This window comes from Rathayibacter sp. AY1F9 (genome assembly GCF_002932155.1).
In the GTDB taxonomy this organism is placed as follows: Bacteria; Actinomycetota; Actinomycetes; order Actinomycetales; family Microbacteriaceae; genus Rathayibacter.
The window spans coordinates 1-56019 of the sequence record NZ_PSVA01000006.1 but is presented as its reverse complement, the minus strand read 5'-3'; the positions used below and the strand labels follow the sequence as shown (position 1 = coordinate 56019).

The following is a 56019-nucleotide window of genomic DNA, read 5'->3' as shown; positions in this document are numbered from 1 at the left end:
CAGCGGATTGTTGAGCCAGACGTCGGTGCCCGGGTAGAGCAGCTGCGCCATCGCGATGTCGTAGTCCGGCAGGAAGACGATCCTGCGGCGCACGTCCGGCTCCTGCGCGAAGCGGACGAGCCGCTGGATCAGGCGCTTCCCCTCCTCGTCGGCCGGGTGCGACTTGCCCGCGATGACGATCTGGATCGGGTGCTGCGGGTGGGTGAGCAGCGCGCGCAGACGCTCGGGGTCGTGGAGCATCAGGGTCAGCCGCTTGTAGGTCGGCACCCGCCGCGCGAAGCCGATGGTGAGCACGTCCGGGTCCAGCAGCTCGTCCAGCCAGGCCGGCGGGAGGCCGCCCGGGTTCTGCTCGCGCCAGGAGCGGGCGGCCCGGCGGCGGGCGTCCCGCACCAGCTGCTCCCGCATCGCCCGGCGCGCGGCCCACAGCTCGGTGTCGCCGAGCGCGCCCGAGGCCCAGTCGGCCCGCGTCGTGTCGTCGGTGCCGAGCCGCTCCTCCGCGAGCCGCCGGAGGATCGGATCGGTCCACGTGGCCGCGTGGACGCCGTTCGTCACCGAGCCGATCGGCACCTCCGCCGTCTCGAAGCCGGGCCAGAGGCTCGAGAACATCGAGCGGCTGACCTCGCCGTGCAACGTCGAGACGCCGTTGGAGCGCTGCGCGAGCCGCAGGCCCATGTACGCCATGTTGAACGCCGTCCCGGAGTCCCCCGGCTCGGCGCCCAGCGCGAGCACGTCCTCGACCTGCACGCCCGGGAGCAGCTCCGTGGAGAAGTACTCCTCGATCATCCCGCGGTCGAAGCGGTCGATGCCCGCCGGCACCGGAGTGTGCGTGGTGAAGACCGTGCTCGCCCGCACCACCTGGAGAGCCTGGTCGAAGTCCAGGCCCGCGCCGATCAGGCCGGAGATGCGCTCGAGCCCCTGGAAGCCGGCGTGCCCCTCGTTGGTGTGGAACACCTCCGGGAGGACGCCGCCCGAGACCTCGGCCCAGAGCTCGAGCGCGCGGACCCCGCCGATGCCCAGCAGCAGCTCCTGCAGCAGGCGGTGCTCGCCCCCGCCGCCGTAGAGGCGGTCGGTGACGGAACGGAGCGAGTCCTCGTTCTCGGGGATGTCGGTGTCGAGCAGGAGGAGGGTCACCCGGCCGACCTCCGCGCGCCAGACCCGGGCGTAGAGCGCGCGTCCCTCGGGGAGCGCCAGCACGATGCGGGCGGGCGAGCCGTCGGCGAGACGGACGACGCGCAGCGGCAGCCCGTCGGGATCGAGCGAGGGGTAGGACTCGAGCTGCCAGCCGTCGGCGGAGAGCTTCTGCGAGAAGTAGCCCGACCGGTAGAAGAGGCCCACGCCGGTGAGCGGCACGCCCAGGTCCGAGGAGGCCTTCAGGTGGTCGCCGGCGAGGATGCCGAGTCCGCCGGAGTACTGGGGCAGCGCCGCCGCGATCCCGAACTCCGGCGAGAAGTAGGCGATCGAGCGCGGGGCGGACTCCGGCAGCGACTGGTACCACCGCGGCTCGGTGCGGTAGCGCTCCAGCTCGTCGCGGAGGCGCCACGCCTCGTCGACGAAGCCCTGGTCCCCCGCCAGCTCGGCGAGGCGCTCGGGGCTCACCGCTCCGAGCAGGGCGGTGGGGTCCGCTCCCCCGCTCCGCCACAGCTCCGCATCGACCCGCTCGAACAAGCGCCGGGCGGGCTCGTGCCAGGCCCAGCGCAGATTGCCCGCCAGATCGCCCAGAGCCGAGAGCTCGGGCGGGAGGACGGAGCGGACGATGAAGCGGCGGATCGCCTTCACGGCACCCCTCGACTCTCTGCGGACCCCGGAGCGCCCGGTCGCGGAGCACCGGGGCGGTCGCGCTCGGTCACCCTAGCGGACCCCGACCACCGCGGATCGGCGGGACGCGGACCCGCCGCGACCCTCCGGCACGCGCTCCCCGGGTCCGTTTGCACAGGCCCGAGCGCGGGCGCAACCGTCGTGTGCGAGCCGCCGCCGGTCGCTACTGTCGTGACGTGGCTCAGATACCTTTCGGCAAGGCTCAGAACGGCAAGGACGCACGGCGAGCGGGTCGCGGACGCGCACCCCAGGAGGCGTCGGCGCCTCCCGAGACGGCCGCTCCGGCGCCCGCCGCCGCTCCCGAGGCGACTCCTGCTCCCCCCGCGGCCGACAGTGCTCCGGCCGCCCCGGTGACCGCGGACGCACCCGACGCGTCGACGGCGACCGCGACGACCGGGAGCGGCTACCGCGTCCGGGCCGAGCGACTGCCGATCATCGACCCGCAGCCGCGGCTCGAGGACGACCGCTGGCCCGCGAAGGCGTTCGTCGGCGAGGTCGTCCCCTTCGCCGCCACGGCCTTCCGCGAGGGGCACGACCTCATCGGCGTCGACCTCCTGCTGCGCTCGCCGTCCGGGGCCGAGTCGGAGCACCGCATGTCGCTCCTCGCGACCGGCACCGACCGCTACGGGCGCCTCGTGGCCCTCGACGAGGAGGGCGATTGGAGCTACCGCATCCGCGCCTACGCCGACGACTGGGCGACCTGGCTCCACACGGCCGAGGTCAAGATCCCGGCCGGCCTGGACATCGACGTCACCTTCGCCATCGGCGAGGGCCTGCTGCGCAGCGGCGCCGACGACTCCTTGCGGCCCGAGGGCGAGCGCGGCCTGCTCTCCGACACCGCCGCCCGCGTCGGTGACACCACGCTGAGCGCCGAGGAGCGCCTCGCCGCGGCGACCGATCCCGCCGTCCACGGCGCGCTCGACGCCCGCCCGGTGATGAGCCTCACCAGCGTCTCGGAGCCGCGCACCGTCCACGTCGAGCGCACCCGCGCCGGCGTCGGCGCCTGGTACGAGTTCTTCCCCCGATCCGAGGGCGCCGTGCGCCACGAGGACGGGACCGTGACCAGCGGATCCTTCCGCACCGCGATCGACCGCCTCCCCGCTGTGGCCGCGATGGGCTTCGACGTGCTCTACCTGCCGCCGATCCACCCCATCGGCCGCTCCTTCCGCAAGGGCCCGAACAACACGCTCGACGCCGGCGAGAACGACCCCGGCTCGCCGTGGGCGATCGGCTCGGCCGAGGGCGGCCACGACGCGATCCACCCGGACCTCGGCACCGAGGACGACTTCCGCGCCTTCCACGCCGCGGTCGAGGCCGCGGGCCTCGAGCTCGCCCTCGACTTCGCCCTGCAGGCCTCGCCCGACCATCCCTGGGTCACCAGCCACCCCGAGTGGTTCACGACGCTCCCCGACGGCTCGATCGCCTACGCCGAGAACCCGCCGAAGAAGTACCAGGACATCTACCCGATCAACTTCGACAACGACCCCGAGGGCATCCGTCAGGAGTCGCTGCGGGTCCTGCGGCACTGGATCGACCTGGGCGTGCGGATCTTCCGCGTCGACAACCCCCACACGAAGCCGCTCGACTTCTGGGAGTGGATCATCCACGAGGTCAACGCCGAGCACCCCGAGGTCGTCTTCCTCGCGGAGGCGTTCACCCGCCCCGCGATCATGCGCGCGCTCGGCAAGGTCGGCTTCCAGCAGTCGTACTCGTACTTCACCTGGCGCAACACCAAGGAGGAGCTCGGCGAGTTCTTCACGAGCATCTCCCACGAGACGGCCGACTACATGCGGCCGAACCTCTTCGTGAACACTCCGGACATCCTCACCGAGTACCTCCAGTACGGCGGCCGCTCGGCGTACAAGGTGCGGGCGGCCCTGGCCGCGACCGCGTCGCCGCTGTGGGGGGTCTACGCCGGCTACGAACTGGTCGAGAACGTCGCTCGCCCCGGCGCCGAGGAGAACATCGACAACGAGAAGTACGAGTACAAGACGCGCGACTGGGCCGGCGCCGAGGAGTCGGGCCGCTCGCTGGCGCCGTACATCACGCGTCTCAACGAGATCCGGCGCTCGCACCCCGCACTCGGGCAGCTGCGGAACCTGCACGTGCACGGCAGCGACGACGACGCGATCCTCGTCTACTCCAAGCACCTGCAGGCCGCGTTCACGGGCACCGGGACCGACGACACGATCATCGTCGTCGTCAACACCGACCCGCACTCGGCCCGCGAGACCACGGTCCACCTCGACCTGCCCGCGATCGGGCTCGACTGGAGCGCGACCTTCGAGGTCGAGGACCTGATCACCGGCGCCGTCTGGACCTGGGGCAGCGACGACTACGTGCGGCTCGACTCGTTCGTCGAGCCCGTGCACATCCTGAGCGTGAAGGCGGACGAGCGATGAGCGGAACCACCCCCGAGGGCACGAGCCCGGCCGAGGAGGCGGGCCTCGGCGCGCACGCCGAGACGGTCCCCACGACGGGCACCAGCTCGGCGACCACCTCCGGCCACGGCGCGCACGTCGCCGACGCGGCGTCCGACGCACGACAGCACCCCGGAGCGGACGGCGAGAACGCGCGCAGCTACGCGGTCGAGACGGTCCCGGAGGCGCCTCAGCCGGTCGCGGGCGACGACGCCGTGACCGTCGAGCGCGACGCCGACGCCGCGGAGTCCGCTCCGGTCGGCAGCGGGGCCGAGGGCGACCTGCCCGACGACACGGACGCCGCCGATTCCGTCGCAGCGGACAGCGCCGCTCCCGTCGAGACGACCGCGGACCCCGCATCCGCTTCGGGCCCCGTCGACGGCACCGCTGCGATCGCGCTGCCCGACATCCCCGAGTGGGTGCTGCAGCAGCTCGCCACCGGCAGCAACGCGCTCCCCCACGACGTCCTGGGCCAGCACCTCGTCGCGGCCCCCGGCGTCTCCGACCCGGTGACGGTCGTCCGCGTGCGCCGCCCGCTCGCCGAGAAGGTCGCCGTGGTGCTCGCCACCGGCGCCCGCGTCGAGCTCAGCCACCTCAGCGACGGGATCTGGCAGGGCTTCCACGTCCTCGGTCCGCAGGCGTACACCGTCGAGGCCCGCTACGGCGGCGGCGGCGAGTGGACCGCGGAGGACCCCTACCGCTTCTCGAAGACGGTCGGTGACTTCGACCTCTACCTCATCGGCGAGGGCCGCCACGAGCGCCTCTGGGAGGCGCTCGGTGCCCGCCACCGCGAGCACGAGGGGGTCTGGGGCACGAGCTTCGCCGTCTGGGCCCCGCACGCCCAGGCCGCTCGGGTCGTCGGCGACTTCAACGACTGGAACGGCGAGGGCCACTCCCTCCGCAACCTCGGGACGACCGGGGTCTGGGAGATCTTCGTCCCGGGCGTCGAGCCCGGAGCCTCCTACAAGTTCGACCTGCTCTCGCGCGACGGCCACTGGGTCCGCAAGGCCGACCCGATGGCCCGCGCCACGGAGGTGCCGCCTGCGACCGCCTCGAAGGTCCCCGTCTCGCACCACCAGTGGGGCGACTCCGGCTGGATGGAGAAGCGAGCCTCGGTCGATCCGCACACGCAGCCGCTCAGCGTCTACGAGATGCACCTCGGCTCCTGGCGTCCGGGACTGGGCTACCGCGACCTCGCGGACCCGCTGATCGAGTACGTCACCGAGCTCGGCTTCACGCACGTGGAGTTCATGCCGCTCGCCGAGCACCCGTTCGGCGGCTCCTGGGGCTACCAGGTCACCGGCTACTACGCCGCCTCGAGCCGCTTCGGCACGGCCGACGACCTCAAGTACCTGATCGACCGTCTGCACCAGGCCGGCATCGGCGTCATCGTCGACTGGGTGCCCGGGCACTTCCCCAAGGACGACTTCGCCCTCGCCCGCTTCGACGGCGAGCCGCTCTACGAGCACCCGGACTGGCGCCGCGGCGAGCAGATGGACTGGGGCACCTACGTCTTCGACTTCGGGCACACCCAGGTGCGCAACTTCCTCGTCGCGAACGCCCTGTTCTGGCTCGAGGAGTTCCACGTCGACGCCCTGCGGGTGGACGCCGTCGCCTCGATGCTCTACCTCGACTACTCCCGCAAGGAGGGCGAGTGGCTGCCGAACCAGTACGGCGGACGCGAGCACCTCGAGGCGATCAGCTTCCTCCAGGAGGTCAACGCCACGGCCTACAAGCTGCACCCCGGCATCATGATGATCGCCGAGGAGTCGACGAGCTGGCCCGGCGTCACCCAGCCCACCAGCTCCGGCGGCCTCGGCTTCGGGCTCAAGTGGAACATGGGCTGGATGCACGACTCGCTCGACTACATGGCGAACGATCCGCTGTGGCGCCAGTACCACCTGGGCGAGATCACCTTCTCGTTCGTCTACGCCTTCAGCGAGAAGTTCGTCCTGCCGATCAGCCACGACGAGGTCGTGCACGGCAAGGGCTCGCTGATCCAGAAGATGCCGGGCGACCACTGGCAGCAGCTCGCGAACGTGCGCGCCTACCTCGCCTTCATGTGGGCGCACCCCGGCAAGCAGCTCCTCTTCATGGGCCAGGAGTTCGGCCAGTACTCCGAGTGGAGCGAGGAGCGCGGTCTGGACTGGTGGATCCTCGATCAGCCGAGCCACCGCGGTCTCTGGAGCCTCGTCGGTCAGCTGAACCGCGTGTACCGCGACTCGCCGTCGCTCTGGGAGCTCGACCACGAGCAGTCGGGCTTCGAGTGGATCGACGGCGGCGCGGCGGCGGCCAACGTCGTCTCGTTCCTGCGCAAGGACAGCGAGGGTCGCCCGATCGCCGTCATCGCCAACTTCTCGGGCTCGCCCGTGCACGGCTACCGCGTGAGCCTGCCCACGGCCGGCCGCTGGGAGGAGCTCGTCAACACGGACGCCGAGATCTACGGCGGCAGCGGAGTCGGGAACTTCGGAGCGGTCGAGGCTCGCGAGGAGCCGTGGGCCGGCCGCCCGGCTTCCGCCGAGCTGGTCCTGCCCCCGCTGGCCGTGCTCTACCTGCGACCTGCCGACTGATCGGTCCCCGCACGGAAGAGGCCGCCCGCCGCGACGATCGTCGCGAGCGGGCGGCCTCTCGGCGTTCCGGTCGGCGTCAGTAGAGCAGGCCGGTGAGCCGGGCCCGAGCCTTGTTGACGCGCGGGTCGGTCTGACCGACGATCTCGAAGAGCTCCAGGAGACGAGCCCGGACGGCGGCCTTCCCCTCGGCGTCGAGGCGCGGGAACATCGAGAGCAGCCGGTCGAAGGCGTCCTCGACGTGGCCGCCAGAGACGTCCAGGTCGGCGACGGCGAGCTGCGCGTCGAGGTTCGACGGCTCGGCTGCGGCGGTCGAGCGGATGTCGTCGAGCGTGCGGCCCTGGAGGCGGGCCAGCAGCCGCACCTGCGCGAGACCGGCGACCGCGAGGTCGTCGCGCGGGTTCTGCGCGATGGCGGTCTCGTACTCGGTGATCGCCGCGGCGTAGTCGCCCCGGTCGATCGCGTCGTAGGCCTCCTGGTGGTGCGGCGGCAGCGGCTCCGTCTCGGGCTCCGCGCCCTCGGCGGGAGCGGCTCCCTCCACCGGCACCGTGCCCGTCACACCGTTCTGAGCGGCGAGCTGGAGGACCTGCTCGAGCAGGTCGCGCAGCTGCTCCTCGGCGACGAGGCCGCTGAACAGGGGCACCGGGCGGCCGCCGATGATCGCGGCGACCGTCGGCACGGACTGCACCTGGAACGCCTGCGCCAGCTGCGGGCTCGACTCCACGTCGACCCCGACGAGCACGAACGCGCCGGCGTACGAGACGACGACCTTCTCGAGCAGCGCGGTCATGCTCTGGCTCTGGTCCGACCAGGAGCCGCGCAGGTCGACGATCACCGGCACGCGCGACGAGAGCTGGACCACCTGGTCGAACTCGGCGTCGCCGGCGGTCAGCAGCAGCGGATTCGCGCCGGGCGCGCCTCCGGGAGCGGCGGGCGCGGCCGGGGCGCCGGCGGAGGCGGCGGGCGGGGTGCGGCGGTTCACCAGCGACGAGAGGTCGACGGCGCCGCGGAGGTTTCCGGGCAGGGGCGGGACGGTGCTCACGGCAGCTGCACCACCGAGACGAGTCCCTGGCTCCATCCGAGCATCACGATCTTCTCCTCCGATCCGACGGGCGGTACGTAGAACAGCAGTTGGTATCCGTAGGTGGTCTCGATGCCGGTCGTCGACTTGTCCGTGCCCAGCAGGGTCTGCGAGGCGCCGGAGGTCGAGACGGTCGAGCCCTCGGCAGTGGGGCGGACGGTCGACGTCTCGGCGATGCTCGCCGCGACGAGGGCCCCCGAGTCGTTCGTCGCGAGCGCGATCGTCGGCGACGTGCCGGCGGCGTTCGAGAACTCGATCGAGGCGGTGTCCGGCAGCGCCTCGCGGTCGGCGTTCTTCTTGTCGACGCCGACCTGCCCCCGGAGGGTGTCGCCGTCGGCCGCGAAGAGCTCGGCGTACTGGCTCGAGTCGCCGTTGGCGAGCACGTCCGCGTACGCGGAGCCGACGGTCTGCGGGGCGAGCTTCATCAGGCGCGAGTCGGGCGCCACGATCGACGTGCCGACGGTGACGGGCGCGACGTCGGGGATGCGCGCGTTGGCCTCGAGCGAGATGGCGTAGTCGACCTTGTAGTCGACGCGCGGGCTCGCCTGGCTCATCATCAGCGCGATCGGGGCCTGGGTGGAGTCCGTCGAGTTCTGCACGACGGCGGTCACCAGGCGCGGCCACGACTCCGTGTCCTGCGGGAGCACCAGGCTCACCGGGGAGGCCGGGATCGTCTGCGGCGGGTCGATCGTCCCGCCCTTGGCGACGACGTCGTAGTTGGTGGTGCGCTCGGTGAGCGCCTCGCCCTGGAAGCGCTCGGCGAGGATCCCGGCGTCCCGGGCGGCGTCGGCGCGCGACGCGACATCGGCGACCTCGGCGACGACGGCCTCCGCCTGCTGCGTGGTGACCACGGGGGTCGGCTCGGCCGAGACCGGCTCTGCCCCCGCGGTCGCCGTGGCGGACGCGGTCGGCGCCTCGCTCGCGCCCGCGGCGAGATCCGGCCAGTAGTCGGAGCTGCAGCCGGAGAGGAGGACCGTCGTCCCGAGGACGACGGGCAGCACCAGGGCGGCCCGGCGGCGCGAGGGCGCCGGCGACGCCGTGGAGGCCTGGATCCCGGCACGCGGCCGGGGGCGGCGGGCACCGCGGGGGATCCGACCCTGCGGTCCCTTCCGGCGCGGGCCGTGCTGGCGGCGCAGGTGGACGAAGGCCCAGATGTAGAGGACGAGGCCGAGGAGGAGGAACACGGCTCCTCCGAGCAGCAGCGGACCGGCGAGGGGCGTCGCGGTGTCCACGGGCCAGCTGACGCGCACGGAGTCGGCTGCCGGCGCGGTGCCGTCGCTCGCGATGAGGATGGAGACGTCCTCCGGCACGTCGAGCGCCAGGGTCACGCTGCCGCTCCCCTCGAACTCCTCGAGCCAGAGGTCGGAGCCGCGCGGATCGACGACCGCCGCGTCGGCGGTCTCGACGTCGGAGGAGAGCTGGACGCGCTCGCCCGTCTCCTCCGCGGAGGTGAGGGTGTCGTCGGCGCGCTCGTAGCCGATGGCGTCGTAGCTCGAGCCGCCCACCCAGCCCAGCACGTCGGAGGTCCGGGCGTAGGCGACGACGAGGTCGCCGCTGCCCTCGACCGTGATCGTCTGGCGTCCCGGGTTGGCGCCCAGGGTGCTGCCGTCGATCACCGCGTAGGGAGCGGAGGAGTCGAGCGCGGTCTCGGCGGTGAGGGACTCCGGAGGAGCCCAGACCGTCCGCTGACCGATGCCGAGCACGATCATCGCGGCAGCGATGACGGTGGCGATGATGGCGAAGACGAACCGCACGAAAGAACTCCTCCTGCGTTGCCGGATCGGGGTGACGGCCGGGGCCGGCTCGGGGTACGCAGCCGGACCGGGGCGCGACGGCAACAGACAAAGACAGTCCACGATAGCCGATGCCCTCCCTTTGATGCCCGGGAGAAGCCGAGAGTGCGGCCCGAGCGGCGCGCGGTGCGGGTGTCGCCCCGGCCGCGGCCTCCCTGCTGAATACACTTTCCCAGTGCCGCGAGCCCCACCGCGGTCCTGCTCTGAAGGAGACGACGTGGCGAACGACGAGGCCGAATTCACCCAGGTGTTCCGTGGCTACGACCGGGACGAGGTCGACAAGGCCGTCCAGGGCCTGCGCCGCGAGCTCATCCACTCGAACACCCAGGCGGCCGAGAGCGGCCGCGAGGTGAAGCGCCTGTCCTCCCGGATCGAGGGCCTCGAGAAGGAGCTGCAGCAGGTCGGCACTCCCACCTACGCCGGCCTGGGCGCCAAGCTCGAGCACACCCTGCGCGTGGCCGAGGAGCAGTCCGAGCGGATCATCGCCCAGGCCGAGAACGACGCCTCCGCCCTCCGCCGATCCACCCGCGACGACGGCGACCGCATCCTCCAGGAGGCGCGCGACGAGGCCGAGCGCCTGGTGACCGAGGCGCGCCGCCGTGCTGACCGGACCCGCGACGAGTCCGAGGCGCAGGCCGCGGCGACGCTCGGCAAGGCCGCCGACGACCGCGACGTGATGACGCAGGACGCCGTCCGCGAGGCCGCCGCGATCCGCGGCACCGTGGCGACCGAGGCCGCCGAGACCCGCGCCACCGCGAAGCGCGAGGCCGCCGCGATCCGCTCCGAGGCCGAGCGCGAGGCCGCGGAGATGCGCGCCGTCGCCGCCCGCGAGATCGAGGTCGCCCGCGCCGAGGCCGCCCGCCTCGCCCAGGCCAACGAGCTCCTGCGGGCCGAGGTCGCCTCCGAGGTGGACCGGCTCCGGGCGGCCGTCGAGGCCGAGGTCGCCCAGGCTCGCGCGGCGGTCGAGGCCGAGGTGCTCTCGACCCGCGCCGCGCTCGACGCCGAGGTCGCCGCAGTCCGCGCCGAGGGCGCGCGCGAGATCGCCGACCAGCGCACCCGGCTCACCCAGGAGCGCGCCGAGGCCGTCGCCGTGCTCGACGCCGAGCTGGCGGGCCTGCGCGCCGCGTCCGCCGACGAGGCCGCTGCGCTCTCGCGCGAGGTCGAGCAGGCCCGGATCGACCTGGTGGTCGAGCTCGCCGCGCGCCGCGAGGAGGCCGACCGCGACGACCTGCTCCGCCACCAGGAGGCCGTCGCGCAGACCCAGCGCTACCTCGACGAGTCGAACCTGCAGCTCGCCGACGCCATCCGACGCGCGAACGACAAGCGCCTCGAGGCGGACGCCCTCCGCAGCGACGCCCTCGACGACACGACACGACTGCGCCGGAAGGCCCAGGACGACTCCGACGCCCTCCTCGACGACGCGCGCGACCAGGCGCAGAAGCTCGTCGCGGACGCGGAGCGCCGCAGCCGCGAGCTGATGGACACCGCCGAGCGGCGCCTCGACGAGATCCGCACCGAGCGCGACGCGATCGCCGGCTACGTGTCCGGACTGCGCGGGCTCATCGGCCACATCGACGGACTCGCGGACGACAGCGACGGCGACGGCTCCGACGGCAGCGGCTCTGACGGCGACGGCTCCGACGGCGGCTCGTCCGGCCGCTAGGCGGTCGCTAGGCGGTCGCTAGGCGGTCGCTGGGCGGGCGGGCTCAGCCGAGCTCGCCCGCCCACTCCGTCGGCAGCGGGGACGAGGCGGGCGCGACCACGCGCACGATCTCGTCGAGGACGCGCCGGGTCTGCGCCTCGCCGACCCAGAGGTGCTTCCCGCCCTCCACAGCGACGAGGTCCAGCTGCGGCACGCTCGCGAAGCGCTCGGCGGCCGCCTCCGGCCGCAGGTAGTCGTCGAACTCCGGGACGAGCGCCACGAGCGGGCGGCCGTCCTCGCCCCAGGCGGCGACCTCATCCGCGCTCGTGCGGTGCAGCGGCGGCGAGAGCAGGATCGCTCCCTCGACGGGGTGCTCCCTCCCCCACTTCAGCGCGAGCTCGGTGCCGAAGGACCAGCCGACCAGCCAGGGGTGCGGCAGTCCGCGGTCCGCGACGAGGGCCAGGGCTGCGGCGACGTCGGCGCGCTCCTCGATGCCGTGTCCGAACGCGCCCTCGCTCGTGCCGCGCGGCGACGCGGTGCCGCGGGTGTTGAAGCGGAGGACCGCCAGGTCGGCGAGCGCGGGCAGCCGGGCGGCGGCCTTCCGCAGGATGTGCGAGTCCATGAAGCCGCCGTGGGTGGGCAGCGGATGCAGGGTGACCAGGGTCGCGACCGGCTCGTGCTCCAGGGGCAGCGCGAGCTCCCCCACCAGGGTCAGGCCGTCGGAGGTGTGCAGCTCGACGTCCTCGCGGCGGGCGGGGAGGACGACGCCTCCGCGGATCTCGTGTGTCATCGTGCTCCTCGGATTCTCCAGCAGTGCGTGTGCCAGTGGCGGCGGCCGGCCAGGTCGGCCGCGTCGCCGAGCGCGCCGTCGGCCCGCCAGGTGACCAGGTGCGGCTGGCCGATGTCGATGGTGAGCCCGCAGCCCGGGCAGAGGTAGTTCTTCACGGCCCGCGCTGCGGAGACGGGCTGGACGTTCCACTCCCGGCCGGCGTGCGACTCGGTGCGCCGGAAGCCGGCGAGCATCTGCGAGAGGTCGCGCTGCTCGTCGTCGTCGTCACGGCGGCCGCCCCGGGGTCTGTTGCTGCGCGGCATCTCCCCAGTCTAGGAGGCCGCCGCCGTGCCCCTTCCGTCAGTGGGAGCTGTCGTCCATCTCGAGCCGGGTCTCCTCGGCGTCGAGCATCAGCTGCGCCCGCCGCAGCGTCCGCGAGGAGTAGACCCCGCGCCCCCGGGCGTCCAGCAGTGCCTCCCGCTCGGCGAGCAGGACCGCTCGGCGCAGCCGCAGGTACTGCGCGTGCGGGCCGAGCGGCGCGTCCTCCGCGCGGCCGACCTGTTCCCACGCCACCTGCGAGCGGGTCAGAGTGTCGCGGCGCACGCGCTCGAGGACGCGCTCGCCCGCCTCGCCGTCGGGCAGCTCCGCCACCGCCTCGGGGAGGGCCTGGATGCCCGTGGCCGCGACCTCGTCGAGCAGCGTCGCGAGCTCGCGGCGGTCGGCCTCTCCGTCGGTGCCCTGGATGCCGGTGAGCCGGATCAGCGCCGGGAGCGTCGCACCCTGCAGGAGCAGCGTCACGACGGCGACGGTGAAGGCGATCAGGATCAGCTGGGAGCGGTAGGGAGTCTCGTCCGGCAGCGACTGGGCCGCGGCGAGCGTGACCACGCCGCGCATCCCGGACCAGGACAGGACGACTCCTCCGCGCCAGCCGAACGCCTCGCTCGTGGTCGCGGCCAGATCGGTCTCGCGCCGGAGGTAGAGCCGCTCCGCTCTCACCTGCCGCCGCCGGAAGCGCTCGTCGCTGGTGGCGCTGTTGCGCAGTCGCATGAGGCCCACCGCCAGCCGCCGGTTGATCCGCTCCGCCCGCCGACCGGAGCTGCGCAGCCACAGGAGCAGCGGCCACACGAAGAGGGCCCGCAGCACGATCAGGATGACCACGGTGGCCAGACCCAGCAGCACCGCGGTGCCCACTCCGAACTCGCCCGGGTCCACGACCCCGGAGACGATCGCCTTGATCTCGGCGCCCATGAGCAGGAAGACGCCGTTCTCGAGCAGGAACTGCGCCGTCCGCCAGTTCACCCGCTCGCTGATCCGCGACTGCGGCGAGAGGAAGCGCGCGCTGTTGTGCCCCGTGTAGATCCCGGTGACCACGACGGCGAGCACCCCGGACGCGCCCAGCTCCTCGGCCGGGATGTAGGCCAGGAACGGCACGGCGAAGGACACGGCGGTGTCGAGCACCGGGTCCCGCAGCTTCGAGCGCACGAAGACGGTGAGCACGCCCATCACCAGTCCGAGGACGATCGCCATCAGGACGGAGTAGACGAAGAGGACCCCCACCTCGCCCACGTCGATCGCGTCGGACGTGACGGAGGCGCCGACCACGGCCGCCGCAGCCGTCGCGGCGCGCAGCAGCACCAGCGCCGACGCGTCGTTCACGAGGCTCTCGCCCTCGAGCACCGTCACCAGGCGGGGCGGGAGTCCGAGCTTCTTGCCGATCGAGGTCGCTGCCACCGCGTCGGTCGGGCTCACGACGGCGCCCAGAGCGATCGCTGCGGGCAGGCTCAGATCGGGGAACACGAGGTAGAGGAAGCCGCCCACCACGAGGGCGGTCACGACGACCAGCAGCACCGAGAGCCCGAAGATCGAGCGCAGGTTCCGCCGGAAGTCGGTGAGGGGCACCTGGATCGCGGCCGAGTACAGCAGCGGCGGCAGCACGCCCGCGAGGATCAGCTCAGGCTCGACCTCGATGTCCGGGACCCCGGGGAGGTAGGACGCGCCGATACCGATGACGACCAGGAGCAGCGGTGCGGCGATCCCGAGGCGGCTCGAGAACCGCGCGACGGTGACGACCGTGATGATCCCGACGACCCCGAGCAGCGCGTAATCCACGGCACCAGGGTAGCGAGAGCCTCAGCCCGCCGGACGCGGTGCCGAGCGGAGGGGAACGATCAGTACCAGCCGACCGACTCGGAGTGGGCCCAGGCACCGCAGGGCGAGCCGTAGCGGCCGGAGATGTAGCCGAGGCCCCAGGTGATCTGGGTGCTCGCGTTGGTCGCCCAGTCGGAGCCGGCCGTCGCCATCTTGCTGCCGGGGAGTGCCTGCGGGATGCCGTAGGCACCGCTGGACTTGTTCTCGGCGTAGACGTTCCAGCCGGACTCGCGGTTCCAGAGGAGGACGAGGCAGTCGTACTCGCTGTCGGCCCAGCCGCGCTGCACGATCATGTCGTACGCGATGGCCTTCGCGGATCCGGGATCCGGAGCGGCGGCGCGCTGGACGGGAGCGGCGGTCTCGGCCTCGGCGGAGCCCGACTCCTCCTCGTCGGCGCTCGCGGAAGCGGTCTGAGTCTCGGTCGGAGTGGGCGTCGGGGTCGGAGTGGGCGTCGGCTTCGCCTCGGCGCCGAACGAGTCGCGCTGGACGGTCCGCTCGACGGCGTCCGCGACGACGAGTCGCTGCGCGGAGTCGCCGTTGAAGCGCGCCGGGGCCTGGTAGTAGGGGGACGCGACCGCGCCGCTGGACGGATCGACGACGTTCACCATGGCGAACGCGATCGACGCCGTGAAGGCCAGCACCGTCACCGGGATCCGAGCCCAGGAGCGCCGCACCGGGGTCTGGTGCGGGACCGCCGGGCGACCGCTGGTGCGGTTCGCGGGCGTGTGGGCGACGGAGGTCTGAGGATGCTGAGCCACGATTACGAAAGCATAACGGACGATGACCTGATCGGCCAGCAGATCCGGCTCCGGTCAGCGGACCGCCAGCATCACGTCGACGACCGTGTCGAGCAGCAGGTCGACCTGCGCCTCGGCGTACCCGCCGCGCTGCGGGGCGAAGGAGACGGTCCGCACGTCGTCCACGGTCAGCACCGATCCGTCGCGGAAGTAGCCGGAGATCCGGTCGGAGAAGGCGTCGACCTGGCGGATGTTGTAGCCCGTCGTGAGAGCGCCGGCCCGGGTGAACCGCTCGCGGGGAGCGCGGGCCAGCCGGTTCACGATCTCCTGGGCCGTCGACCGCGCGTCCGCGAGCCACGCCTCCTCGCCCCGGGCCGCGATCGCGTACTGGCGCTCCCGCAGGGCGAAGGCGTCCTCGAGGCGCTCGAGCGCCGCATCGACGTGGGGCGCGGAGTAGCCGCCCTTGCGCAGGGTGAACGCGGTGTGGCGCAGGTCGGCGGCGCGGAGGTCCGCCGGTCCCCCGGAGAGCTGCGAGTAGGCCTCGCGCGCCGACGCGAGGAAGGAGTCGACCTCGGCCGTGTCGTAGCCGGGACGGGACTCGCGGGCTCGGGGGAAGGGAGCGGTCATCCCGACATCATGCCAAGCCGCGCGCCGGGAGCGGAATCGGCACGCCCCGGTGAGGCGTGCGCTCAGTGGGCGAAGAGGAAGTACAGCACGTAGGCCGCTGCGGCCGACGGCAGGATCGAGTCCAGTCGGTCGAGGACTCCCCCGTGGCCGGGCAGCCAGGAGCTCATGTCCTTGATGCCGATGTCGCGCTTGATCAGCGACTCGGCGAGGTCGCCGAGCGTCGCGGTGAGGAGCACCACGGCCCCGAACACCGCGCCGACCCACCAGGGCTGGCCGAGCATCAGCAGGGCGAGCAGGACGCCGACGACGATCCCCGCGACGGCCGCACCGGCGAACCCCTCCCAGGTCTTCTTCGGGCTGATCCGCGGTGCCATCGGGTGCTTGCCCCAGGTGAGTCCGCTCACGTAGGCGCCGGTGTCGACGACGATCACGAGCACCAGGAACGCGAACGCCCAGAGCTGGCCGCCGGGCTCGGCGACGAGACGGATCGCGAAGGCGCCGAGGAAGATCGTGTAGCCCTGGACGAACGCGCCGAGGCCGATGTCGAGGGCGAGGTCCCTCCGGCTGGAGGCGGTGCGCCGGAAGAGCTGCTCCCCCAGCCGCCAGAGGCCGACGAGGACGGATCCGCCGAGGACCGTGGCCCACGCGGCGCCGAGGCCGCCGTAGTAGGCGGCCGGCACGGCGACGACCGCCACGATCCCGGTCGGGATGCGCGGGATGTCGCGACCGGCGTGGCGCAGGGCGTTCGAGAGCTCCAGCGCCGCGAGCAGCACCACCACCCCCGCGAGCACCATGAAGAGCTCCTTGACCAGGAGGAGGCTGACGACCATCGCGCCGCCGCCGAGGAGTCCGATCGCGGTCGCCGACACGAGGTTCCGGCCCGAGCGCGCGGTGAGACGGTCGTTCGTCGCCTCGAGCTGGGCGCGGGTCGCCTCGAGCTGGCGCTCGACGTCGGCCCGGCCCTGCTGGGCGCGCGCACGCAGTGCGTCGCGGGTGACCATCCGGGATCCCCGGGCACCCGGGACGTGCGGAGACGGTCTCTTCTCGCCGCCCTCGGGTCCTTCGGGGATCTCGGGCACCGCTACACCTCGAGCAGTTCGGATTCCTTGCGCTTGAGCGCCTCGTCGATCGCGTCAACGTGCTGCTTCGTGAGCGCCTCGAGCTCCTTCTCGCCGCGGGCGAGCTCGTCGTCGCCGATGTCGCCCTTCAGCGCGTCGAGGTCGTCCTTGCCCTTGCGGCGGATGTTGCGCACCGCGATCTTGGCGTCCTCGGCCTTGGTGCGGACGATCTTGACGAACTCCTTGCGGCGCTCAGCGGTGAGCTCCGGCAGGGTCACGCGGATGATCGTGCCGTCGTTGGTCGGGTTCGCGCCGAGGTTCGGCATGTCCCGGATGGCCTGCTCGATGTCGCGCAGCGAGCCCTTGTCGTAGGGCGTCAGGACGAGTGTGCGGGCCTCCTGGTTCTGCATCGAGGCGAGCTGCGACAGCGGCGTCGGGGTGCCGTAGTAGCTCACCAGCACCTTCTGGAACATGCCGGGGTTCGCGCGTCCGGTGCGGACCGTGGAGAAGTCCTCCTTGGCGACCTCGACGGCCTTGCCCATCTTGGTCTTCGCGTCGGCCAGTACATCCGAGATCACAGGGAGCTCCTTAAGAGAGGGAAGTGGTCAGTCTAGTTCGAGACGAGCGTGCCGAGCTCGGCACCGCGGATGGCCTTCGCGACGTTGCCCGAGGGCTCCATGCCGAAGACCTGCATCGGCATGCCGTTGTCCATGCAGAGGCTGAACGCGGTGGAGTCGACCACCTTGAGGCCCCGCTGGAGCGCCTCCTGGTAGGTCAGCGCATCGAGCTTCTTCGCGTCGGGGTTCGTCCGCGGGTCGGCGTCGTACACGCCGTCCACACCGTTCTTGGCGACGAGGACCACTTCGGCGTGCGTCTCGAGCGCGCGCTGCGCGGCGACCGTGTCGGTCGAGAAGTACGGGAGTCCGGCGCCGGCGCCGAAGATGACGACGCGGCCCTTCTCCATGTGCCGGATCGCCCGGCGGGGGATGTAGGGCTCCGCGACCTGCGTCATCGCGATCGCTGACTGCACGCGCGTCTCGGCGCCCGCCTGCTCGAGGAAGTCCTGGAGGGCGAGGGCGTTCATCACCGTGCCCAGCATGCCCATGTAGTCGGCCCGGCCGCGGTCCATGCCGCGCTGCGAGAGCTCGGCTCCGCGGAAGAAGTTGCCGCCGCCGACGACCACCGAGATCTCCACCTCGGTCGCGGCATCGGCGATCTCGCGCGCCAGGGCGCTGATCACGTCAGGGTTCACGCCGAGCGTGCCGGCTCCGAACGCCTCCCCCGACAGCTTCAGAAGCACCCTGCGGCGCTTGCCCGTCGTCATCGCATCCGTCTCCGTCATGGACGTTTCCTCCCGTAGACCCGTACAAACCTATCCCGCGCGGAGCGGGCCCCGCGACCACGCCCGGGACCGCCCCGGGCAGAGCGAAGGGAGCCCGGGTCGACTGAACGACCCGGACTCCCTCCTGCAGTGCTGTTAGGCGCCGACCTTGAAACGGGCGAAGCCCGACACGGTCAGGCCCGCGTCGCTCAGGACCTTGCTGACGGACAGCTTGTTGTCCTTCGCGTAGTCCTGGTCGAGCAGGGCGACCTGCTTGAAGTACGCGTTCACGCGTCCCTCGATGATCTTCGGCAGGGCGGCCTCGGGCTTGCCCTCGCCGCGCGAGATCTCCTCGACGATGCGGCGCTCGTTGTCGACCTCGGACTGCGGCACGTCCTCGCGCGAGAGGTAGGACGGGTTCGCGAACGAGATGTGCTGGGCGACGGAGCGCGCGGTCTCGGCGTCCTCACCCGCGTAGCCGACGACCACGCCGACCTGCGGGGGCAGGTCCTTGTTCGTCTTGTGGAGGTAGATCGCGAAGTGCTCGCCCGAGACGGAGGCCACGCGGCGCAGCTCCACCTTCTCGCCGAGGATCGCGGCCTCGTCGTTGATGAGGTCGGCGACGGTCTTGCCGTCGGCGGGGGCCGCGAGGGCCTCCTCGACCGTGGTGGAGCCGGCGGCGACCACCGCGGCGAGCACGGCGTCGGCGAGGGCGATGAACTTCGTGCCCTTGGCGACGAAGTCGGTCTCGCAGGCGAGCTCGATCATCGTGGCGACGCCGTCCTTCTCGGCGGCGGCGACGAGGCCCTCGCTCGTCGAGCGGTCGGCGCGCTTCGCGTTGCCCTTGGCGCCCTTGAGGCGGAGGATCTCGACCGCCTTGTCCAGGTCGCCGTCGGCCTCGACCAGCGCGTTCTTCGTGTCGACCATGCCGGTACCGAGCTGCTCGCGCAGCGTCTTGACGTCAGCGAGGCTGAAATTTGCCATGTTCTCGGAACTCCTCTTGGTTCGGAAACCCTGTGGCGCCGTCACTCGCGGCGGGCTCACGGGAGGAGCCCAGCACGCCGAGGTGACGGCGGTTCTTACTCGTAGTGAACGTGCACCGACCGAGCGGGGGCCGGACGACCGCGGGTGCGGCGTCCGACCCCCGTCACGGAACGGGGTGTCAGGCGGTGGCGGTCTCGTCGGTCGAGGTCGCGGCGGCGTCGGCCTCGGGGGCCTCCTCCGCGGCGGGGGTCTCGGCCTCGACGACGGCCTCGTCGGCGGTCTCGGCCTCGGCGTCGGCGACCTTCTCGGTCTCCGCGCCGGCCTGCTCGTTCGGCTCCTGCACGTCGGCGGCGGGCGCACCGGTGGAGAGCAGCTCCTGCTCCCACTCGGCCAGCGGCTCGACGGCGGAGACGTTGCCCTCGGCCTCGGGCTTCTGGTGGCGCTGGATGAGGCCCTCGGCCGCGGCGTCGGCGACGATGCGGGTGAGCAGGCTCACCGAGCGGATCGCGTCGTCGTTGCCCGGGATCGGGTACTGGACCTCGTCCGGGTCGCAGTTCGTGTCGAGGATGCCGATGACCGGGATGCCCAGCTTCTTGGCCTCGTCGATCGCGAGGTGCTCCTTCTTGGTGTCGACGACCCAGAGGGCCGACGGCGTCTTCGAGAGGTTGCGGATGCCGCCGAGCGACTTGTGCAGCTTGTCGAGCTCGCGCTTCTTGATGAGGAGCTCCTTCTTGGTGAAGCCGCTCTTCGACGTGTCGTCGAAGTCGAGCTCCTCCAGCTCCTTCATGCGGGCGAGGCGCTTCGAGACCGTCTGGAAGTTGGTCAGGAGGCCGCCGAGCCAGCGCTGGTTCACGTAGGGCTGGCCGACGCGGGTCGCCTGCTCCGAGATCGCGTTCTGCGCCTGCTTCTTGGTGCCGACGAAGAGGATGGTGCCGCCGTGGGCGACCGTCTCCTTGACGAAGTCGTAGGTCTTGTCGATGTAGGCCAGCGACTGCTGGAGGTCGATGATGTAGCTGCCCGAGCGCTCGGTCAGGATGAAGCGCTTCATCTTCGGGTTCCAGCGACGGGTCTGGTGCCCGAAGTGGACGCCGCTGTCGAGCAGCTGGCGCATGGTGACGACTGCCATGAGTCGTTCTCCTTGTCTCGGGGCCCGGGCGCACGACGGCGCCGAACTCCCGTTCGGTTGTCTGCGACGGCCGGTCGGCACGTCGCCCTGGCGCCCGGCGCACTCCCGCCCCGGCCGCGTGAGCGGAGAGGGACCGTGGGGAGCGGAGGCCGAATGGGCGCGCGTAGTCACCCCGACGAGCGAGGTGCTCCGTGGAGTCTAGCACCAGGACGGCCGCCTCCCCCGCTGCTGCGGGAGGGCGGCCGTCGGGGGCGCGGGAGGCCGGTGCTACTTGCGCGCCGACTTCATCACGGTGCGGATGTGCAGGGTGTCCATCTCCTCCAGCGAGCGGCCCTTGGTCTCGGGCACGAACATGAAGACGAAGACGAACGAGATCGCCGCGAAGGCGGCGTAGAGGCCGTAGGCCAGGGTGAGCGACACGTCCTGCGAGAGGATCGGGAAGGTCACCGTGATGGCGAAGTTCGCGATCCACTGGGCCGAGGCCGCCAGGCCGAGGGCGGCCGCCCGGATCCGGTTCGGGAAGATCTCGCCGAGGAGGACCCACACCAGCGGGCCCCAGGTCGCACCGAAGAAGACGACGAACGCGTTCGCCGAGACGAGGGCGATCGGCCCCCACGCGCCGGGCAGCGAGACGTCCTCTCCGCTGATCGTCGACTGGCTGAAGGCGATGGCCATCAGCGCGAGCGAGACGGCCATGCCGGCCGAGCCGACCAGCAGCAGCGGCTTCCGGCCGACCTTGTCGACCAGGAAGATCGCCACGAAGGTGACGACGACGTTCACGACCGAGGTGAAGACCGAGATCGCGAAGGAGTTGGACTCGTCGAATCCGACCGCGCTCCAGAGCGAGGTGGAGTAGTAGAAGATCACGTTGATGCCCACGAACTGCTGGAACACCGACAGCAGGATGCCGACCCAGACCACGGGGAGCAGGCCGAGGGCGGGACCGCGGAGGCTGGAGCGCTTCGCGTTCTCGGAGTCCTCGTCGATCTTCTTCTGGATGTCCGCGAGCGCCTCGTCGACCTCGTCGCGCGGCGTGACCGTCGCGAGCACCGCGCGGGCGTCCTCGGAGCGGCCGCGGGTCGCGAGGTAGCGGGGCGACTCCGGCAGGGTCAGGGCCAGGAGGCCGTAGATCACGGCAGGCACGGCACAGGCGATGAACATCCAGCGCCACGCGGCGACGCCGAACCAGAAGGGCTCGGAGGCGCCGTCCGCGCCGTTCGCGATGAGGGTGTCCGAGAGCAGGGCGGCGAAGATGCCGAGCGTGATCGCCAGCTGCTGCAGCGACGCGAGGGCGCCGCGGATGGCCTTGGGCGCGATCTCCGAGATGTAGGTCGGAGCGATCACGGAGGCGATGCCGATGCCGAGGCCGCCGACCACGCGCCAGAGCACGAGGTCCCAGACCGCGAACGCTGCGCCGGCGCCGATGGAGGAGATGAAGAAGAGCCCGGCGCCGAGCAGCATGACCTTGATGCGGCCCCAGCGGTCGGCGAGGCGGCCCGCGAGGTACGCGCCGAGTGCGCAGCCGAGCAGCGCGGAGGCGACGGCGAAGCCGATCAGCGCGGCCGAGAGCTGGAACTCGCCCTGCACCGCCTCCACGGCACCGTTCACCACCGACGAGTCGAAGCCGAAGAGGAAGCCGCCGACCGCCGCCGCGATCGCGAGGCCGATCACCTTCCTCTTCAGCTTCGCCGCCGAGGGGTTCGGGATGTCCGCTCTCCCGCTGGTCGTGTCAGATCGTCCGCTGGTCATGGTCGTCTCCGATTCTCGCCGCCGGTGGGGGCGGGGTGCCGCTCCCGAGCCGGATCACCGGCACGTTACTCCTAGCCGCGGCACCGCCGGGACGGGTTGCGCTCTCCCCCGGCCGATGTCCTCCCTCCACAGCCGGGCCCGTCGCGCTCTCCTCCCCTGATCCGCTCGGCCGACCACCGGTCCCGGACCGGCTCCAGGAGGGTGGCCGCATGCTCCGATCCCGACTCCTGCGCCCGGGCGTGTTCGTCCTCGCCGCTCTGCTCGTCGGGGCGCCTCTCGGCGCCTCGCCCTCCGGTACCTCGTCCCCCGGCCGGTCCGACCCGCGGTGGATCTCACCCGTCCCGGAGTTCTCCGTCGTGGAGCCGTGGGGCGCGCCGGCCCACCGCTACGCCCCCGGGCACCGCGGGATCGACCTCGCGGCAGCGGCCGGGCAGCCCGTGGTCGCCGTCGCGGCGGGCACCGTGTCGTTCTCGGGCAGGGTGGTCGACCGGTCCGTGGTGAGCATCGTGCACGCGGACGGTCTGGTCTCGACGGTCGAGCCGGTCGACGGATCGGTGACGGCGGGGCAGGTCCTCACCGCGGGCCAGCCCGTCGGAGCAGTGGGTGCGGGCGGCCACTGCGACGGGAGGTGCGTGCACCTCGGCGTCCGCGAGGGTGGCGACTACGTTTCGCCGATGCGGTTCTTCGGCGGGATCCCCCGGGCGGTGATCCTGCCGATGGACGACATGGCGCAGGGTGTTCAGCGAGTGGCGCGGAAGGGTGCGTCCAGCGACTCGCGCGTCCGGTCAGGCGCGGGGGTGGGCGAGGCGGTAGGCGTCGCGGATCCGCTCGGTCGAGACGTGGGTGTAGATCTGCGTGGTGCCCAGGCTCGCGTGGCCGAGCAGCTCCTGGACGGCGCGGAGGTCGGCTCCGCCGTCGAGCAGATGGGTCGCCGCGGTGTGGCGGAGGGTGTGCGGACCGGACGGTCCGGAGCCCTGCCCGCCGTCGAGGAGCCTCGCCACCACGCCGTAGACCGTGCGCGGGGTGAGGCGCGCGCCCCGCCGTCCCAGCAGCAGGGCCCCGCTCCCGTCGCCGGTGGCGAGAGAGGGTCGGGCGCGCTCCAGGTAGTCGACGAGCGCCTCCTTCGCGGGGACGCCGAACGGGACGACCCGCTGCTTGGCGCCCTTGCCGGTGACGAGCACGGTGAGCCGGCCGAGATCGACGTCGCCCAGGTCGACGGCGACCAGCTCGGAGACGCGGATGCCGGAGGCGTAGAGCAGCTCGACGATCGCGAGGTCCCGCAGCGCCACCGGGTCCTCGGTCGCGCCTCGCGCCGCGACCGTGTCGAGCACCTGTTCCGCCTGCGGGAGCGTGAGGACCCGCGGCAGTGTCCGTCCCGACTTGGGCGTCTTGAGGCGTGCGGCGACGTCGACGGGGAGCCGCTCGGTCCGATGCGCCCAGGAGGAGAAGGAGCGGACGGCCGCGGTGCGCCGGGCGAGGGTCGCGCGGGCGATCCCCGACTCCGACTCTCGCCAGAGCCAGTCGCGCAGCAGCTCGAGGTCGAGCTCGGCGGTGAGGAGCCGCCCCTTCTCCTCCGTGTGGGCGATCAGGCGCGCCAGGTCGGAGCGGTAGCCCTTCGCGGTGGCGGGCGAGAGGGACCGCTCATCGAGGACGTACCGGAGGAAGTGCTCGACCGAGTCGGCGAGCGTCTCGCCGGTCATGATCCGTCCGGCATCCGCGACCAGAGGTCGATGCGCCCCCGCTCGTCGAGCCCCTCGAGCCGCTCGATCAGGTCGGTGCCGAACCGCGTCGCGATCGGGGCCGGTGCCGTCGGCACGAACGAGGCGGCCACCGTCTCCGGGTGGACGTGGACGAGCGAGAGGCTCTGCGCTCCGTCGACGCCGGCGAGCTCCCGCTCGGGCGCTCCGAGGTCCATCGTGTAGCTGGTGGCGCCGGCGACGAGCACGGGCACGCCCGCGAAGGTCGCAGCCGTGGGGTAGTGCAGGTGGCCGCCGAGGATCGCGCGGACGTCGGTTCCGCGCACCACCTCCTCGAGGCGGTCGATCCCCCGCAGCTCGAGCACGGTCATCGCGCCGAGCGGCGTGGGCAGCGGAGGGTGGTGCAGGGCGAGGATCGTCCCCAGCGGGGCCGGTGCGGCGAGCTCGTCCTTCAGCCAGGCCAGCTGGGCGTCGGTGAGGTCGCCGTGGTGGAAGCCGGGCACCGCGCTGTCGAGCGCGATGAGCCGGAGCCCGCAGAGGTCGACGACCTGGTCCACGGGTCCCGCGCCCGCCGGGTCCTGCTCGAGGAGCACCCGCCGGAAGGCTCCGCGCTCGTCGTGGTTGCCCATCACCCAGACGATCGGGCAGCCGAACCGCTCGCCCACGGGGTCGAGCTGCTCGCGCACGCGCCGGTAGGCGTCCTCCTCGCCGCGGTCCGCGACGTCCCCGGTCACCACGATCGCGTCCAGGCGTCCGCCGCGCTCGGCCAGCCGGCCGACCGCCTGCGCGAGGCGGGCGACCGTGTCGACCTTCCCGTAGAGCGGAGCGCCGTCGGCCAGCAGGTGCGTGTCGCTCAGATGCGCGATGACCCTGTCGGCGGCGCGGAAGTGCCCGAGCTGCGGGCGCTCTCCGCCGTGTCCTGCTGCCGTGGCGTCCATGCCGCTCCCCTCGCCGATGCCCCTTCAGCGTAGGGCGGACCGCCGACAGCGCCGCGGCGGCGGGGCCGCTCACCCGGGTGCCCGCTCCCAGTCCCCGTCCTCGGAACGGTGGACGCGTCCGTCTGCGAGGAGCGCACCCAGCGCCGACAGTGCCGAGTCGAGCGAATCCCCGGAGAGCCGGGCGACGGTTGCGGCGTCACAGCCTCCTTCGGATTCGACGACGGCCAGGACTCGCGCCTCAGCCGCGGTCAGCGCTCGGCACGATCCGTCGGTGTCGCCGACGGCGAGCAGTTCGAGCACGTCCGCCGGCGAGGTGACGCAGGTCGCCGCGTACTCGCGGAGGAGCCGGTGGCAGCCGGCGGAGGAGGCACTGGTGACCGGGCCCGGGACCGCGCCGAGGGGGCGGCCCAGGGCAGCCGCGTGGCCGGCGGTGTTGAGGGAGCCGGAGCGGGCGCCGGCCTCGACGACGACGGTGCCCACGGTGGAGGCGCAGATGAGGCGGTTGCGCTGCAGGAAGCGCCAGCGGGTGGGAGTCGTGCCCGGCGGCACTTCGGTCGCGACGGCGCAGCCCGGGGTGGCGATGATGCGGTGGAGGAGGTCGGCGTGGGCCGTCGGGTAGAGGCGGTCCGCTCCCCCGGCGAGGAAAGCGACCGTCCGGCCTCCGGAGCCGAGTGCGGCGCGGTGGGCGACCGCGTCGATCCCGAAGGCACCCCCCGAGACGACGGAGACGCCTCGCGCTGCGACGCCCGCGGCGAGCTCGGCGGCGACGTGCTCGCCGTAGCCGGTCGCAGCGCGGGCGCCGACGAGGGCGAGGCGGTGCGGCGGATCGAAGGCGGCGGGATCACCGCGCAGCCAGAGCAGGAGGGGCGCGTGCGGCCCGAGGTCGTCGAGCGACTCGGGCCACACGGGAGCCCCGGGCAGGAGCAGCCGGGCGCCCAGGCGCTCGGCGATCTCGAGACGGCGGAACAGGAGCCTGCGGTCCAGGCGCGGTCGCCAGCGCGCCAGCCCCGACTGGAGGGCGGCGACCTCGGAGTCGAGGGGCGCGGGTGCCGGGCCTCCTTCGTCGGAGGGAGCGCGATGCGGGGGCGCGAGGATCTCCTCCGCGGACGACGAGGACACGACGTGGGCGAAGGCCTCGGCCGCGCCGACCCTCGCGATGAGGAGGGCTGCGACGGAGTCGCCGGGCTCGGTCAGAGAGTTCCAGCCGCACCGGGCTGCAGCGTCGACGAGCGCGCTCCGAGCACAGCCGGACTCGCCCGAAGGCTCGCCGTCGGCAGCCGAGTCCTGATCGGCTGAACCGCTCGGCAGCAGTCGACGAACGGCGTCGAGCTCCGCGGCGTCGAAGAGCGCGTCGAGCCGGATCACGCGGCACCCCCGCGGAGGACGAGCGCGCGCGCGAGGTGGGCGGCACTCGGCCGGTCGGCCGCGTCGAGGTCCGCGAGCGTCCAGGCCAGGCGCAGGACCCGGTCGTAGCCGCGCATGGTCACCAGACCTCGCTCCAGAGCCCGGTCGAGCGTGCGGGACTCGGCACTGGTCGGGCGCACCGCGTCCGAGCGCAGCCAGGCGCCGGAGACCTCCGAGTTGAGCGTCCACGGAGTGGAGGCGAGGCGAGCCGCTGCCAGGGACCGCGCCGCAACGACACGAGCGCGGGCCTGCGCCGTCGACATGCCGGACGTGTCTCGACGTGCGGCCAGCTGAGCCGCGCTGATGCGGCGGACCGTCAGGCGGATGTCGACGCGGTCGAGCAGCGGTCCGCTGAGCCGCGCGAGGTAGCGGCGGCGGACCGAGGGAGCACAGGTGCAGGTCTCTCCGGGGATGCCGAAGCGGCCGCACGGGCACGGGTTCGCCGCGAGGACGAGCTGCACCCGCGCGGGGAACTCGGCGACGGCGTTCGCGCGGTGGATGCGGATCACGCCGGATTCGAGCGGCTGGCGCAACGCATCGAGGGCGACGGACGAGAACTCGGGGGCCTCGTCGAGGAACAGCACTCCCCGGGTGGCGCGGGCGACCGCGCCGGGCCGGATGCGGCCGCTGCCCCCGCCGACGATCGCTGCGGACGAGGCGGAGTGGTGCGGACTCTCGAACGGCGGTCTGCGCACCAGCGCGCCACCGGTCGGCGCTCCGACCAGCGAGCGCATGCAGGTGGCCTCCAGCGCTGCGTCGTCATCGAGGTCGGGGAGGATGCCTGGAAGGCGCGAGGCGAGCATCGTCTTCCCGGCGCCGGGAGGCCCGAGCAGGAACACGTGGTGCCCGCCCGCCGCCGCGACGACCATCGCCTCGGCCGCCTCCTCGTTCCCCACCACGTCGGAGAGGTCGAGGCGGGCGTCCGGCTCGGACACCGTCGCAGACGGCGGCGCGGCCTCGGGGAGCACCGGCACTTCCCACTCGGCTCCGTGCCAGACGGCGGCCGCCGCCAGCGAGGAGACCGCGATCACCTCGACGCCGTCGACCAGCTCCGCCTCGAGGCGGTCCTCGACGGGGACCATCACGCGGCGCCTGCCCTCGCGGGCGGCCGCGAGCACCGCGGGCAGCACGCCGGGGACGGAGCGCAGCCGGCCGTCCAGCCCGAGCTCCCCGATGTGGACGACCGCGGCGACCGACTCCGCATCGACCTCACGGAGCGACGCGAGCGCGGCCAGCCCGATGGCGAGATCGAAGGCGGAGCCGTGCTTGGGCATCGCGGCCGGCGAGAGGTTCACGGTGATCTTGTATTCGGCGATGGTGCTGCCGGAGTTGATCGCCGCCGAGCGCACCCGCTCCTTCGCCTGGGCGAGCGCGGCGTCGGGCAGGCCGATGATCACCATGCCCGGGGTGCCGTCGGCCGAGTGGGCCTCCACCCCGACCACGGCTCCCGCGAAGCCGACGAGACCGACCGCGGAGGTCCTCCCCAGGCCCATCAGGCCACCGCCCGCAGGTGCCGGATCTGCGACGGGACTCCCCCGGGAGCGACGATGCCGACCGCGTCGATCCGCAGATGCCGGGAGCGCTCGTGGTGCTCGTCGGCCCATGCGTAGGCGAGTCGGCGCAGGCGCTGCGCCTTGGCCCGCGTGATGGCCTCGACCGGCAGTCCGAAGCGCGTCGACGAGCGCGTCTTCACCTCCACCACGACCAGTGCCGACCCGTCGCGGGCCACGATGTCGAGCTCGCCCTCGCGGACCCGCCAGTTGCGGTCGAGGATCTCGAATCCGTTGTCTCTCAGGTGCGCCGCCGCGATCTCCTCGCCGCGCCGCCCCAGTTCGTCCTTGTCCATGCGTCCTCCTGCCGGAAGCGTGCAGGAGCAGAGAGGAGCGTCGGACGGCCGGGAGGGGGATCCGGGGAGAAGACGGCCGAGGAGGTGCGTGGGGAGGGACGTCGGTCCGGGGTCTGGATACGGCGCCGGGACCGCTACGCGACCAGCAGGAGGAATGCGCGCCGCGTGAAGACGAGACCCGCGGAGCCGAGGATCCGAGAGAGCTCCGGAGCGGGGTGGGGCTCCGGGCACCGGATCTCGATGCGCCGTCGGAAGCGGCTACTCGACCAGCAAGGGGTCCGGAGCCTGCCGCGACAGAAGGCTACTCGTCGAGCGCGAGCTCCTTGGGGAGCTCGAACTCCTTGCGGGAGAGCTCCTCGACGTTGACGTCCTTGAAGGTCAGCACGCGCACCGACTTCACGAAGCGGTCGGAGCGGTAGACGTCCCAGACCCACACGTCGCGCATGGTCAGCTCGAAGTAGAAGTCGTGCTCGGTGTCGCGGCGGACCAGGTCGACCTCGTTCGCCAGGTAGAACCGGCGCTCGGTCTCGACGACGTACGAGAACTGCGAGACGACGTCGCGGTACTCCCGGTACAGTGCCAGCTCGACCTCGCGGTCGTAGTCCTCGAATTCGTCCTCATCCATCGTTGGACAATCCTACGCCGAGCCGACGGGCCCGAGCGCCGGGAGCGGCTCCTCGACGCTCTCCCGCGACTTCGACAGCCAGGTCACCCGGTGGAGCGGGGACGGGCCGACCCGCTCGATCCCCGCCCAGTGCGCGGCGCTGCCGTAGCCCTTGTTGCTGTCCCAGGCGTAGTCGGCGAAGTCGTCGTGGTGGCGCACCATCTGACCGTCCCGGCCCACCTTCGCGAGCACGGAGGCGGCGGAGACGGCGGCGCAGTCGCGGTCGGCCTTCACGCGGGTGACGATCGTCAGCTCGGCCGCCCACTCGCCCAGCGCGGGCGTCAGCCAGTCGTGGGCGCCGTCGAGGAGGACGACGGCGGTGGCGAGGTCGACGCCCTGGTCGGCGAGGCGCTCGATGCCCCTCGACGCAGCGCGGCCGAGGCCCGCGATGATCCCGGTCTCGTCGATCTCGTCCGCCGAGGACTCGCCGATCGCCCAGGCCGAGACCCACTTCGCGACTCCCGGCAGGAGCGCCTCGCGGCGGGCGGGAGCGAGCATCTTGGAGTCGCGGAGCCCCTCGGGGAAGCGCCCGCAACGGCTGCCGATCGACACGACACCGACCGACACCGGGCCGGCGATAGCGCCGCGGCCGACCTCGTCGCAGCCGATGACCGTCTCGTAGCCCTGCCGGAAGAGGCGCCGCTCCTGCGTCAGCGTCGGCTCGGCGACGACCACCTAGCCCTGCCCGCTCTGCGCGTCGTCCGAGCCCTCCTCGGAGGCCTCGGTGTCGACTCCGCGGAACACCGACGGGTAGTCGTCGAGCCACGCCCACTGCTGCACGGGCCAGGTCACGAGGATCGCGCGGCCCACGACGTTGTCGATCGGCACGAAGCCGCCGCCCGGCTTGTCGGTGTTGTAGCGGGAGTCGGCGGAGTTGTAGCGGTTGTCGCCCATCACCCAGAGCGAGCCCTCGGGCACGACGACGTCGAAGGGGGTGGCCGAGACGGCCTGCACCCCGTCGGGCAGCTTCACGTAGGGCTCGTCGATCGGGTTGCCGTTGATCTCGACCTGGCCGAGCGGCGTGCAGCAGGTCACGTGGTCGCCGGGCAGGCCGATGACGCGCTTGATGAGGTGGTCGTTGCTGTCGGGAGCGGTGAGGCCGACGAGTGCGAGGGCGGAGTCGACCGCGGCCTGGAACGGCGGCACGGAGGGCTCGGAGCTCGGCGAGAGCCATCCGCCGGGATCGCGGAAGACGACGACGTCGCCGCGCGAGATCTTCACGACTCCGGGCACGAGCTCGTTCACGAGGATGCGATCGTTCTCGACGAGCGTCTGCTCCATGGAGGAGGAGGGGATGTAGAACGAGCGGATCAGGAAGGTTTTCACGAGGAAGGAGACGAGCACCGCGACCACGAAGATGATCAGCACGTCGCGGAGGAAGAGCAGGACACCCCGGCGCTTGCGCGGGCGCTTCTCGGACGGATCCGCCGAGTGGCGGGCGTGGTCCTCGCCTCCGGGGAGGCGGACCGGGGCCGTGCTGTCTGTCATCGCTCGCCGTCGCCCCTACTGTGCATCACCGGGTGGACTCCCCGGACGGATCGCCCCCGAGAAAGGGAGGAACCCCGGTCCATCATAGGTGGACCGGGGTTCCCGAGAAGTCGTGCGGAAGCCGCTTAGGCGTCGCGCTTCTCCTTGATCTTGGCCTTCTTGCCGCGCAGGTTGCGCAGGTAGTAGAGCTTCGCGCGACGGACGTCACCGCGGGTGACGACCTCGATGTGGTCGATGACCGGCGAGTGCACGGGGAACGTGCGCTCGACGCCGACCTGGAAGCTCACCTTGCGGACGGTGAAGGTCTCGCGGACGCCCTCGTTGGAGCGGCCGATGACGACGCCCTGGAAGACCTGGATTCGCGAGCGGGAGCCCTCGACGATGTTGACGTGGACCTTGACGGTGTCGCCGGCGCGGAAGTCCGGGACATCGCTGCGGAGGGACGCCGCATCGACGGAATCGAGGATGTGCATGCTGTATCGCTCTCCGTGCCCGCCACAGGTCGAACACCGTTTCGTTGATGGAAGTCGGTCGTGCCCACGTCGTCGCGGCTCCCCTGTGGCAGAGCCTGCGCGAGGCACAAGCGCTCATTCTGCCATGCCGCGTCGATGCGAGTCAAAGCAGGGTCATGAGGAGGGCAGGGTCACCCGGAGGCAGAGCTGCGCAGAGGGCGGATCCGTCGAGAGGGCCGAGCCGTGGAGCAGGGCGGGGCCTCGCAGGGGACAGCGCCTCTCGGGACGCCCGACCCATCAGAGGACGATGGTCTGCCCGTCCTGCGGGCGCTCCGGGTCGAAGCCATCTCCGGAGACGGGGCGGTGAGCGCCCTCGGCCTGCACGGACGCCGCCTCCGAGAAGGCGAGGAGAGTGGCCCTCGCGTCGGCGAGGAACCGCCACCCCGAGTGTGAGAAGGCCGCCACTCCGAGGACCACCGAGAGCAGGCCCAGCGCCCAGGCGCCGGGCGGGAAGAAGCCGAAGGCGATCAGGGAGAGGTGCCAGGCGCCGACCACGGCCACGTCGCCCCACGCGGGAGTGCGCGTGGGCCGAACGGTCACCCGGAATGCGACGATCGCGGCCACAGCCGCCAGCGCGACCGCCAGAATGGGGAGGGCGATCACCAGGCCGAGCACGGTCCAGCCGCTCGATCCTCCGAAGACCCCGTAGCCGAGGAGGATCCACAAGGGCAGCACGATCGCCGCCGGGAACTGCCAGGAACCGAATGCCCGTCGCGTGCGCATGCACCGACCGTACCCACCACCGCTGAGCGACGGCTCAGCGGACCCCGAGAGGATCAGGATGATCGAGCTACGCACCCCCGCCGAGATCGAGGAGATGCGTCCCGCCGGCCGCTTCGTCGGCGAGGTACTGAAGGCCACCTCCGCCGCTGCCGCGGTCGGCGTGAACCTGCTCGAGCTCGACCGGCTCGCCCACGACATGATCCGCACGGCCGGCGCCGAGTCCTGCTACATCGACTACCACCCCTCCTTCGGCGCGAGCCCCTTCGGCAAGGTCATCTGCACCTCCGTCAACGACGCGGTGCTGCACGGCCTGCCCTTCGACTACCGGCTGAAGGACGGCGACCTGCTCACCCTCGACTTCGCCGCCTCCGTGAACGGCTGGGTCGCCGACTCGGCCATCAGCGTCGTGGTCGGGACGCCGCGCGAGGAGGACCTCGCCCTCATCGACACCACCACACGCGCGCTCGAGGCCGGCATCGCCGCCGCGCAGCCCGGGAAGAAGATCGGCGACATCTCCGCGGCCATCGCGGCCGTCGCACATGCCGAGGGCCTGTCCATCAACACCGACTTCGGCGGCCACGGCGTCGGCCGCACGATGCACGGCGATCCGCACATCCCCAACGACGGACGCGCCGGCCGCGGCTACCCGCTCCGCCCGGGCCTCGTCGTCGCGATCGAGCCGTGGTTCCTGCAAACGACCGACGAGATCTACACGGACAAGGACGGCTGGACCCTCCGCAGCCGCGACGGCTCGCGCGGCGCCCACACGGAGCACACGATCGCCATCACCGAGACGGGGAACATCGTCCTCTCCGCGCGGGACTGACTGCAGATGGACAGTACCGCTATCGGATAGCCATACTGTCCACGTGCGAATCTCGGAGCTCAGCCGCAGCAGCGGCGTCAGCCTGCCTACGATCAAGTACTACATCCGGGAGGGGCTGCTGCCGCCGGGCGACGCCGCCGGCCCCCAGCGGGCGGAGTACGGGGACGCCCATGTCGCCCGCCTGACGCTGCTCCGGGCGCTCATCGAGAGCGGCGGCGTCGGTATCGCCGGCGCGAAGCGGATCACGGCCGCGCTCGACGCGGGCGTCGGTCCGACAGCAGCGTTCGAGGTGGCGCAGGACGTGGTCTCCGTGAGCGCCGACTCGACCGCGTCCGCCACCGAGGCGTCGACGCGGCGGATCGCCGAGGCCGCGGGCTCCGACCACTGCGGCCACCCTGCCGTCGCGACGGCGGCACGGGCGCTCGACGCGCTCGAGCTCTCCACCGGACCGATGAGCGCCGGCTGGCTCGAGACCTACGCCCGCGCCGCCGCCCTCGTCGCCTCCGCCGACCTCGACGAGCTGCAGGCCCGCGAGAGCGTGAGCGAGCAGGCCGCCGTCGCCGCCGTCGGCACCGCGCTCGGAGACGTGGTGCTGCAGTCGCTCCGGCGCGTCGCCCAGGCGCGCGAGACGCAGAGCCGCTTCGGCTCGACGGAGGTGCCCCGATGAGCGCCGCGACCGAGACGCCCGCGCGCACGGCCTCCGCTGCTCCGCACCGGCCGCTCCTGGTGCTCGCTGCCGCGATGGCGGTCGGCGCCCTCCTCTGCGCGATCGCGCTGGTCGTCGATCCCCGCGAGCTCGGCGGGCAGCCGCTCTGGGGCAAGCCGCTGAAGTTCTGCCTCTCGATCGCGCTGTACGCCGTGACGCTCGCCTGGCTGATCGGGCTCGTGCCCCGCCGGCGCCGCCTAGCCCGAGCGCTGGGCACGGTCGCGGCGGTCGGTCTGGCGGTCGAGATGGTCGTGATCGGAGGCGCCGCCCTGGTCGGCGAGCGCAGCCACTTCGACGTCTCCACTCCCCTGCACGCCGCGCTCTGGGCCTCGATGGCCGTCTCGATCGTGGTGGTCTGGCTGGCGACTCTGGTCCTCGCCGCCCTCCTGGCGCGGGTGCCGCTCGGCGACCCAGCGCTGACGCTCGCCGTGCGCGCCGGACTCGTGATCGGGCTCGTCGGGATGGCCCTCGCGTTCCTGATGACGGGGCCCTCGCCCGGCCAGATCAGCGACTACCAGGGCGTCGTCGGCGCGCACGCCGTCGGAGTCGCGGACGGCGGACCCGGCCTCCCGCTCCTGGGCTGGAGCACCATCGGGGGCGATCTGCGCATCCCGCACTTCGTCGGGATGCACGCTCTGCAGGGGCTCCCGCTGCTCGCGCTGCTGCTCGGACGGCTGGCAGCCCGGATCCCCGTCCTGCGCCCCGGATCCACCCGGCTGCGGCTCGTCGCACTGGCCTCGGCGGGCTGGGCGGCCGCGGTCGCCCTCACCTGCTGGCAGGCGCTGCGCGGTCAGGCGCTGACCGCACCGGACGCGCTGACCCTCGCCGTCGCTACTGTGGCCGTGATCGCCCTCGCCGGAGGGACGATCCTCACCCTCGCACGAACGGAGGCCCGCGCATGAGCCGGCTGCACCGCGGCTGGACGCCGCTCGGGATCGTCTACCTCGTCCTCGCCCTCGCCGGGCTGATAGGGACCTGGACCTGGAACGTGAGGGCGATGCAGGAGGGCGCGGACGTCCTCGCCGGCCTCGCCGCGGGCGGGCCGTGGGTGTCGTCGTTCTCGACCGACCTGCTGGTCGTCGCGATCGCGGCCGTCGCCTTCATGGTGGTGGAGGGCCGCCGGATCGGGATGCGCCGCGTGTGGATCCTGGTGCTGCTCGCGCCGCTGGTCGCCCTCGCGTTCGCGTTCCCCCTCTTCCTCGCCCTCCACGACCGGCACCTGGCCCTCGCGGCCCGGTGACCGTGCGGCGCGGGGCTAGGGAAGCAGTTCGGGGCGGACGCGGCGCGTGCGCTCGACGCTCTGCTCGTGGCGCCAGGCGGCGATCGCCCCGTGGTTGCCGCTGAGGAGCACCGGAGGGACGTCGAGGCCGCGCCAGGAGGCCGGCTTGGTGTAGCTCGGGTACTCGAGCAGCCCGTCGGAGTGGCTCTCCTCGACCAGGCTCGCCGGATTGCCGACCACGCCCGGGACCAGGCGTCCGACGGCCTCGATCATCGCCATCACGGCGACCTCTCCTCCGTTGAGGACGTAGTCGCCGAGGCTGATCAGCCGGACCCGCTCGCGCTCGGCGGTGTGGTCCACGACGCGCTGGTCGATGCCCTCGTAGCGGCCGCAGCCGAAGACGAGGGTGGACTCCTCCGCGAGCTCGCGGGCGGTCGCCTGGGTGAACAGCTCGCCCGCGGGCGACGGGAAGATCACGACGGGGTCGTCCGCGCCGTCGAGGATCGTGTCGAGCGCCTCGCCCCACGGCTCCGGTCGCATCACCATGCCGGCGCCGCCGCCGTAGGGCGTGTCGTCGACGGTGCGGTGGCGGTCGTGGGTGAAGTCCCGCAGGTCGTGCACGCCGAGCTCGATCAGCCCGCTCTGCCGAGCACGGCCGAGCAGGCTGATGTCGAGCACGCCGAAGAACTCCGGGAAGATCGTGACGATGTCGATCCTCACGACCGGGGCTCCTCCTCGGAGGCGGCGTCGGAGGCGGCCGGGGGCTCGTCGTCGGCGGGCTCCTCAAGAGCGGAGTCCGCGTCATCGGAGGCGTCCGGCGCGTCGGCGTCCGCAGGCGCGCTCAGCGCCGGGTCCGCGAGGTCGACACCGCTGAGGTCGACCGCGGCGGGCTCCTCCTCGGGAGCCTCCTCGAACAGGCCGATCGGAGGCGTGACCGTGACGATCCCGGCCGCGGCGTCGACGGAGGGGACGATCGCGTTCACGAACGGCACCATCACCTCGCCGGAGGGGGTACCGACGATGAGCAGGTCCTGCGCGGGGAAGTGGTCGACGCGGCGGACGGTGCCGACCTCGACGCCGTCGCGGACGACCTTCATGCCGACCAGCTGGTAGTCGTACCAGGAGTCGTCCTCGCCCGGCTGGGTCTGCACCTCCTCGTCGATCCAGAGGATCGCCTTCAGGAGGGTCTCAGCGGCGTTGCGGTCGTCGACGCCTCGGAAGAACGCGACGGGGTGGCTGTTGTACCAGCGCAGCTCGACGAGCTCGAGCTTCTTGCCGTGCCACTCGGAGGTGCGCGGGACCTGCAGCGTGAACGTGGATCCGGGGGTGAAGCGCTTGTCGGGCTCGTCCGTGTAGAGCTCGAGCTTGATGGCGCCCTTGAGTCCGTGGGCCTTGGTGAGTCGGGCGACGCGGAGCTGCGTCGTGCCCGGTCCGGTGACCGACACCTCTACTTGTCGGTGTCGACGACGTCGACGCGCACTCGGCGCCCGTCGGCGAGCGCGGCGACGAGAGTGCGGACGGCCTTGGCGGTGCGACCGGAGCGTCCGATCACGCGGCCGAGGTCCTCGGGGTGCACGCGCACCTCGAGGACCTCTCCGCGCGGGGAGCTCGTGGCCACGACACTGACCTCATCGGGGTTCTCGACGATCCCCTTGACGAGGTGTTCGACGGCGGGAGCGAGCACTGACTACGCCTCGGTGGAGGTCTCGTCGGCGGTGTCCTCGACCGGGGCGGCCTTGGCCGGAGCCTCGGACTTCGGCTTGAGGACGGGCTTCTTCTTCGCGTCGACGACGAACGGAGCCTTGGGTTCCTTCACCTGGACCGTGCTGACGGCGTCGGCGTCGCCCTTGAAGCGGCCCCAGTCGCCGGTCAGCTTGAGGATCGCGGCGACCTGCTCGGTCGGCTGCGCGCCGACTCCGAGCCAGTACTGCGCGCGCTCCGAGTCGACCTGGATGAACGAGGGCTGCTCGGTCGGGTGGTACTTGCCGATCTCCTCGATCACGCGGCCGTCGCGCTTGGTGCGCGAGTCGGCGACGACGATGCGGTAGTAGGGCGCCCGGATCTTGCCGAGGCGCTTCAGACGAATCTTGACAGCCACAATTCTCCTGTGTGGTCGTTGACCGGTGTCCGGTCGATGATGGATGAACTGAGCCGTGAGCGTGGGGGCACACCCGGCGGAAGCTCGAGGGGGTTTCGTCGGCGGTGAGTAGAGGGTCGACCGCCTCGGACCCGACGGATCATTCTGCCAGAAAAACCGCCCCGGTGCGGGCCCGGCACGCCGCCGACCAGCGGCACCCTCGCGGGAGCGGGCCGCGCGGGACCCCGAAGGCCGCCGCCGGGGCTCTGCGTCCGCCCCGGCCGCAGGTGGCAGGATGGCGAGGCGCGTCCCGATCGGCGGACGCCCGGATCCGATGAGGACCACGCCATGGAGATCAGCTTCGCCGCATCAGACCGCTCCACGCTCGGGATCGAGTGGGAGGTCGCGATCGTCGACCGGCAGACGGGCGATCTCGCCAACGTCGCCGATGTGGTGCTGGAGGCGCTCCGCAGCGACGACGGCGCCCCGCACGCGCACATCACCGGCGAGCTCCTGCGCAACACGGTCGAGCTGGTCTCCGGCGTGCACACCTCCGTCCGCGACGCGGTCGCCGACCTGCAGGATCAGCTGCGGCAGGTGCGCGAGATCACCGACCCCATGGGACTCGACCTCGTGTGCTCGGGCACGCACCCGTTCGCGCAGTGGTTCGACCAGGCCATCACGGACAAGGAGCGGTACCACCGCCTGATCGACCGGACCCAGTGGTGGGGCCGGAACATGATGATCTGGGGCATCCACGTGCACGTCGGCATCGAGCACCGCGACAAGGTGCTGCCGATCCTCAACTCCCTGCTCGACTACTACCCGCACCTGCAGGCGCTCTCGGCGTCGAGCCCGTTCTGGGGCGGAGTCGACACGGGCTACGCCTCGAACCGCGCGCTGATGTTCCAGCAGCTGCCGACGGCGGGCCTGCCTCCGCAGTTCGGTGCCTGGGCGAACTACGAGGAGTACGTCGACGACATGATGCGCACCGGCGTCATCGACGACCACACGGAGGTCCGCTGGGACATCCGCCCCTCGCCGCAGTGGGGCACTCTCGAGATGCGCGCGTGCGACGGCCTCTCCTCCGCGGAGGAGATCGGAGCGGTCGCCGCGCTGATCCAGTGCCTCGTCGAGCACCTCTCGTCGCGGCTGGACGCGGGCGAGGACCTTCCGACGATGCAGCCCTGGTACGTGCGCGAGAACAAGTGGCGCGCGGCCCGCTACGGACTCGACGCCGAGATCATCCTCGACGCCGCTGGAGCGGAGCGGCTGGTCACCGACGACATCCGCGACCTGCTCGTCACCCTCGCACCGGTCGCCGAGCGTCTCGACTGCGTGAAGGAGCTCGGCGACGTCGAGCTGATCCTGGTCGCGGGAGCGAGCTATCAGCGCCAGCTGCGGACGGCCGCGGCGAACGACGGCGACCTGAAGGCGGTGGTCCGGGCGCTCGCGGGCGAGCTGCGCGACGGGCTCCGGGATCCCCGCTCATGACGCGTCCCGTCCTCCTCGCCGCAGCCGCGATCGGCGCGCTGGCCCTCGGCCTCGCCGGCTGCTCGTCCTCGACGACGACCGGCCCGGCGACCGCGTCCCCCGCCGGCACCGCCACTCCCCTCCCGACCGTCACCGCCGATCCGCTGCCGCTCTCGATCGGCGGCTCTCTTCCCGTCGGCTCCCGGGTGACGATCGTCGGCGACAGCATCGTGCGCGGTCTGACGGTCGACCCGGAGCAGGCCTGGCCCGCTCTCGTCGGCGACGACCTCGGCTGGGAGGTCACGAACCTGGGCTGCGACGGCGGCGGCTTCATCGAACCGGGCGACTGCGGCGTCGCGATCGGCGACCGCGCGGAGGAGATCGCCGACACCCGGCCCGACGCGATCGTGCTGATCGCCAGCAGCAACGACCTGGGCTGGGATCCGGAGGACGTGGACGCCGCGATCGGGCCGGCGGTGGACGCGATCGTGTCCGCCTCGCCCTCGGCCCGGCTCATCGCGCTCGACTCGGTCTGGGGCCCCGACCCGCGCCCCTCCGATCTCGACGAGTACGACGCGGCGCTGGTCGAGGCCGTGACGGCCGCCGGCGGCGGTGCGCTGGAGTACCCGGACCCCCTCCGCGAGGACGGGCTGCTCGGCGAGGACGGCGTGCATCCCACCGTCGAGGGCCAGCGCGCCCTGGCCGACGCCTTCGAGGTGGCGGCCGAGAAGTCCGGCCTCGCCCGGGCGGTGCCGACCGGCCAGAAGGCGACGGACGCGCCGGCGGCCTGACTCCGACGCGGTGCGCCGCCGTGACGGCGCCCCGCCGGGTCAGCGCGCGGTGCTGTTCCGGCCGTCGCGCCAGCCGAGCAGATCGCGCACGGGCGCGAGGTCGATGTCCGGACCGGTGATGCCGAGCGTGAACAGGCGGGCGCCCAGGTCGTACTGCTGGTCGAGCACGTCGAAGGAGGCGTCGCCGACACCGCCGCGCACGCTCGCGCCGGTCGAGATCTCGATCGCGGCCGGGTCGCGGTCGACGCGGCCGCACCACTCCGAGAGCACACCGAGCTTGCGCTCGAGCGTCGGGACGTCCGAGAAGCTGTGCCAGATGTCGGCGTGCTCGGCGACGATCCGCAGCGTCTTCTTCTCGCCGCCGCCGCCGATCATCACCGGGATGTCGCGGGTGGGCGCCGGGTTGAGCATCGACCACCGGCTGCGGATGCGCGGCATCGCCTCGGAGAGCTCGTCGAGGCGGGAGCCGGGAGTGCCGAACTCGTAGCCGTACTCCTCGTAGTCGCGCTCGAACCAGCCCGAGCCGATGCCGAAGATCAGACGGCCCTCGGCGCCCTTGGCGCTGATGTGGTCGACCGTGCGCGCCATGTCGGCGAGGAGGTCGGGGTTCCGGTAGCTGTTGCAGGTGACCAGCGGGCCGAACTCGATGCGGCTGGTCTGCTCGGCCCAGGCCGCGAGCATGCTCCAGCCCTCGAAGTGCAGGCCGTTCGGCTCTCCCGAGAGCGGGAAGAAGTGGTCCCAGTTGAAGGCGATGTCGACGCCGAGGTCCTCGAGCTCGGCGAGCGTGTCGCGGATGACCTCGTAGGGGACGTGCTGCGGTGCGATCTGGACGCCGATGCGGACGGGGCGCGCGTGTGCGGTTGTCATGCCCTCACGCTAGCGAGCGGTGCGCCTCCCGGGGATCCCCGCTGCGGCCCCCGGAGGGACGGCGCGCTACTCCCCCGCCGGGTCCGGCGACGCCGAGGGCGCCTCGTCGCTCGTGGAGCGGGCGAGCTTGACGACGGTGGCCCCCTCCTCGTCGAACAGGCGGAGCCGTCCGCCGTCGATCGAGGCCATCGCCGCCTCCGAGAAGATCATCGGCAGCGCGACGCCGTCGCAGGCGATCAGCGTGCTCGGCCCGGCCGAGACGGTGAGCGCGCCCGTCTGGTCGATCGACCACTCGCCCTGCGCGCCGTTGCAGCCGTCCGAGCCCGTCCAGGACCCGTCCTCCGCGATCAGGAGGAACGGCACGTCGGGCGCGTCGTAGGAGACGCCCGTCACCCAGCGGCCGACCAGGTCCTCCGGGGAGGGCGCCGTCATCGCGTCGACCCCGGAGCCCTCGGCGCAGCCGGTGAGCCCGAGCACGGCCGCGAGGACGAGGATCCCGCCCGCGCGTCCGGCCGCGACCCGCCTCATCGCCCGAGGAGCTTCTGCAGCTGCTCGAGCTCCTCCGGCGTGGGCTGGGCGCCCTTGCCGGCGCCGCCGCCCAGGCCGAAGCCGGAGCCGCCCGCATCGCCGGGGCGGGGCCCGGAGGTGATCGCCGCGTTCTCGGCCGCGCGCTTGGCGGGGTTGCCGGACTTGCTGCTCTTCTTCTTCTGCGGCTTCGGGCGGCCCTGGTAGCCGGCGCCGGGCACGGGGCCCATGCCGGGGACCGAGGGCATGCCGCCCTTGGCGACCGTCTTCATCATCTTGGCGGCCTGCTCGAAGCGCTGGACGAGCTGGTTGACGTCCGTGACCGTCATGCCGGAGCCGCGGGCGATGCGCAGGCGCCGCGAGCCGTTGAGCAGCTTCGGGTTGACCCGCTCCGCCTTCGTCATCGACTGGATGATCGCCTCGGTGCGCACGATCTCGCGCTCGTCGAACTGGTCGAGCTGCTCTCGCATGCCCTTCGCGCCGGGCAGCATGCCGATCATCTTCTTGATCGAGCCCATGTTGCGCAGCTGCTGCATCTGGCCGAGGAAGTCGTCGAGGGTGAACGTGTCCCCCATGATCTTCTCGGCGATCTTGCGCGCCTCGTCCTCGTCGAACGCGGACTGGGCCTGCTCGATGAGGGTCAGCACGTCGCCGAGGTCGAGGATGCGGCTCGCCATGCGGTCGGGGTGGAACTGCTCGAAGTCGTCGAGCGACTCGCCCGTGGAGGCGAAGAGGATCGGGCGGCCGGTGAGCGAGGCGACCGAGAGCGCCGCGCCTCCGCGGGCGTCGCCGTCGAGCTTGGAGAGGACGACGCCGGTGAAGTCGACTCCCTCCTGGAAGGCCTTGGCGGTCGCGACCGCGTCCTGGCCGATCATCGCGTCGATGACGAACAGGACCTCGTCGGGGTTCGTGACGCGGCGGATGTCGGCGGCCTGCTTCATCATGTCGGCGTCGACGCCGAGGCGTCCGGCCGTGTCGATGATGACCGTGTCGTACTGCTTGTCGGTCGCGAAGCGGATCGCGTTCTGGGCGACCTTGACCGGGTTGCCGACGCCGTTGCCCGGCTCCGGCGCGTAGACCGCGACTCCGGCCTGCTCGCCGACGACCTGCAGCTGCTGCACGGCGTTGGGGCGCTGGAGGTCGGCCGCGACGAGCAGCGGGGTGTGGCCGTCCTTGCCGAGGTACTTGCCGAGCTTGCCCGCGAGGGTCGTCTTGCCCGCGCCCTGGAGGCCGGCGAGCATGATGACGGTCGGCGGGCGCTTGGCGAACTCGAGCCGGCGCGACTGCCCGCCGAGGATCGCGACGAGCTCCTCGTTGACGATCTGGACGACCTGCTGGGCCGGATTGAGCGCCTTGTTGACCTCGTCGCCGAGGGCGCGCTCGCGCACCTTGCCGGTGAACTCCTTCACGACCTCCAGCGCCACGTCGGCGTCGAGGAGGGCCCGCCGGATCTCGCGGACGGTGCCGTCGACGTCCGACGCGGAGAGCTTGCCCTTCGTGCGGAGGTTCTTGAAGGTCTCGACGAGTCGATCGGAGAGGGTGCCGAAAGTAGCCATGATGCCCGGAATTCTACCGGAGGCCCGGAGGGTCGGCGGGCGGGGCCGCCGATCCGCTCACGATAGGCGCGATCACCACGGAGCGGATTAACTGGTCCGGGTCCAAGAACAGGGCTAGGGTGGCCCGGTGATCGAGACACTGGTGGCGGGCGACTCCGCGGACCCCCTGGACTACTCCGACGGCTGGGAGCTGCAGCGCCGCCTGCACGCCGAGGTGGTGGCGGGCTCGAGGCCGGACACCCTCGTGCTCTGCGAGCACTCCTCCGTCTACACCGCCGGCAAGCGCACCGAGGCGCACGAGCGCCCGGACGACGGCTCGCCCGTGGTCGACGTCGACCGCGGAGGGCGGATCACCTGGCACGGTCCGGGCCAGCTCGTCGGCTACCCGATCGTGCGGCTCGGCGAGCCCGTCGACGTGGTCGCCTACGTCCGCTCGCTGGAGGGCGTGCTGATCGCCGCTCTCGACGACCTGGGCGTGCAGGGGCGGCGCGTCGACGGGCGCTCGGGAGTGTGGATCCCGTGGGACGGCGGCGCCGACAAGATCGCCGCGATCGGCATCCGCGTCGCCTCGGGCGTGACGATGCACGGCTTCGCCCTCAACGTCTCGAACAGCCTCGAGCCCTACGCTCGCATCGTCGCCTGCGGCATCGCCGACGCCGGGGTGACCACGCTCGAGCGCGAGCGCGGCGAGGCTCCGCCCATGGAGGCGGTGCGGGCGCGGGTGGCGGCGCGCTTCTCGGAGGCGGCCCCCGCCTTCTCCGCCCGCATCGAGGAGGTCGCCGCGTGAGCGCCGAGGCCGGCGGCCGCAAGCTCCTGCGGCTGGAGATCCGCAACGCCGAGACGCCGATCGAGCGCAAGCCCGAGTGGATCCGCACGAAGGCGTCGATGGGCCCGGAGTACCGGCAGCTGCAGTCGCTGGTGAAGAGCGAGGAGCTGCACACCGTCTGCCAGGAGGCGGGCTGCCCCAACATCTTCGAGTGCTGGGAGGACCGAGAGGCGACCTTCCTCATCGGGGGCGCCCAGTGCACCCGCCGCTGCGACTTCTGCCAGATCGACACCGGGAAGCCCGCGGACTACGACGCGGACGAGCCCCGGCGCGTCGGCGAGTCCGTGGCGCGGATGAACCTCCGCTACGCGACCGTCACCGGAGTCGCCCGCGACGACCTGCCGGACGAGGGCTCCTGGCTCTACGCCGAGACCATCCGCCAGATCCACGCCCAGGCTCCGGGCACGGGGGTCGAGATCCTGGTCCCGGACTTCACCGGCCGCGCCGAGCACCTGCAGCGGGTGTTCGACGCGGAGCCGGAGGTGTTCGCCCACAACGTCGAGACGGTGCCGCGGATCTTCAAGCGCATCCGGCCGGCCTTCCGCTACGAGCGCTCGCTCGACGTGCTCACCCAGGGCCGGGAGGCGGGGCTGATCACGAAGTCGAACCTCATCCTCGGCATGGGCGAGGAGCGGGAGGAGATCTCGCAGGCGCTGCAGGACCTCTACGACGTCGGCACCGACATCGTGACCATCACGCAGTACCTCCGCCCGACGCCGCGGCATCTGCCGGTGGACCGCTGGGTGCACCCGGAGGAGTTCGTGGCGATCAAGGAGGAGGCCGAGGACATCGGCTTCCTCGGCGTCCTCGCCGGGCCCCTGGTCCGCTCCTCCTACCGGGCCGGCCGGCTCTGGGCGCGCTCGATGGAGTCGAAGGGGCTGCCGGTCCCGGAGCACCTGCGCCACCTCGCCGACGCGGCACTGGGCTTCTCGCAGGCCGTGTAGCCCGCCACCGGGACGGCGCCGGCGCGTCGTCCCGGGCGGGGCCGCTCAGCTGACGAGCTGCTGGGCGAAGACGTGGGGGGTGAAGCCGGTGAGGTCGCCGATGCCCTCGCCCTGGCCGACGAGCTTGATCGGGATGCCGGTGCGCTCCTGGACCGCGAGGACGAAGCCGCCCTTCGCGGAGCCGTCGAGCTTGGTGATGACCAGGCCGGTGACGCCCGCGTGCTCGATGAACGCCTCGGCCTGGCTCAGCCCGTTCTGACCGGTCGTCGCGTCGAGCACGAGCAGGATCTCGGAGATCGGGGCCTGCTTCTCGATGACGCGCTTGATCTTCGTGAGCTCGTCCATCAGCCCGCCCTTGGTGTGCAGGCGGCCGGCCGTGTCGATGATGACCATCTCGACGCCGGTGTCCTTCGCGAACTGCACGGTCTGGAAGGCGACGGACGCCGGATCCTGGCGCTCCTGCTGAGGGCGGACGATCTGGGCGTCGGCGCGCTGCGCCCAGGTGGCGAGCTGGTCGACCGCCGCCGCGCGGAAGGTGTCGGCCGCGCCGACCACGACGCTCCGGCCGTAGTTGCGGAGGAACTTGGCGAACTTGCCGATGGTCGTGGTCTTGCCGACGCCGTTCACGCCGACCACGAGGATCACGGCGGGGCGCTCGCTGAGCTTGAGGGTCGTGTCGTACTTCGACAGGCGCTCCTCGAGGGACTCGCGGAGCATCCGCTGCAGGTCGCGCGGGTCGGTGGTGGAGTAGCGGGCGACCTTGGCGCGGAGGTCGTCGACGATCTCCTCGGTGATGTCGGGGCCGAAGTCGGCGGTGATCAGCGCCGTCTCGAGGTCGTCCCAGGTCTGGTCGTCGATCGTGCGCTTCTCGAACAGGCCGCGCAGTGCGCGGCCGAGCGACCAGGAGGTGCGTTCTGCCATGGGTCCAGGCTACCGGCGGGCGCGCCTCCGAGCGGTCGGGGAGGCGGGTTCAGGCCGGGGGCGCGGCGACGCGCTGGCCGACGACGGCCGAGACGCCGTCCTGCCGCATCGAGACGCCGTAGAGGGCGTCCGCGATCTCCATGGTCCGCTTCTGGTGGGTGATGACGATCAGCTGGCTCGAGGTGCGCAGGTCCTCGAAGATGCTGAGCAGTCGGCCGAGATTCGCGTCGTCGAGAGCGGCCTCCACCTCGTCCATGATGTAGAAGGGGCTCGGCCGCGACTTGAAGATGGCGACCATGAACGCCACGGCCGCGAGCGAGCGCTCCCCTCCGGAGAGGAGCGACAGCCGCTCGATCTTCTTGCCGGCCGGCCGCACCGCGACCTCGATGCCGGTGGTGAGCAGGTTCTCCGGGTCGGTCAGGCGGATGCTGCCGGTGCCGCCGGGGAAGAGGACGGGGAACACGTCCGCGAACGCCGCCTGCGTGTCGTCGAACGCGGAGGCGAACACGGTCTGCATCGTCTCGTCGAGCTCCTCGATGATGGTGAGCAGGTCGCGCCGGGTCCCGGTGAGGTCGGCCAGCTGCTCGGTCAGGAACGCGTGCCGCTGCTCCAGCGCGGCGAACTCCTCCAGCGCGAGCGGATTGACGCGGCCCAGCTGCCCGAGCTGCTTCTCGGCCTTCTCGAGGCGGCGGCGCTGCTCCTCGCGGACGTAGGGCCGCGGCTCCTGCTCCACGTCCGTCTCGTCGGGGACGCCGACTCCGGGACCGTACTCCTCCACCAGCACGTCCTCGGTGAGCCCGAGCTCGGACGCGGCGCGCTCGAGCAGACCGGTGAGCTGCAGCCTCTTCTCGTAGATCTGCAGCTCGAGGCCGTGGACGCTCTCGGTGACGGACTGGAGCCGGTCGCGCACGCTCCCCTCCTCGCGGCGGAGCCCCTGCAGCTCGGCGTTCTGCTGCGAGCGCGCCGCCTCGGCCGCGACGAGCTCGGCCCGGGCCTGCTGGACGGAGCGGTCGACGGAGGCGAGGACGGCGGGGAGCGCGGCGGTCACCTCGGCCGCCGCGTCGCGCTGGCGACGGCGGATCACGGCGCGGCGCGCGGCCTCGTCGGCGGCGGCGCGGTCGGCGGCCAGCTGGCGGGCCAGCGCCTCCCCGCGGGACTGCTCCGCCCGCACCCGCTCCTTGGCGGTCTCGACGCCGAGCCGCGCCTCGATCTCGCGCTCGCGTGCGGTGTCGACGTCGCGCTGCAGACCGTCGCGCGCGCTCGCGTCGAGCACCGGCCGGGGCCTGGCGCGCGCGGCGTCGAGCGCCGACCTCGCCTCCTGGGCCGCGCGCTCGGCGTCGCCGACCCGGTCCGAGGCGACGGCCAGCGCCCTCGAGCCCCGGCCGTGCTCGGCGGTGGCCGCCTCGAGCTGGGCGCGCACGCCGCCGAGCCGCTCGGTGTGGGCGGCACGGGCGGCGTCGTGCTCGCGGAGGGCCGAGAGCGCGCTCGCGGCCTGCTCCTTCGCGCCGCGGAGCGCTCCGGTCTGCTCGGCGAGTTCGAAGCGGAGCCGGTCGATCCCGCCCTCGACCTCCTCCAGCCGGGCGGCGGCGGAGTCGCGCTCGGAGACGAGCTCGATCCGGCTGCGCTGCCCGCCGGAGCCGGCGCTCTGCACGGCGTCGGAGACGGTCGCGCCGTCACGGGTGACCAGGACGGTGCCCGGATCGATGCGCTCCCTCAGGCGCCGCGCCGCGGCGAGGTCCTCGACCACGAGCACGCGCTTCAGGAGCGAGAGGACCCCGGCCGGCGCCGAGACGAGGTCGCCCGCGCGTTCCGCCCCCTCGGGAACGGTGAGAGCGACGTACGGCCGGGCGGCGTCGGCGACCAGCAGCTCGACGCGTCCGAGGTCGCGCTCCAGCGCGGCGTCCAGAGCCGCGTCGGCCCGGGTGGTCGACTCGACCAGCACGGCGTCGGCGACCGCGCCGAGGGCGGCGGCGATCGCGGCCTCGGAGCCCGGCCGCACCTGGATCCGCTCGGCGACCCGGCCGCGCACCCCCTCGATCCGGGCGGCGATCAGCTCGGCCGAGCCGTCCGAGACGTCGAGGGCCAGCGACAGGGCACCCGTGCGGGCGGCCAGCGCCTCGCGCTCGCGCTCCAGGGCGTGCAGCTCCTCGCGCAGCCGCTCGATTCCGGCCTCGGCGGCCGAGACCGCGGACTGGGCGAGCTCGTAGCCCTCGTCGAGGCCGCCGTCGGGGCCACGGCCCGCGTCGTCCAGCTCGGCCTCCAGAGCGTCGAGCGCCCGCCGCGCCGCCTCCTTCCGCCGGTCGGCCGCGTCGAGGGTGTTCTGCGCGCGCAGGACCTCGCCCCGGACGGACGCGAGACGGGAGGCGGCGGTGTCGGCCTGCCCCGAGAGGGTGGAGAGCTCGAGGTCGTAGCGCGAGACGAGGGCCGCCTGCGCGGCGATCTCCTCGTCGACCGCGTCGAGGGCGGAGCGGGCGGCGACGGTCGTGCGCTGCGCCTGGACCCACGCCGTCTCCGCGTCGAGGACGGCCTGCCGCAGGCGCTCCAACTCGACCCGCGCCTCCTCCACCTGCGCCGGCGTCACGCGCGGCTGGATCTGCGGCTGCTCGGACTCGAGCTCGAGCATCGCGAGCCGCTGCCCGGCGAGGGCCGAGAGGTTGCGCAGCCGCTCCTGCACCGACTCCAGCTCGAACGAGGTGCGCCGGGCGTCGTCGACCGCGTCGCCGACCACCTCCGCCTCGATCCGCGCTCGCCGGAGCGTCGCCTGCTCGAGCCGCTGCTGCAGGACCACCCGCTCGCTGTGCCGCTCGCTCTCGGTGCGGGCGAAGCCGTCCAGAGCGGTCCGGAGCTCGACCACGTCGTCGGCGAGCAGGCGCGCCCGGGCGTCGCGCACCACGGCGGCGATCGTCTGAGCCTGCCGTGCGACCTCGGCCTGGCGCCCGAGGGGCTTGAGCTGGCGCCGGATCTCGCCCGCGAGGTCGGAGAGGCGGGTCAGGTTCGCCTGCATCGCCTCGAGCTTGCGGAGCGTCTTCTCCTTGCGGCGTCGGTGCTTGAGGATCCCGGCGGCCTCCTCGATGAACCCGCGCCGCTCCTCGGGGGTCGCGTGCAGCACGGCGTCGAGCTGTCCCTGCCCCACGATGACGTGCATCTCGCGCCCGAGACCGGAGTCGCTCAGCAGCTCCTGCACGTCGAGCAGCCGGCAGCCGCGTCCGTTGATCGCGTACTCGCTGCCGCCGTTGCGGAAGAGGGTCCGGGTGATCGTCACCTCGGTGTACTCGATCGGCAGGGCGCCGTCCGAGTTGTCGATGGTGAGCGCGACCTCGGCGCGGCCGAGGGGTCCGCGGGTGGAGGTGCCCGCGAAGATGACGTCCTCCATCTTGCCGCCGCGGAGCGTCTTCGCCCCCTGCTCCCCCATCACCCAGGCGAGCGCGTCGACGACGTTGCTCTTGCCCGAGCCGTTGGGGCCGACGACGCAGGTGACCCCCGGCTCGAAGGCGAACGTGGTCGGCTGAGCGAAGGACTTGAAGCCCTTGAGGGTCAGGCTCTTCAGGTACACCCGGCCGCCTCGCTCCCGTCCACAACGCCTCCACGGTAGCCGACGGCCGCGGCCGGGCCGGGAGGCGGAGCCCCGACCGGCCGACGGACCGCCGCGATCCCGCACCGGAACAGGCGCAGGAGGCCGCCGCGGGCGCCGGGACGTGCACACTGGGGTGGTGAACCGCACCTCCGACCCGGCGCTCCGGATCCGCGAGCTCGCGATCCCCGAGGCCGTGGGCGCCGACGGCTGGAGCGACTTCCTCGCCCTGACCGCGATCGGCGATGCGGTGGGGACCGCCCCGGACTGTCGGGCCGTCTACACCTGGAACGCCGAGGAGAACCGACCGATGCTCGCCGTGAACGAGGCCGTCGGCTTCACCCCCGTCGCCCACGAGGGCCAGTGGAGGAAGGAGCTCTCATGACCCCGCTCGTCGAGCCCGGACCGCCGCTGACCGCCGCCGAGCGCGAGAGGTTCGCCCGGCAGATCCGCCTGGCGCCCCTCGGGGAGCTCGGACAGCGGCGCCTCCGGAACGCGCGCGTGCTGATCCTCGGCGCGGGCGGCATCGGCTCGCCGGTGATCACGGCGCTCGCCGCGGCCGGGATCGGGCGGCTCGGCATCGTGGACGGCGACGTCGTCGAGCTCTCGAACCTGGCGCGGCAGACGGCGCACGACGACTCCTCGGTGGGCCGGTCGAAGGCGGAGTCGGCGGCGGCGACCGCGCGGCGGCTCTCCCCCGGCATCGACGCCCGGGCCTTCCCGGTGTCGCTGACCTCGGCCAACGTCGATGCCCTGGTGGCGGGCTGGGACGTCGTGGTCGACGGCTTCGACACCTTCGGCGCGCGCTACCTCGCCTCGGACGCGACGACGCGCGCCGGGGTCCCGCACGTGTGGGGATCGGCACTCGGCTTCGACGGGCAGCTCTCCACCTTCTGGGCCGGCGCTCCGGGCGGAGGAGTGACCCTGCGCGCGCTGCACCCCGAGGCCGAGGACGCGGGCGACAGCTGCTCGACGGTGGGCGTGCTGGGCGCGCTCTGCGCGCTGATCGGCTCGGCCATGGCGGCCGAGGTCGTGAAGCTCGTGACCGGGGCGGGCGAGCCGCTGTTCGGTCGCGTCCTCGTGCACGACGCCCTCGACTCCTCCTGGGCCGAGCTCCCTCTCGAGCGGCGGGTGCCGCCGGTCCCGGAGCGGCGGGCCGCGGCGGGCTCGATCACGGCGGCCGAGCTGCGGGAGCGGCTGGCCGGGCCGACGCCCCCGACCGTCGTCGACCTCCGCGAGGACGACGAGGACCGGACCGTCGCGGTGCCCGGTGCCGTGCGGATGCCGATGTCGCGCTTCGACCCCGTCGCTCTGCCGGCCGGTCCGCTCGTGCTGCACTGCGCCTCCGGGGTCCGATCGCGTCTCGCGGCGGAGCGCGCGGCGGCGGCGGGCGTGGCGTCCGACTCGCTCGACGGCGGGATGGCGTCGTGGCGGGAGCGGTGACCCGTGCCGCGGCCGCGTGCGCCGCGGAACGGGTGGGGTGAGGCGCACCCAGCGCCCTGCCGATCGGCGACCCGGGATGTTCGGTGCTCGCAGCGGAGAGGATCCGTCCTTCTCCGCGGATCAGGGCGGAGCAGTGTCCGAAGCTGATCGGCGGTGGCGTGCTCGCGGCCACCGTTCCGAGGAGAGCACCCATGCCGACGCCTTCACCGCACTCCGCGCGGCAGGCGGCGCTGCTCGATCCTCCCGACCCGCTCGACCCCGGCGCGGAGGCGTGATGCCCGAGGTCTGGAGTCCCGCCGAGAGGCGGCTGCGTCGGCTCGGCTGGATTCCGCGGCGCCCCCTGCCGCGAGGTGCCGTCTGCGACGCGATCGTCTCGCCGCGCCTCAGCCTCAGCCGCGCCTGGCTGCAGACCGGGGAGTTCGAGGTCCTCCCCCATCCCGGAAGGCTCCGCGTGCTCTTCAGCCTCGACGGGACCGGCCGCCTCTCCGCCCGGGGCCGCGACCACCGGCTCCCGGCCGGCAGCGCTCTCGTGACCCGCGCCTCGACGGTGCAGTACGCGGCGGCGCTCAGTCCGTGGGCGCGCTTCGAGTGGCAGCTGCGCCCCTCGGTGCTCCGCGCGAGCGAGTTCGCCTCGCTCACGGACCGGGTCCTCGCCCTCCCCGAGGCCTACTGGCGCGCACTCACCGGTGCGGCGAACACTGTCCTCACTTTCGGCGTCGAGCCCTCGGACGCGGCCTTCGAGCACTTCGAGATCGCGAGCGAGCACCTCCTGGCCTCGGCCTTCTCGGCGCTGCTGCCCTCCTCCGACCGGGAGGACCGGTCCCCCGCCGCCGTGTACGCGAACGGCACGCGCCTGATCGAGCGGCACTACCGCGACCGCTCCTTCACGGTGGAGACGCTCGCGGAGAGTCTCGGCGTGTCGGTCAGCCACCTGCACCGGGCGTTCTCGGCCGCCGGCACCACCCCTCGTCAGCGGATCGAGCGCGCGCGGGCCTTCGAGGCGCAGCGCCTCCTCGACGAGCTCGGCCCGCGGGCGGCGACGGACCTGGACCGCGTGGCGCGGTCGGCCGGCTTCAGCTCGCGGATCCACATGCAGCGGACCCTCCGCCGGATCGACGACGCGGGCTGACGTGCGCCGCCGCGTCCCCCGCGCCGGACGGGCTCCCGGCGAGGAGGCGCCCTGAGTGGCTCCCCCGGTCCGGCGGCGCGACGGAACGTCCACGGTCGGGCATGGAACCTCGTCGCGGCCCGTTCCGCGTCGACCGGAGGCCGGACGTTCGGCAGGATCGGCGCGTCCACCACCCCTCGCACGAAAGAAAGAAAAGGAACACCATGACGGACACCAACGCCCTGGACCCGACGGCAGCGCACTCGCGCTCCCTCCCACCGCGGATCGACTCGACCGGCGGGGGGCCCGCCCGGCGGACGATCATGTCGGGTGCGGCCTGGTCCGTCCCCGTCGTCGCCGCGGCGGTCGCGACCCCCGCGGCCGCCGCGTCCACCGGCCTCACCCTCGCCTTCGACGCCCCGGCGTACTCCTTCCCCGCCTGCACCACGAGAACGGTCTCCGTCCTCGCCACGACCAACGGCGCTCCCGCTGCCGGCGACACGGTCACCATCACTCTCCCCGCCGGCCTGACCAGCGGCGGCGCGCAGACCGTCAGGGCGACGACCGGCGCGGACGGACGCGTGAGCATCCCGGTCACGGCCGGGAACGTGGCGCAGAACGGCATCACCCTCTCCGCCGTCTCCGGCGCCGCGGGCGCGACGGCGACCGCGAGCACCACCGCGACCACGGGGACCGCCGTCCGGTACGTCACCGACGGCGGACGGACGACGACGGAGTCGAACGGCAACGTGCCCTCGGGAGCCAAGACCGTCGGACCCCGGTACTACCTGACGGAGTCGGGCGAGCTCTATCACGGCGGGGGGCGGATCGCGCGCGGCGTCACCAGCGTCCAGGGCTTCCGCGACGAGCAGAACCGCGACGTCGCCGACTTCGTCGTCGACGGCGTCTTCTACCGCTTCGTCACCGGAGAGGCCGCGCCGAAGGCCATCGGGAGCGGCGTGCCGGCCGGATCGACGGTCCATGCGCCCGCCTTCTACGTCACACCGAACGGCGAGCTGCGGCGCGCCGGCGGAGCCCTCGTGACCACCGGAGTGACGAGCGCGGACTCCTTCCGCGACCAGAGCAACAACGACGTCATCGACGTGATCGTCGGCTCGGAGCTCGTCCGCTACATCTCCTCCACGAAGAACCAGGTCTACGCCAGGAACGTTCCGGCAGGATCGACGGCCTTGGCGCCCTCGTACCACCTGACGCCGGACGGGCGCCTCTTCAACAGCAGCATCCTGGTCGCCACCGGGGTGACCAGTGCCGACGCCTACCGCGATCGACAGAACCGTGACGTCGTGGACGTGATCCAGAACGGCGCTCTCGTCCGGTACGGCGCGTTCGCGGACAGGACGCAGCCGCAGATCCGCGTCGCCTCCGGTGTGCCCTCCGACGCCACCATCTTCGCGCCGGACGCCTACGTGACCCGGGACGGCCGGGCCTTCGTCAGCGGCGTGCTGGTCGCCACCGGAGTCTCCTCGGCGTTCGGATTCCTCGACGTGCAGAACCGCAACGTGCTCGACACGATGACCAACGTCCTGTGCCCGTGACGCACGGGATCGGCCGCTGATCCGGTCCTGCCCCGCCGCACGCGGGTCCGAGGGAGGCGTCCCGCGGGTCCCTGTGCGGCGGGACAGGACCAGTCCGTCTTCGGGATGCAGCGTCCTCCAGAAGCGCGGACGCACCTGCTGCGGACCGCGCGGATCGGACGCACCGGTCCGGACGAGGACGGCTCGTCACGGAGCGCTCTTCGGGGTCAGCCGCCGGCGAACGGCGGCAGGACGTCGACCGCGGCATCGGGACGCAGCGGCGTGGCCCTGTCCGCGGTCGACACGCCGTCGACCAGGTAGGTGCACCGTGCGAGCACGTCGGCGGCCGAGGGCGCGGAGGCGACGAGTCTCTCCTCGAGAGCGCCCAGGTCGGGCACCTCGTCGAGCTCGTCGGAACCACGGCCGAGGGCGGCCTTGGCCGCAGCGAAGTAGCGGACCCGCATGCTCATCCGCCGATCGCGCTCATCGTGCGCTCGGGCTGCACGAAGCCCGCCCGGTTCATCTCGTGTCCCGCGGGCTTGGCCCACATCGCCCCGCGCCAGAGCTGGGCGACCTCGTGGTCGTCCGCGCCCGCGCGCATCGGGCCGAGCAGGTCCGTCTCCTCGTTCGAGAAGAGGCAGCTGCGGACACCGCCCTCGGCGGTGAGCCGGGTGCGGCGGCAGTCGTCGCAGAAGTTCTCGGTGACGGACGCGATGATCCCCACCTGGCCGAGCACCTCGGACCCCCCGGCCTCGCGGACGTCGAAGAGCTCGGCGGGGGCGCCGTCACGGGGGGCCGCGTGCGGGCTGAGCGAGAAGCGCTCCGAGAGCAGCGCCCGGATGTCCGCGGCGGTGATCATGGTCGCGCGGTCCCAGCCGTGGTCGGCGTCGAGCGCCATCTGCTCGATGAAGCGGAGCTGGTGGCCTCCCGCGAGGGCCCAGGCGAGCAGCTCCGGGGCCTCGTGGTCGTTGATCCCGGGCAGCAGCACCGCGTTGATCTTGGTCTGGTCCAGGCCGGCGGGACCGAGCGCGTCGATGCCCGCGAGCACGCGGTCGAGGAACGGGCGACGGGTGACCTTCGCGAAGGTCTCGGCGCAGATCGAGTCGAGCGAGACGTTGACGCGGTTCAGGCCGGCGTCGGCGAGCGCCGCCGCCCGACCCGACAGGCCGATCGCGTTCGTGGTGAGCGAGATCTCGGGGCGCGGGTCGAGGGAGGCGACGTCGCGGATGATGTCGACGAGGTCCTTGCGCAGGAGCGGCTCGCCGCCGGTGAAGCGGATCTGGCGGACGCCGAACTGCTCCACGGCGATGCGCGCGAGGCGGAGGATCTCCTCACGGGTCAGCAGGGACGCGGGCGGCTGGAACGGCAGGCCCTCCGCCGGCATGCAGTAGGTGCAGCGCAGATTGCACTTGTCCGTCAGCGAGATCCGCAGATCGTCCGCGACGCGCCCGTAGGTGTCCAGGAGGAGCGGGGTGGCGGGGCGGTCGGCCGGGAGGACCGCGCTGCGCTGTCGGGGCCGGAAGCCCGGGATCCCCAGTGCTGTGCTCATCCGCTCACACTACGCCGCGGAACCGGGCGCGACCCGGCAAGATGGACTCGGTCCCGCCGCCGGTCGGGCTCCGCCGCTCGCGAGAGGACACGATGACCTCGATCGACCTGCACGCCGCCCGGGTGCGGGCGCTGCTCGCGCCGCTGGCCACGCGGGGTGCCCGCGAGACGCTGAGCCTGGATCCGGCCGCCGTCGCCGCCGATCCGGGCGCGTACGACCGGCGGGTCCTCGCCCGCTCCGTCGACTCCCCGCTCGACCTGCCGCGCTTCGACAACTCGCAGATGGACGGCTTCGCGGTGCGGGCGGCCGACCTCGACGCGGCGGCGCCGGAGCATCCCGTCGCCCTGCCCGTATCGGCGCCGATCCCCGCGGGCGACCGGGCGCCGCGGCACGAGCCCGGCACGGCGACACCGATCATGACCGGCTCGCCGCTGCCGGAGGGGGCCGACGCCGTCGTCCCGGTCGAGCGCGTCGATCCTCCGCGCTTCCCCGCGGCGGGCAGCGTCGCCTTCGCGCACCCGGTGGTGCCGGCGACCTTCGTCCGAGCCCGGGGCAGCGACGCCCGCCGCGGCGAGCTCGCACTCCCGGCCGGCACGGTCCTCCGCGCGGCGCACTACGGACTCCTCGCCTCCCTCGGGCTGACCGAGGCGGAGGTGCTGCCGCGACTCCGGGTGCTCGTCGTCCCCACCGGCAACGAGATCCGTCCCGCAGGCGCCGTCCTCGAGGAGGCGCAGATCCACGACGCGAACGGCGCCCTGCTGGCCGAGGCCGTCCGCGAAGCGGGCGCGCTGCCCGTCGTCGCCGCCTGCACGAGCGATCGGGCCGAGGACCTCCTGGCGCTGCTCGAGGAGCACGCGGGCGCGGCCGACCTGGTGATCACGGTCGGCGGCGTCAGCGCGGGCGCCTACGAGGTCGTCCGCGAGGCGCTCGGCCCGGCGGGCTCGGAGTTCGGCCACGTCGAGATGCAGCCGGGCGGCCCGCAGGGCCTCGGTCTCGTGCGCGTGGCCGAGGGGCTGCACCTGCCGGTGGTCTCGCTTCCCGGGAACCCGGTGAGCGCCCTGGTCTCGTTCGAGGTGTTCCTCCGGCCCGTGCTGCGCTCGCTCGCGGGACGGACGCCCGCCGAGCGGCCGCGGCTCCGTGCGCGCCTCGGCACGGCGCTCGACTCGCCCGCGCACCTGCACCAGATCCGCCGCGGAGTCCTCGACGACGAGGGCCTCGTGCACCCGGTGGGCGGGCCCGGCTCGCACCTGCTGGCGTCCTACGCCCGCTCCACCGTGCTCATCCACGTCCCCGTCGGGACGGACCACGCAGCGACCGGCGACACGGTCGAGATCTGGAGGATCGATGACTGAGAGCGATCGGCTCACCCATGTGCGCGGCGACGGAGCCGTGCACATGGTCGATGTGAGCGCGAAGGAGGTCACGGCGCGCACCGCCGTCGCCGAGGGCTACGTCGAGACCTCACCCGAGGTGGTGCGGCTCCTCGAGCAGGGCGAGCTGCCCAAGGGCGAAGCGCTCGGCGTGGCGCGGATCGCCGGGATCCTCGGCGCGAAGGCGACCTCGACCCTCATCCCGCTCTGCCACCCGCTGGCGCTGGACGGCGTCGACGTGGACCTCGAGCCGCAGGACGGCCGCGTCCGGATCGAGGCGCGCGTGCGCACGACCGGGCGCACCGGCGTCGAGATGGAGGCGCTGACCGCGGTCAGCGTGGCCGCCCTCACGGTCTACGACATGATCAAGGCGGTCGATCGCGGTGCCGCGATCACCGGTATCCGTGTGCTCGCGAAGGCGGGCGGGAGGAGCGGCTCGTGGACGAGCGGAGGAACCCCGTGACGCGGCGGGCGGTGGCGGTCGTCGCCTCCACCCGTGCCGCCTCCGGCGTGTACGAGGACCGGACGGGACCGGCGCTCGAGGCCTGGTTCACCACCCGCGGCTGGGAGTCGCGGGTGGTCGTCGTGGCCGACGGCGACGCGGTGGGCGAGGCGATCGCCGACGCGATCGGCAGCGGAGTCGACGTGGTCGTGACCACCGGCGGGACGGGCGTCGCCCCGAGCGACGTCACCCCGGAGCAGACCGCCCCCCTCCTGGAGCGGCCCCTGCCCGGCCTCGCCGAGGCGGTGCGCGCCAAGGGCGCCGCCCACGTCCCGACCGCCGTGCTCAGCCGCGGGCTCGCCGGCGTCAGCGGCCGCACCGTCGTGGTGAACCTCCCCGGCTCCCCCGGCGGCGTCCGCGACGGGATCGACGTGCTCGACCCGGTGATCGGGCACCTGCTCGACCAGCTCGGAGGCGGCGACCATGCCCGCTGAGCCGGTCGCCCTCGCGCGGCTCGCGGCCGAGGCCATCACCGTCGACGAGTGCGAGCAGGCGGTCGACTCCCCGACGCACGGCGCCGTCGTGACCTTCGCGGGCGTCGTCCGCGACCACGACGAGGGCCGCGGCGTGCTCCGGCTGTCCTACGAGGCGCACCCGGACGCCCCCGCCGCACTCCTCGCCTCCGCCCGCCGCATCGCCGAGCGCTGGCCCGACGTCCGGATCGCCGCCGTGCACCGGGTCGGCGACCTCGTGGTCGGCGACCTCGCCCTCGCCTGCGCCGTGGCCTCGGCCCACCGCGCGGCGGCCTTCGAAGCCTGCGCGGCACTGGTCGACGACATCAAGGCGTCGGTGCCGATCTGGAAGGAGCAGTCCTTCGTCGACGGTAGCTCGGAGTGGGTCGCGAGCCTCGGCTGATCTTCCTTCGAGCCCGTCCCCGCCGGGCTCGGCGCGGTCGGCCGGAGAGGGTGGCTGCGATTCGCAGAGCGGGGAGCGACCGCCTAGATCGATCCGCTCACACGCGGATCGATCGTTCGGCTCGGGGGGAGAGCGAGGGGGTGGCGGGTCGACATCGGGAGGTCGCCCACTGATCCGCAAGATCGGGGCCCGGGGTGGGACGCAGCGGCTGGCGGATCCGCCGCAGGGACGGGGAGCGGCGCCGCG

General features: G+C 72.8%; 54 protein-coding genes and 1 pseudogene (1 of these 55 only partly in view). 20 read left to right on the top strand and 35 right to left on the bottom strand.

The window, feature by feature from the left end:
* A protein-coding gene (gene glgP, locus C5C37_RS05940) for an alpha-glucan family phosphorylase (protein WP_104333647.1) crosses the window boundary here: on the bottom strand, positions 1-1776 show its 5' portion. The gene continues 798 nt to the left of window position 1, outside the view; the window shows 1776 of its 2574 coding nt (coding positions 1-1776); the start codon lies at positions 1774-1776; the stop codon falls past the left edge of the window.
* Positions 1777-2246: 470 nt separating this feature from the next.
* On the opposite strand from glgP, the gene C5C37_RS05935 reads away from it, so the two are divergent.
* Both C5C37_RS05935 and glgB read left to right on the top strand, forming a co-directional pair.
* Complete coding sequence (locus C5C37_RS05935) at positions 2247-4217, top strand: alpha-1,4-glucan--maltose-1-phosphate maltosyltransferase (RefSeq protein ID WP_258065892.1); 1971 nt, start codon at positions 2247-2249, stop codon at positions 4215-4217.
* Positions 4214-6805, top strand: a complete 2592-nt coding sequence (gene glgB, locus C5C37_RS05930; RefSeq protein ID WP_104338635.1) for a 1,4-alpha-glucan branching protein GlgB — start codon at positions 4214-4216, stop codon at positions 6803-6805. The genes C5C37_RS05935 and glgB overlap by 4 nt, the downstream gene beginning before the upstream one ends.
* Positions 6806-6881: 76 nt before the next feature.
* Here glgB and C5C37_RS05925 read toward each other — a convergent pair whose 3' ends face one another.
* Together C5C37_RS05925 and C5C37_RS05920 are read right to left on the bottom strand one after the other, a co-directional pair.
* Positions 6882-7844 (bottom strand): tetratricopeptide repeat protein, encoded by a 963-nt coding sequence (locus C5C37_RS05925; protein ID WP_104338634.1) that lies wholly within the window; start codon positions 7842-7844, stop codon positions 6882-6884.
* Positions 7841-9637: a hypothetical protein gene (locus C5C37_RS05920; RefSeq protein WP_104338633.1), complete on the bottom strand. Its 1797-nt coding sequence runs from the start codon at positions 9635-9637 to the stop codon at positions 7841-7843. The genes C5C37_RS05925 and C5C37_RS05920 overlap by 4 nt, the downstream gene beginning before the upstream one ends.
* Positions 9638-9893: 256 nt before the next feature.
* Here C5C37_RS05920 and C5C37_RS05915 point away from each other — a divergent pair, with 256 nt between their 5' ends.
* Positions 9894-11339, top strand: coding sequence for a DivIVA domain-containing protein (locus tag C5C37_RS05915; RefSeq protein ID WP_104247620.1), 1446 nt, complete (start codon positions 9894-9896; stop codon positions 11337-11339).
* Between the two features lie 43 nt (positions 11340-11382).
* On the opposite strand, the gene C5C37_RS05910 is transcribed toward C5C37_RS05915, so the two are convergent.
* The 11 genes from C5C37_RS05910 to C5C37_RS05860 all read right to left on the bottom strand — a co-directional run bounded on the left by C5C37_RS05910 (position 11383) and on the right by C5C37_RS05860 (position 21837).
* Complete coding sequence (locus tag C5C37_RS05910; protein WP_104338632.1) at positions 11383-12108, bottom strand: alpha/beta hydrolase; 726 nt, start codon at positions 12106-12108, stop codon at positions 11383-11385.
* Entirely contained in the window at positions 12105-12410 is a 306-nt protein-coding gene (locus C5C37_RS05905; protein ID WP_181027199.1) for a hypothetical protein, read from the bottom strand. The genes C5C37_RS05910 and C5C37_RS05905 overlap by 4 nt, the downstream gene beginning before the upstream one ends.
* Before the next feature lie 37 nt (positions 12411-12447).
* Positions 12448-14196: a sodium:proton antiporter gene (locus tag C5C37_RS05900; protein ID WP_104338631.1), complete on the bottom strand. Its 1749-nt coding sequence runs from the start codon at positions 14194-14196 to the stop codon at positions 12448-12450.
* 59 nt (positions 14197-14255) lie between these two features.
* Complete coding sequence (locus C5C37_RS05895; RefSeq protein ID WP_258074054.1) at positions 14256-14993, bottom strand: lytic transglycosylase domain-containing protein; 738 nt, start codon at positions 14991-14993, stop codon at positions 14256-14258.
* Positions 14994-15047: 54 nt separating this feature from the next.
* Complete coding sequence (locus C5C37_RS05890) at positions 15048-15599, bottom strand: DivIVA domain-containing protein (protein WP_104250532.1); 552 nt, start codon at positions 15597-15599, stop codon at positions 15048-15050.
* A 62-nt stretch (positions 15600-15661) separates the two neighbouring features.
* Positions 15662-16600 carry a phosphatidate cytidylyltransferase gene (locus C5C37_RS05885; protein ID WP_104338629.1) on the bottom strand — a complete coding sequence of 313 codons (939 nt, stop codon included), beginning with the start codon at positions 16598-16600 and terminating at the stop codon, positions 15662-15664.
* 80 nt (positions 16601-16680) lie between these two features.
* Positions 16681-17235, bottom strand: coding sequence for a ribosome recycling factor (gene frr / locus C5C37_RS05880; RefSeq protein WP_104232499.1), 555 nt, complete (start codon positions 17233-17235; stop codon positions 16681-16683).
* 32 nt (positions 17236-17267) lie between these two features.
* The gene (pyrH, locus tag C5C37_RS05875; protein WP_374954039.1) at positions 17268-17981 is read right to left on the bottom strand and encodes a UMP kinase; all 714 of its coding nucleotides are present in this window, start codon (positions 17979-17981) and stop codon (positions 17268-17270) included.
* 153 nt (positions 17982-18134) lie between these two features.
* The gene (gene tsf, locus C5C37_RS05870) at positions 18135-18962 is read right to left on the bottom strand and encodes a translation elongation factor Ts (protein ID WP_104223895.1); all 828 of its coding nucleotides are present in this window, start codon (positions 18960-18962) and stop codon (positions 18135-18137) included.
* 178 nt (positions 18963-19140) lie between these two features.
* Positions 19141-20088: a 30S ribosomal protein S2 gene (gene rpsB, locus C5C37_RS05865; protein ID WP_104223896.1), complete on the bottom strand. Its 948-nt coding sequence runs from the start codon at positions 20086-20088 to the stop codon at positions 19141-19143.
* 267 nt (positions 20089-20355) lie between these two features.
* Positions 20356-21837, bottom strand: a complete 1482-nt coding sequence (locus C5C37_RS05860) for a sugar porter family MFS transporter (protein WP_104223897.1) — start codon at positions 21835-21837, stop codon at positions 20356-20358.
* Positions 21838-22046: 209 nt separating this feature from the next.
* On the opposite strand from C5C37_RS05860, the pseudogene C5C37_RS18055 reads away from it, so the two are divergent.
* Positions 22047-22499 (top strand): annotated as a pseudogene (locus tag C5C37_RS18055) (murein hydrolase activator EnvC family protein); the annotation flags it as partial.
* Between the two features lie 123 nt (positions 22500-22622).
* Here C5C37_RS18055 and C5C37_RS05850 read toward each other — a convergent pair.
* The 10 genes from C5C37_RS05850 to C5C37_RS05805 all read right to left on the bottom strand — a co-directional run bounded on the left by C5C37_RS05850 (position 22623) and on the right by C5C37_RS05805 (position 31109).
* Positions 22623-23537 (bottom strand): tyrosine recombinase XerC, encoded by a 915-nt coding sequence (locus tag C5C37_RS05850; RefSeq protein WP_104232497.1) that lies wholly within the window; start codon positions 23535-23537, stop codon positions 22623-22625.
* Positions 23534-24472 (bottom strand): phosphodiesterase, encoded by a 939-nt coding sequence (locus tag C5C37_RS05845; protein ID WP_104338627.1) that lies wholly within the window; start codon positions 24470-24472, stop codon positions 23534-23536. Before C5C37_RS05845 ends, C5C37_RS05850 begins: the two co-directional genes overlap by 4 nt.
* Before the next feature lie 69 nt (positions 24473-24541).
* The gene (gene dprA / locus C5C37_RS05840; protein WP_258074053.1) at positions 24542-25837 is read right to left on the bottom strand and encodes a DNA-processing protein DprA; all 1296 of its coding nucleotides are present in this window, start codon (positions 25835-25837) and stop codon (positions 24542-24544) included.
* Positions 25834-27369, bottom strand: a complete 1536-nt coding sequence (locus C5C37_RS05835; RefSeq protein ID WP_104338626.1) for a YifB family Mg chelatase-like AAA ATPase — start codon at positions 27367-27369, stop codon at positions 25834-25836. The genes dprA and C5C37_RS05835 overlap by 4 nt, the downstream gene beginning before the upstream one ends.
* Positions 27369-27722 carry a YraN family protein gene (locus tag C5C37_RS05830; protein WP_104223901.1) on the bottom strand — a complete coding sequence of 118 codons (354 nt, stop codon included), beginning with the start codon at positions 27720-27722 and terminating at the stop codon, positions 27369-27371. The genes C5C37_RS05835 and C5C37_RS05830 overlap by 1 nt, the downstream gene beginning before the upstream one ends.
* A gap of 301 nt (positions 27723-28023) precedes the next feature.
* Complete coding sequence (locus C5C37_RS05825) at positions 28024-28347, bottom strand: DUF2469 domain-containing protein (protein WP_055792576.1); 324 nt, start codon at positions 28345-28347, stop codon at positions 28024-28026.
* A gap of 12 nt (positions 28348-28359) precedes the next feature.
* A complete protein-coding gene (locus tag C5C37_RS05820; protein WP_104226870.1) occupies positions 28360-29061 on the bottom strand; it encodes a ribonuclease HII in 702 nt (233 codons plus the stop codon).
* Positions 29062-29874, bottom strand: a complete 813-nt coding sequence (gene lepB, locus C5C37_RS05815; protein WP_104226871.1) for a signal peptidase I — start codon at positions 29872-29874, stop codon at positions 29062-29064. It abuts the gene before it with no gap.
* A 125-nt stretch (positions 29875-29999) separates the two neighbouring features.
* Positions 30000-30347: a 50S ribosomal protein L19 gene (rplS, locus tag C5C37_RS05810; protein WP_104223904.1), complete on the bottom strand. Its 348-nt coding sequence runs from the start codon at positions 30345-30347 to the stop codon at positions 30000-30002.
* Between the two features lie 276 nt (positions 30348-30623).
* Positions 30624-31109, bottom strand: coding sequence for a hypothetical protein (locus tag C5C37_RS05805; RefSeq protein WP_104338625.1), 486 nt, complete (start codon positions 31107-31109; stop codon positions 30624-30626).
* Between the two features lie 58 nt (positions 31110-31167).
* Here C5C37_RS05805 and map point away from each other — a divergent pair, with 58 nt between their 5' ends.
* Genes map through C5C37_RS05785 form a run of 4 tightly spaced genes read left to right on the top strand, consistent with a single transcriptional unit; the run spans position 31168 to position 33881 of the window.
* Complete coding sequence (gene map, locus C5C37_RS05800) at positions 31168-31935, top strand: type I methionyl aminopeptidase (protein WP_104338624.1); 768 nt, start codon at positions 31168-31170, stop codon at positions 31933-31935.
* Positions 31936-31978: 43 nt separating this feature from the next.
* Positions 31979-32602: a MerR family transcriptional regulator gene (locus C5C37_RS05795; protein ID WP_104226873.1), complete on the top strand. Its 624-nt coding sequence runs from the start codon at positions 31979-31981 to the stop codon at positions 32600-32602.
* Positions 32599-33543: a hypothetical protein gene (locus tag C5C37_RS05790; protein WP_104338623.1), complete on the top strand. Its 945-nt coding sequence runs from the start codon at positions 32599-32601 to the stop codon at positions 33541-33543. The genes C5C37_RS05795 and C5C37_RS05790 overlap by 4 nt, the downstream gene beginning before the upstream one ends.
* Positions 33540-33881, top strand: coding sequence for a DUF2834 domain-containing protein (locus tag C5C37_RS05785; protein ID WP_104338622.1), 342 nt, complete (start codon positions 33540-33542; stop codon positions 33879-33881). The genes C5C37_RS05790 and C5C37_RS05785 overlap by 4 nt, the downstream gene beginning before the upstream one ends.
* Positions 33882-33896: 15 nt before the next feature.
* On the opposite strand, the gene trmD is transcribed toward C5C37_RS05785, so the two are convergent.
* From trmD to rpsP, 4 genes are read right to left on the bottom strand one after another with little or no spacing between them, the layout of a single operon-like run.
* Positions 33897-34580, bottom strand: coding sequence for a tRNA (guanosine(37)-N1)-methyltransferase TrmD (trmD, locus tag C5C37_RS05780; RefSeq protein ID WP_104338621.1), 684 nt, complete (start codon positions 34578-34580; stop codon positions 33897-33899).
* Positions 34577-35305, bottom strand: a complete 729-nt coding sequence (gene rimM / locus C5C37_RS05775; RefSeq protein WP_104247631.1) for a ribosome maturation factor RimM — start codon at positions 35303-35305, stop codon at positions 34577-34579. Before rimM ends, trmD begins: the two co-directional genes overlap by 4 nt.
* A gap of 2 nt (positions 35306-35307) precedes the next feature.
* Positions 35308-35544 carry an RNA-binding protein gene (locus tag C5C37_RS05770; protein ID WP_068210678.1) on the bottom strand — a complete coding sequence of 79 codons (237 nt, stop codon included), beginning with the start codon at positions 35542-35544 and terminating at the stop codon, positions 35308-35310.
* 3 nt (positions 35545-35547) lie between these two features.
* Positions 35548-35958, bottom strand: a complete 411-nt coding sequence (gene rpsP / locus C5C37_RS05765) for a 30S ribosomal protein S16 (RefSeq protein ID WP_104223912.1) — start codon at positions 35956-35958, stop codon at positions 35548-35550.
* Between the two features lie 327 nt (positions 35959-36285).
* On the opposite strand from rpsP, the gene C5C37_RS05760 reads away from it, so the two are divergent.
* Both C5C37_RS05760 and C5C37_RS05755 read left to right on the top strand, forming a co-directional pair.
* Entirely contained in the window at positions 36286-37431 is a 1146-nt protein-coding gene (locus tag C5C37_RS05760; RefSeq protein ID WP_104247632.1) for a glutamate--cysteine ligase, read from the top strand.
* Positions 37428-38201: an SGNH/GDSL hydrolase family protein gene (locus tag C5C37_RS05755; RefSeq protein WP_104324088.1), complete on the top strand. Its 774-nt coding sequence runs from the start codon at positions 37428-37430 to the stop codon at positions 38199-38201. The genes C5C37_RS05760 and C5C37_RS05755 overlap by 4 nt, the downstream gene beginning before the upstream one ends.
* Positions 38202-38240: 39 nt before the next feature.
* On the opposite strand, the gene C5C37_RS05750 is transcribed toward C5C37_RS05755, so the two are convergent.
* The 3 genes from C5C37_RS05750 to ffh form a co-directional block, all read right to left on the bottom strand.
* A complete protein-coding gene (locus tag C5C37_RS05750) occupies positions 38241-39068 on the bottom strand; it encodes an LLM class F420-dependent oxidoreductase (protein ID WP_104223915.1) in 828 nt (275 codons plus the stop codon).
* Positions 39069-39134: 66 nt separating this feature from the next.
* Positions 39135-39596 carry an META domain-containing protein gene (locus C5C37_RS05745; protein WP_104309823.1) on the bottom strand — a complete coding sequence of 154 codons (462 nt, stop codon included), beginning with the start codon at positions 39594-39596 and terminating at the stop codon, positions 39135-39137.
* Entirely contained in the window at positions 39593-41149 is a 1557-nt protein-coding gene (gene ffh / locus C5C37_RS05740; RefSeq protein ID WP_104226882.1) for a signal recognition particle protein, read from the bottom strand. The genes C5C37_RS05745 and ffh overlap by 4 nt, the downstream gene beginning before the upstream one ends.
* A 127-nt stretch (positions 41150-41276) precedes the next feature.
* On the opposite strand from ffh, the gene lipB reads away from it, so the two are divergent.
* The gene (lipB, locus tag C5C37_RS05735; RefSeq protein WP_104309822.1) at positions 41277-41936 is read left to right on the top strand and encodes a lipoyl(octanoyl) transferase LipB; all 660 of its coding nucleotides are present in this window, start codon (positions 41277-41279) and stop codon (positions 41934-41936) included.
* Entirely contained in the window at positions 41933-42919 is a 987-nt protein-coding gene (gene lipA, locus C5C37_RS05730) for a lipoyl synthase (protein ID WP_104338620.1), read from the top strand. Before lipB ends, lipA begins: the two co-directional genes overlap by 4 nt.
* A gap of 45 nt (positions 42920-42964) precedes the next feature.
* On the opposite strand, the gene ftsY is transcribed toward lipA, so the two are convergent.
* Together ftsY and smc are read right to left on the bottom strand one after the other, a co-directional pair.
* Positions 42965-43840, bottom strand: coding sequence for a signal recognition particle-docking protein FtsY (gene ftsY, locus C5C37_RS05725; protein WP_104223920.1), 876 nt, complete (start codon positions 43838-43840; stop codon positions 42965-42967).
* A gap of 49 nt (positions 43841-43889) precedes the next feature.
* Positions 43890-47393 (bottom strand): chromosome segregation protein SMC, encoded by a 3504-nt coding sequence (smc, locus tag C5C37_RS05720; RefSeq protein ID WP_104338619.1) that lies wholly within the window; start codon positions 47391-47393, stop codon positions 43890-43892.
* Positions 47394-47550: 157 nt separating this feature from the next.
* On the opposite strand from smc, the gene C5C37_RS18010 reads away from it, so the two are divergent.
* The 4 genes from C5C37_RS18010 (at position 47551) to C5C37_RS05700 (ending at position 51518) form a co-directional block, all read left to right on the top strand.
* Positions 47551-47796, top strand: a complete 246-nt coding sequence (locus C5C37_RS18010) for a hypothetical protein (RefSeq protein ID WP_181028756.1) — start codon at positions 47551-47553, stop codon at positions 47794-47796.
* A complete protein-coding gene (locus C5C37_RS05710) occupies positions 47793-48854 on the top strand; it encodes a ThiF family adenylyltransferase (RefSeq protein ID WP_104338618.1) in 1062 nt (353 codons plus the stop codon). The genes C5C37_RS18010 and C5C37_RS05710 overlap by 4 nt, the downstream gene beginning before the upstream one ends.
* Positions 48855-49128: 274 nt before the next feature.
* Positions 49129-49983 carry an AraC family transcriptional regulator gene (locus tag C5C37_RS05705; RefSeq protein ID WP_104226887.1) on the top strand — a complete coding sequence of 285 codons (855 nt, stop codon included), beginning with the start codon at positions 49129-49131 and terminating at the stop codon, positions 49981-49983.
* A 203-nt stretch (positions 49984-50186) separates the two neighbouring features.
* Positions 50187-51518 (top strand): hypothetical protein, encoded by a 1332-nt coding sequence (locus tag C5C37_RS05700; protein WP_104226888.1) that lies wholly within the window; start codon positions 50187-50189, stop codon positions 51516-51518.
* A gap of 206 nt (positions 51519-51724) precedes the next feature.
* On the opposite strand, the gene C5C37_RS05695 is transcribed toward C5C37_RS05700, so the two are convergent.
* Positions 51725-51967, bottom strand: a complete 243-nt coding sequence (locus C5C37_RS05695; protein WP_104223924.1) for a MoaD/ThiS family protein — start codon at positions 51965-51967, stop codon at positions 51725-51727.
* Positions 51964-53046: a GTP 3',8-cyclase MoaA gene (gene moaA / locus C5C37_RS05690; RefSeq protein ID WP_104338617.1), complete on the bottom strand. Its 1083-nt coding sequence runs from the start codon at positions 53044-53046 to the stop codon at positions 51964-51966. Before moaA ends, C5C37_RS05695 begins: the two co-directional genes overlap by 4 nt.
* Positions 53047-53138: 92 nt before the next feature.
* On the opposite strand from moaA, the gene glp reads away from it, so the two are divergent.
* From glp to C5C37_RS05670, 4 genes are read left to right on the top strand one after another with little or no spacing between them, the layout of a single operon-like run.
* Entirely contained in the window at positions 53139-54398 is a 1260-nt protein-coding gene (gene glp / locus C5C37_RS05685) for a gephyrin-like molybdotransferase Glp (protein ID WP_104338665.1), read from the top strand.
* A complete protein-coding gene (moaC, locus tag C5C37_RS05680; RefSeq protein ID WP_104232482.1) occupies positions 54391-54879 on the top strand; it encodes a cyclic pyranopterin monophosphate synthase MoaC in 489 nt (162 codons plus the stop codon). Before glp ends, moaC begins: the two co-directional genes overlap by 8 nt.
* Positions 54855-55352, top strand: coding sequence for a molybdenum cofactor biosynthesis protein B (locus tag C5C37_RS05675; protein ID WP_244229433.1), 498 nt, complete (start codon positions 54855-54857; stop codon positions 55350-55352). Before moaC ends, C5C37_RS05675 begins: the two co-directional genes overlap by 25 nt.
* Entirely contained in the window at positions 55342-55773 is a 432-nt protein-coding gene (locus C5C37_RS05670) for a molybdenum cofactor biosynthesis protein MoaE (RefSeq protein ID WP_104226891.1), read from the top strand. The genes C5C37_RS05675 and C5C37_RS05670 overlap by 11 nt, the downstream gene beginning before the upstream one ends.
* Positions 55774-56019: the final 246 nt, after the last annotated feature.

Excerpts from the sequence above, each read along its gene's own strand:
- glgB (WP_104338635.1), top strand. The coding sequence starts at position 4,214 with ATGAGCGGAACCACCCCCGAGGGCACGAGCCCGGCCGAGGAGGCGGGC.
- C5C37_RS05910 (WP_104338632.1), bottom strand. The coding sequence starts at position 12,108 with ATGACACACGAGATCCGCGGAGGCGTCGTCCTCCCCGCCCGCCGCGAG.
- C5C37_RS05905 (WP_181027199.1), bottom strand. The coding sequence starts at position 12,410 with ATGCCGCGCAGCAACAGACCCCGGGGCGGCCGCCGTGACGACGACGAC.
- C5C37_RS05890 (WP_104250532.1), bottom strand. The coding sequence starts at position 15,599 with ATGACCGCTCCCTTCCCCCGAGCCCGCGAGTCCCGTCCCGGCTACGAC.
- C5C37_RS05885 (WP_104338629.1), bottom strand. The coding sequence starts at position 16,600 with ATGGTCACCCGCGACGCACTGCGTGCGCGCGCCCAGCAGGGCCGGGCC.
- pyrH (WP_374954039.1), bottom strand. The coding sequence starts at position 17,981 with ATGACGACGGGCAAGCGCCGCAGGGTGCTTCTGAAGCTGTCGGGGGAG.
- tsf (WP_104223895.1), bottom strand. The coding sequence starts at position 18,962 with ATGGCAAATTTCAGCCTCGCTGACGTCAAGACGCTGCGCGAGCAGCTC.
- rpsB (WP_104223896.1), bottom strand. The coding sequence starts at position 20,088 with ATGGCAGTCGTCACCATGCGCCAGCTGCTCGACAGCGGCGTCCACTTC.
- C5C37_RS05860 (WP_104223897.1), bottom strand. The coding sequence starts at position 21,837 with ATGACCAGCGGACGATCTGACACGACCAGCGGGAGAGCGGACATCCCG.
- C5C37_RS05850 (WP_104232497.1), bottom strand. The coding sequence starts at position 23,537 with ATGACCGGCGAGACGCTCGCCGACTCGGTCGAGCACTTCCTCCGGTAC.
- C5C37_RS05845 (WP_104338627.1), bottom strand. The coding sequence starts at position 24,472 with ATGGACGCCACGGCAGCAGGACACGGCGGAGAGCGCCCGCAGCTCGGG.
- C5C37_RS05835 (WP_104338626.1), bottom strand. The coding sequence starts at position 27,369 with ATGGGCCTGGGGAGGACCTCCGCGGTCGGTCTCGTCGGCTTCGCGGGA.
- C5C37_RS05830 (WP_104223901.1), bottom strand. The coding sequence starts at position 27,722 with ATGGACAAGGACGAACTGGGGCGGCGCGGCGAGGAGATCGCGGCGGCG.
- C5C37_RS05825 (WP_055792576.1), bottom strand. The coding sequence starts at position 28,347 with ATGGATGAGGACGAATTCGAGGACTACGACCGCGAGGTCGAGCTGGCA.
- lepB (WP_104226871.1), bottom strand. The coding sequence starts at position 29,874 with ATGACAGACAGCACGGCCCCGGTCCGCCTCCCCGGAGGCGAGGACCAC.
- rplS (WP_104223904.1), bottom strand. The coding sequence starts at position 30,347 with ATGCACATCCTCGATTCCGTCGATGCGGCGTCCCTCCGCAGCGATGTC.
- C5C37_RS05805 (WP_104338625.1), bottom strand. The coding sequence starts at position 31,109 with ATGCGCACGCGACGGGCATTCGGTTCCTGGCAGTTCCCGGCGGCGATC.
- map (WP_104338624.1), top strand. The coding sequence starts at position 31,168 with ATGATCGAGCTACGCACCCCCGCCGAGATCGAGGAGATGCGTCCCGCC.
- C5C37_RS05790 (WP_104338623.1), top strand. The coding sequence starts at position 32,599 with ATGAGCGCCGCGACCGAGACGCCCGCGCGCACGGCCTCCGCTGCTCCG.
- C5C37_RS05785 (WP_104338622.1), top strand. The coding sequence starts at position 33,540 with ATGAGCCGGCTGCACCGCGGCTGGACGCCGCTCGGGATCGTCTACCTC.
- C5C37_RS05760 (WP_104247632.1), top strand. The coding sequence starts at position 36,286 with ATGGAGATCAGCTTCGCCGCATCAGACCGCTCCACGCTCGGGATCGAG.
- C5C37_RS05755 (WP_104324088.1), top strand. The coding sequence starts at position 37,428 with ATGACGCGTCCCGTCCTCCTCGCCGCAGCCGCGATCGGCGCGCTGGCC.
- C5C37_RS05750 (WP_104223915.1), bottom strand. The coding sequence starts at position 39,068 with ATGACAACCGCACACGCGCGCCCCGTCCGCATCGGCGTCCAGATCGCA.
- C5C37_RS05745 (WP_104309823.1), bottom strand. The coding sequence starts at position 39,596 with ATGAGGCGGGTCGCGGCCGGACGCGCGGGCGGGATCCTCGTCCTCGCG.
- ffh (WP_104226882.1), bottom strand. The coding sequence starts at position 41,149 with ATGGCTACTTTCGGCACCCTCTCCGATCGACTCGTCGAGACCTTCAAG.
- ftsY (WP_104223920.1), bottom strand. The coding sequence starts at position 43,840 with ATGGCAGAACGCACCTCCTGGTCGCTCGGCCGCGCACTGCGCGGCCTG.
- C5C37_RS05710 (WP_104338618.1), top strand. The coding sequence starts at position 47,793 with ATGACCCCGCTCGTCGAGCCCGGACCGCCGCTGACCGCCGCCGAGCGC.
- C5C37_RS05705 (WP_104226887.1), top strand. The coding sequence starts at position 49,129 with ATGCCCGAGGTCTGGAGTCCCGCCGAGAGGCGGCTGCGTCGGCTCGGC.
- C5C37_RS05700 (WP_104226888.1), top strand. The coding sequence starts at position 50,187 with ATGACGGACACCAACGCCCTGGACCCGACGGCAGCGCACTCGCGCTCC.
- C5C37_RS05695 (WP_104223924.1), bottom strand. The coding sequence starts at position 51,967 with ATGAGCATGCGGGTCCGCTACTTCGCTGCGGCCAAGGCCGCCCTCGGC.
- moaA (WP_104338617.1), bottom strand. The coding sequence starts at position 53,046 with ATGAGCACAGCACTGGGGATCCCGGGCTTCCGGCCCCGACAGCGCAGC.
- glp (WP_104338665.1), top strand. The coding sequence starts at position 53,139 with ATGACCTCGATCGACCTGCACGCCGCCCGGGTGCGGGCGCTGCTCGCG.
- moaC (WP_104232482.1), top strand. The coding sequence starts at position 54,391 with ATGACTGAGAGCGATCGGCTCACCCATGTGCGCGGCGACGGAGCCGTG.
- C5C37_RS05670 (WP_104226891.1), top strand. The coding sequence starts at position 55,342 with ATGCCCGCTGAGCCGGTCGCCCTCGCGCGGCTCGCGGCCGAGGCCATC.